Annotated in this window: 54 protein-coding genes, 1 tRNA gene and 1 pseudogene (2 of these 56 only partly in view); 36 read left to right on the top strand and 20 right to left on the bottom strand. The window is 45.4% G+C overall.

What is annotated here, in order from left to right; genetic code table 11:
* From ICL80_RS12650 to ICL80_RS12640, 3 genes are all read left to right on the top strand, one after another.
* A protein-coding gene (locus ICL80_RS12650) for an alpha/beta hydrolase family protein (RefSeq protein WP_194212811.1) crosses the window boundary here: on the top strand, positions 1 to 623 show its 3' portion. Its footprint begins 673 nt before the window's first position; the window shows 623 of its 1,296 coding nt (coding positions 674–1,296); its start codon lies beyond the left edge, outside the window; it ends in the stop codon at positions 621 to 623.
* Between the two features lie 167 nt (positions 624 to 790).
* Positions 791 to 3,091 carry a TonB-dependent receptor gene (locus tag ICL80_RS12645; RefSeq protein WP_194212809.1) on the top strand — a complete coding sequence of 767 codons (2,301 nt, stop codon included), beginning with the start codon at positions 791 to 793 and terminating at the stop codon, positions 3,089 to 3,091.
* An 89-nt stretch (positions 3,092 to 3,180) separates the two neighbouring features.
* Entirely contained in the window at positions 3,181 to 5,058 is a 1,878-nt protein-coding gene (locus ICL80_RS12640; RefSeq protein ID WP_194212807.1) for a serine hydrolase domain-containing protein, read from the top strand.
* Positions 5,059 to 5,103: 45 nt separating this feature from the next.
* Here the strand turns inward: ICL80_RS12640 and ICL80_RS12635 are convergent, their stop codons facing one another.
* From ICL80_RS12635 to ICL80_RS12615, 5 genes are all read right to left on the bottom strand, one after another.
* Positions 5,104 to 6,186: a YkvI family membrane protein gene (locus tag ICL80_RS12635; RefSeq protein ID WP_194212805.1), complete on the bottom strand. Its 1,083-nt coding sequence runs from the start codon at positions 6,184 to 6,186 to the stop codon at positions 5,104 to 5,106.
* Positions 6,187 to 6,229: 43 nt separating this feature from the next.
* Positions 6,230 to 6,850: an MSMEG_1061 family FMN-dependent PPOX-type flavoprotein gene (locus ICL80_RS12630; protein ID WP_194212803.1), complete on the bottom strand. Its 621-nt coding sequence runs from the start codon at positions 6,848 to 6,850 to the stop codon at positions 6,230 to 6,232.
* 17 nt (positions 6,851 to 6,867) lie between these two features.
* On the bottom strand, positions 6,868 to 8,442 hold the full coding sequence (locus ICL80_RS12625; protein WP_194212801.1) for an N-acyl-D-amino-acid deacylase family protein: 1,575 nt from the start codon (positions 8,440 to 8,442) through the stop codon (positions 6,868 to 6,870).
* 146 nt (positions 8,443 to 8,588) lie between these two features.
* Entirely contained in the window at positions 8,589 to 9,710 is a 1,122-nt protein-coding gene (locus ICL80_RS12620) for a helix-turn-helix domain-containing protein (RefSeq protein ID WP_194212799.1), read from the bottom strand.
* A gap of 76 nt (positions 9,711 to 9,786) precedes the next feature.
* Positions 9,787 to 11,223: an amidase family protein gene (locus ICL80_RS12615; RefSeq protein ID WP_194212797.1), complete on the bottom strand. Its 1,437-nt coding sequence runs from the start codon at positions 11,221 to 11,223 to the stop codon at positions 9,787 to 9,789.
* Positions 11,224 to 11,443: 220 nt separating this feature from the next.
* On the opposite strand from ICL80_RS12615, the gene ICL80_RS12610 reads away from it, so the two are divergent.
* The 3 genes from ICL80_RS12610 to tdh all read left to right on the top strand — a co-directional run bounded on the left by ICL80_RS12610 (position 11,444) and on the right by tdh (position 14,377).
* Positions 11,444 to 12,022: a helix-turn-helix domain-containing protein gene (locus tag ICL80_RS12610; protein WP_228073504.1), complete on the top strand. Its 579-nt coding sequence runs from the start codon at positions 11,444 to 11,446 to the stop codon at positions 12,020 to 12,022.
* A 103-nt stretch (positions 12,023 to 12,125) separates the two neighbouring features.
* Entirely contained in the window at positions 12,126 to 13,349 is a 1,224-nt protein-coding gene (locus tag ICL80_RS12605) for a glycine C-acetyltransferase (protein WP_194212793.1), read from the top strand.
* Positions 13,346 to 14,377, top strand: coding sequence for an L-threonine 3-dehydrogenase (gene tdh / locus ICL80_RS12600; RefSeq protein WP_194212791.1), 1,032 nt, complete (start codon positions 13,346 to 13,348; stop codon positions 14,375 to 14,377). Before ICL80_RS12605 ends, tdh begins: the two co-directional genes overlap by 4 nt.
* Positions 14,378 to 14,380: 3 nt before the next feature.
* Here the strand turns inward: tdh and ICL80_RS12595 are convergent, their stop codons facing one another.
* Positions 14,381 to 15,475: a helix-turn-helix domain-containing protein gene (locus ICL80_RS12595; protein ID WP_194212790.1), complete on the bottom strand. Its 1,095-nt coding sequence runs from the start codon at positions 15,473 to 15,475 to the stop codon at positions 14,381 to 14,383.
* A 242-nt stretch (positions 15,476 to 15,717) separates the two neighbouring features.
* Between ICL80_RS12595 and dgcN the strand changes: the two genes are divergently transcribed.
* The 5 genes from dgcN (at position 15,718) to ICL80_RS12570 (ending at position 21,602) form a co-directional block, all read left to right on the top strand.
* Entirely contained in the window at positions 15,718 to 16,761 is a 1,044-nt protein-coding gene (gene dgcN, locus ICL80_RS12590; protein WP_228073501.1) for an N-acetyltransferase DgcN, read from the top strand.
* 5 nt (positions 16,762 to 16,766) lie between these two features.
* Complete coding sequence (dgcA, locus tag ICL80_RS12585) at positions 16,767 to 17,768, top strand: N-acetyl-D-Glu racemase DgcA (RefSeq protein ID WP_194212786.1); 1,002 nt, start codon at positions 16,767 to 16,769, stop codon at positions 17,766 to 17,768.
* A 103-nt stretch (positions 17,769 to 17,871) separates the two neighbouring features.
* The gene (locus ICL80_RS12580) at positions 17,872 to 18,453 is read left to right on the top strand and encodes a TetR/AcrR family transcriptional regulator (protein ID WP_194212784.1); all 582 of its coding nucleotides are present in this window, start codon (positions 17,872 to 17,874) and stop codon (positions 18,451 to 18,453) included.
* A gap of 138 nt (positions 18,454 to 18,591) precedes the next feature.
* On the top strand, positions 18,592 to 20,343 hold the full coding sequence (locus ICL80_RS12575) for a CocE/NonD family hydrolase (protein WP_194212782.1): 1,752 nt from the start codon (positions 18,592 to 18,594) through the stop codon (positions 20,341 to 20,343).
* Positions 20,344 to 20,552: 209 nt separating this feature from the next.
* Positions 20,553 to 21,602, top strand: coding sequence for a YncE family protein (locus tag ICL80_RS12570; RefSeq protein ID WP_194212780.1), 1,050 nt, complete (start codon positions 20,553 to 20,555; stop codon positions 21,600 to 21,602).
* Positions 21,603 to 21,646: 44 nt separating this feature from the next.
* Here ICL80_RS12570 and ICL80_RS12565 read toward each other — a convergent pair whose 3' ends face one another.
* Genes ICL80_RS12565 through ICL80_RS12555 form a run of 3 tightly spaced genes read right to left on the bottom strand, consistent with a single transcriptional unit; the run spans position 21,647 to position 23,381 of the window.
* The gene (locus ICL80_RS12565) at positions 21,647 to 22,213 is read right to left on the bottom strand and encodes a flavodoxin family protein (RefSeq protein WP_194212778.1); all 567 of its coding nucleotides are present in this window, start codon (positions 22,211 to 22,213) and stop codon (positions 21,647 to 21,649) included.
* Between the two features lie 13 nt (positions 22,214 to 22,226).
* A complete protein-coding gene (locus tag ICL80_RS12560) occupies positions 22,227 to 22,922 on the bottom strand; it encodes a pirin family protein (protein ID WP_194212776.1) in 696 nt (231 codons plus the stop codon).
* Positions 22,923 to 22,958: 36 nt separating this feature from the next.
* Positions 22,959 to 23,381 carry a DoxX family protein gene (locus tag ICL80_RS12555; protein WP_194212774.1) on the bottom strand — a complete coding sequence of 141 codons (423 nt, stop codon included), beginning with the start codon at positions 23,379 to 23,381 and terminating at the stop codon, positions 22,959 to 22,961.
* 126 nt (positions 23,382 to 23,507) lie between these two features.
* Between ICL80_RS12555 and ICL80_RS12550 the strand changes: the two genes are divergently transcribed.
* The 11 genes from ICL80_RS12550 to ICL80_RS12500 all read left to right on the top strand — a co-directional run bounded on the left by ICL80_RS12550 (position 23,508) and on the right by ICL80_RS12500 (position 33,049).
* Positions 23,508 to 24,407 (top strand): LysR family transcriptional regulator, encoded by a 900-nt coding sequence (locus tag ICL80_RS12550; RefSeq protein ID WP_194212772.1) that lies wholly within the window; start codon positions 23,508 to 23,510, stop codon positions 24,405 to 24,407.
* A gap of 77 nt (positions 24,408 to 24,484) precedes the next feature.
* Positions 24,485 to 25,732 (top strand): Y-family DNA polymerase, encoded by a 1,248-nt coding sequence (locus ICL80_RS12545; RefSeq protein ID WP_194212771.1) that lies wholly within the window; start codon positions 24,485 to 24,487, stop codon positions 25,730 to 25,732.
* The gene (locus ICL80_RS12540) at positions 25,732 to 25,986 is read left to right on the top strand and encodes a hypothetical protein (protein ID WP_194212770.1); all 255 of its coding nucleotides are present in this window, start codon (positions 25,732 to 25,734) and stop codon (positions 25,984 to 25,986) included. The genes ICL80_RS12545 and ICL80_RS12540 overlap by 1 nt, the downstream gene beginning before the upstream one ends.
* Positions 25,987 to 26,137: 151 nt before the next feature.
* Positions 26,138 to 27,601: a Do family serine endopeptidase gene (locus tag ICL80_RS12535; RefSeq protein ID WP_228073500.1), complete on the top strand. Its 1,464-nt coding sequence runs from the start codon at positions 26,138 to 26,140 to the stop codon at positions 27,599 to 27,601.
* Between the two features lie 21 nt (positions 27,602 to 27,622).
* Positions 27,623 to 28,960, top strand: a complete 1,338-nt coding sequence (locus ICL80_RS12530; RefSeq protein WP_194212769.1) for a replication-associated recombination protein A — start codon at positions 27,623 to 27,625, stop codon at positions 28,958 to 28,960.
* Positions 28,953 to 29,819, top strand: a complete 867-nt coding sequence (locus tag ICL80_RS12525) for a hypothetical protein (RefSeq protein WP_194212768.1) — start codon at positions 28,953 to 28,955, stop codon at positions 29,817 to 29,819. The genes ICL80_RS12530 and ICL80_RS12525 overlap by 8 nt, the downstream gene beginning before the upstream one ends.
* Positions 29,820 to 29,837: 18 nt before the next feature.
* Positions 29,838 to 30,215 carry a fluoride efflux transporter CrcB gene (gene crcB / locus ICL80_RS12520; RefSeq protein ID WP_194212767.1) on the top strand — a complete coding sequence of 126 codons (378 nt, stop codon included), beginning with the start codon at positions 29,838 to 29,840 and terminating at the stop codon, positions 30,213 to 30,215.
* Entirely contained in the window at positions 30,212 to 31,216 is a 1,005-nt protein-coding gene (locus ICL80_RS12515; RefSeq protein WP_194212766.1) for an RluA family pseudouridine synthase, read from the top strand. The genes crcB and ICL80_RS12515 overlap by 4 nt, the downstream gene beginning before the upstream one ends.
* Before the next feature lie 2 nt (positions 31,217 to 31,218).
* Positions 31,219 to 31,893, top strand: a complete 675-nt coding sequence (locus ICL80_RS12510; protein WP_194212765.1) for an HAD-IA family hydrolase — start codon at positions 31,219 to 31,221, stop codon at positions 31,891 to 31,893.
* Position 31,894: 1 nt separating this feature from the next.
* A complete protein-coding gene (locus ICL80_RS12505) occupies positions 31,895 to 32,338 on the top strand; it encodes a hypothetical protein (protein WP_194212764.1) in 444 nt (147 codons plus the stop codon).
* 9 nt (positions 32,339 to 32,347) lie between these two features.
* Positions 32,348 to 33,049, top strand: a complete 702-nt coding sequence (locus tag ICL80_RS12500) for an ATP12 family chaperone protein (RefSeq protein WP_194212763.1) — start codon at positions 32,348 to 32,350, stop codon at positions 33,047 to 33,049.
* A 244-nt stretch (positions 33,050 to 33,293) separates the two neighbouring features.
* Here ICL80_RS12500 and ICL80_RS12495 read toward each other — a convergent pair whose 3' ends face one another.
* Entirely contained in the window at positions 33,294 to 34,880 is a 1,587-nt protein-coding gene (locus ICL80_RS12495; protein WP_194212761.1) for a glycosyltransferase family protein, read from the bottom strand.
* A 416-nt stretch (positions 34,881 to 35,296) separates the two neighbouring features.
* A pseudogene (gene lipB / locus ICL80_RS12490) lies at positions 35,297 to 35,932 on the bottom strand (lipoyl(octanoyl) transferase LipB); the annotation flags it as partial.
* A 172-nt stretch (positions 35,933 to 36,104) separates the two neighbouring features.
* Between lipB and ICL80_RS12485 the strand changes: the two are divergent.
* The 5 genes from ICL80_RS12485 (at position 36,105) to ICL80_RS12465 (ending at position 40,543) form a co-directional block, all read left to right on the top strand.
* On the top strand, positions 36,105 to 36,347 hold the full coding sequence (locus ICL80_RS12485) for a FliM/FliN family flagellar motor switch protein (protein WP_194212759.1): 243 nt from the start codon (positions 36,105 to 36,107) through the stop codon (positions 36,345 to 36,347).
* 84 nt (positions 36,348 to 36,431) lie between these two features.
* Positions 36,432 to 36,518, top strand: a tRNA-Leu gene (locus tag ICL80_RS12480).
* A gap of 163 nt (positions 36,519 to 36,681) precedes the next feature.
* Positions 36,682 to 38,121: a magnesium transporter gene (gene mgtE, locus ICL80_RS12475; RefSeq protein WP_228073498.1), complete on the top strand. Its 1,440-nt coding sequence runs from the start codon at positions 36,682 to 36,684 to the stop codon at positions 38,119 to 38,121.
* 9 nt (positions 38,122 to 38,130) lie between these two features.
* A complete protein-coding gene (locus ICL80_RS12470) occupies positions 38,131 to 38,931 on the top strand; it encodes a response regulator (RefSeq protein ID WP_194212758.1) in 801 nt (266 codons plus the stop codon).
* 22 nt (positions 38,932 to 38,953) lie between these two features.
* Entirely contained in the window at positions 38,954 to 40,543 is a 1,590-nt protein-coding gene (locus ICL80_RS12465; protein ID WP_194212757.1) for a M20/M25/M40 family metallo-hydrolase, read from the top strand.
* 2 nt (positions 40,544 to 40,545) lie between these two features.
* Here the strand turns inward: ICL80_RS12465 and panC are convergent, their stop codons facing one another.
* Together panC and ICL80_RS12455 are read right to left on the bottom strand one after the other, a co-directional pair.
* Positions 40,546 to 41,400 (bottom strand): pantoate--beta-alanine ligase, encoded by an 855-nt coding sequence (panC, locus tag ICL80_RS12460; RefSeq protein WP_194212756.1) that lies wholly within the window; start codon positions 41,398 to 41,400, stop codon positions 40,546 to 40,548.
* Positions 41,401 to 41,409: 9 nt separating this feature from the next.
* A complete protein-coding gene (locus ICL80_RS12455; protein ID WP_194212755.1) occupies positions 41,410 to 42,342 on the bottom strand; it encodes a glucosaminidase domain-containing protein in 933 nt (310 codons plus the stop codon).
* Positions 42,343 to 42,520: 178 nt separating this feature from the next.
* Here ICL80_RS12455 and ICL80_RS12450 point away from each other — a divergent pair, with 178 nt between their 5' ends.
* From ICL80_RS12450 to clpA, 6 genes are all read left to right on the top strand, one after another.
* Complete coding sequence (locus tag ICL80_RS12450; protein ID WP_228073496.1) at positions 42,521 to 43,405, top strand: division plane positioning ATPase MipZ; 885 nt, start codon at positions 42,521 to 42,523, stop codon at positions 43,403 to 43,405.
* Between the two features lie 2 nt (positions 43,406 to 43,407).
* On the top strand, positions 43,408 to 43,860 hold the full coding sequence (locus ICL80_RS18135) for a DnaJ domain-containing protein (RefSeq protein WP_228073494.1): 453 nt from the start codon (positions 43,408 to 43,410) through the stop codon (positions 43,858 to 43,860).
* A 19-nt stretch (positions 43,861 to 43,879) separates the two neighbouring features.
* Complete coding sequence (locus tag ICL80_RS12440; protein ID WP_194212754.1) at positions 43,880 to 44,629, top strand: substrate-binding periplasmic protein; 750 nt, start codon at positions 43,880 to 43,882, stop codon at positions 44,627 to 44,629.
* Positions 44,630 to 44,703: 74 nt separating this feature from the next.
* Positions 44,704 to 46,083: a phosphoglucomutase/phosphomannomutase PgmG gene (gene pgmG / locus ICL80_RS12435; RefSeq protein ID WP_194212753.1), complete on the top strand. Its 1,380-nt coding sequence runs from the start codon at positions 44,704 to 44,706 to the stop codon at positions 46,081 to 46,083.
* Positions 46,084 to 46,167: 84 nt separating this feature from the next.
* A complete protein-coding gene (gene clpS, locus ICL80_RS12430; RefSeq protein WP_194212751.1) occupies positions 46,168 to 46,503 on the top strand; it encodes an ATP-dependent Clp protease adapter ClpS in 336 nt (111 codons plus the stop codon).
* Positions 46,504 to 46,556: 53 nt separating this feature from the next.
* Positions 46,557 to 48,911 (top strand): ATP-dependent Clp protease ATP-binding subunit ClpA, encoded by a 2,355-nt coding sequence (gene clpA, locus ICL80_RS12425; protein ID WP_194212749.1) that lies wholly within the window; start codon positions 46,557 to 46,559, stop codon positions 48,909 to 48,911.
* A 74-nt stretch (positions 48,912 to 48,985) separates the two neighbouring features.
* Here clpA and ICL80_RS12420 read toward each other — a convergent pair whose 3' ends face one another.
* The 7 genes from ICL80_RS12420 to ICL80_RS12390 form a co-directional block, all read right to left on the bottom strand.
* Complete coding sequence (locus tag ICL80_RS12420; protein ID WP_228073487.1) at positions 48,986 to 50,086, bottom strand: GNAT family N-acetyltransferase; 1,101 nt, start codon at positions 50,084 to 50,086, stop codon at positions 48,986 to 48,988.
* Positions 50,087 to 50,151: 65 nt separating this feature from the next.
* Positions 50,152 to 50,892 (bottom strand): glycerophosphodiester phosphodiesterase family protein, encoded by a 741-nt coding sequence (locus tag ICL80_RS12415; RefSeq protein ID WP_194212747.1) that lies wholly within the window; start codon positions 50,890 to 50,892, stop codon positions 50,152 to 50,154.
* Between the two features lie 13 nt (positions 50,893 to 50,905).
* Positions 50,906 to 51,367, bottom strand: coding sequence for a RidA family protein (locus ICL80_RS12410; protein WP_194212746.1), 462 nt, complete (start codon positions 51,365 to 51,367; stop codon positions 50,906 to 50,908).
* Between the two features lie 107 nt (positions 51,368 to 51,474).
* Positions 51,475 to 52,179 carry a GGDEF domain-containing protein gene (locus ICL80_RS12405; RefSeq protein ID WP_194212744.1) on the bottom strand — a complete coding sequence of 235 codons (705 nt, stop codon included), beginning with the start codon at positions 52,177 to 52,179 and terminating at the stop codon, positions 51,475 to 51,477.
* Positions 52,180 to 52,264: 85 nt separating this feature from the next.
* On the bottom strand, positions 52,265 to 53,590 hold the full coding sequence (locus ICL80_RS12400; RefSeq protein ID WP_194212742.1) for a DNA polymerase IV: 1,326 nt from the start codon (positions 53,588 to 53,590) through the stop codon (positions 52,265 to 52,267).
* Positions 53,590 to 54,222 carry a hypothetical protein gene (locus ICL80_RS12395; protein WP_194212740.1) on the bottom strand — a complete coding sequence of 211 codons (633 nt, stop codon included), beginning with the start codon at positions 54,220 to 54,222 and terminating at the stop codon, positions 53,590 to 53,592. Before ICL80_RS12395 ends, ICL80_RS12400 begins: the two co-directional genes overlap by 1 nt.
* On the bottom strand, positions 54,222 to 54,506 hold the full coding sequence (locus ICL80_RS12390; protein ID WP_194212738.1) for a DUF3572 domain-containing protein: 285 nt from the start codon (positions 54,504 to 54,506) through the stop codon (positions 54,222 to 54,224). The genes ICL80_RS12395 and ICL80_RS12390 overlap by 1 nt, the downstream gene beginning before the upstream one ends.
* A gap of 222 nt (positions 54,507 to 54,728) precedes the next feature.
* Between ICL80_RS12390 and ICL80_RS12385 the strand changes: the two genes are divergently transcribed.
* From ICL80_RS12385 to ICL80_RS12375, 3 genes are all read left to right on the top strand, one after another.
* On the top strand, positions 54,729 to 55,094 hold the full coding sequence (locus ICL80_RS12385; protein WP_194212736.1) for a response regulator: 366 nt from the start codon (positions 54,729 to 54,731) through the stop codon (positions 55,092 to 55,094).
* 6 nt (positions 55,095 to 55,100) lie between these two features.
* Positions 55,101 to 56,483: a PleD family two-component system response regulator gene (locus tag ICL80_RS12380; protein WP_194212734.1), complete on the top strand. Its 1,383-nt coding sequence runs from the start codon at positions 55,101 to 55,103 to the stop codon at positions 56,481 to 56,483.
* 104 nt (positions 56,484 to 56,587) lie between these two features.
* Positions 56,588 to 57,671, top strand: the 5' portion of a protein-coding gene (locus ICL80_RS12375) for a CHASE domain-containing protein (protein ID WP_194212732.1). It continues 1,553 nt past the right edge of the window; 1,084 of the gene's 2,637 nt are visible here — the first part of the coding sequence; the start codon lies at positions 56,588 to 56,590; its stop codon lies off the right edge, out of view.

Genomic DNA, 57,671 nt, shown 5'->3' with positions numbered 1-57,671 from the left:
TTGAAGCATGGCGTGATGACATGCTGTTTGTAACCAGTTCGCTGCGGGAGAATAAAGTGCCCGCCCGGATTGTTGCCATTTCTGAGCATACAGATTTTTCAAAAATAGGCGCTGTTGGCATGTCATTTGGTGGCACAATGGCAGCTACATTTTGCCATATCGAGGACACCTGCGTTGCAGCGGTTAACCTTGATGGTGAAAACTTTGACTTCAGTCTTTATGATCAGGAAATAAATGCCGCCTTACTGATGGTGCTCACAGACCAGCCGTTTAATTCATTTCAGGTCAAGGATAAAAGCTTTAATCCAACAGATTATGCTTATGAAAAATATGCGACAATGGGGCAAAGAGCAGATATTTATAGAATGCATTTACGGGGCATGAGACATTTGGGGTTGATGGACTTGCACTTGCTTGCGCGCTCACCGTTTAGGGCAAGTGTATATGGCGGCATTGGTAGGGAAAAAGGCATTGCTGCCATTAATGAGGCGACACTTGAGTTCTTTGATAAGCACTTGCGTGCGCAGCAATCCGCATTCCCCACTGATGTATACGCGGCGTATCCAGAAATGGTAGAACATGACCCATCGGGAGTAGCGCGCTGGTGGGCAGATAATCAGTAGAGGTATTTTTTAACGCTGCTGGATTATGGGGCCAGACGTTTTTATCAAATTTGAATCCGGTTAGGCAAAGAGCGTTTCCTCCTTAAGCGATACGAAAGGTGTCACTGGGGTAAAAATAATTGAGTATGGCCAAGGCTGGCCGTCATTCATATTTGGAGGAAATGAGAATGAAAAGTTCATACAAACTATGTTCTTTTAAACGTGGCTTGTTGGCATCGAGCATGTTGGCTGCGGGGCTAACAGTGCCTGCCGGTGCGGCAGAGGCTGAAAAGGATACATCGTTCACACTGGAGGAAATTCTTGTAACGGCTCAAAAGCGTACTGAATCGTTACAGGATGTACCAATTAGTATTTCCGCACTAGGTGCAGAAGAACTAGAAGCTATGCGGGTTATGGGTGTTGATGACTATATAACATCTATCCCCAACGCTACGTATATTACAGCCGGTGCTTATTGGGGCCAAAATGTTACGCTTCGAGGCATTAGCGATTTTTCTGGTGGCCGATATGAGGTTATCTCTGTCATGGTTGATGACATGGGTTTTGGTGCCATTAATTCTAACAGTATTTTATCAGCTCAGTTTTGGGATATTGACCGGATCGAGGTGCTGCGTGGGCCGCAAGGTACGTTAAGTGGCCGGAACTCCATGGGTGGGGCGATTAATATTATTACAGCAAAGCCCAGTACCGAAAACTATGAGATGAAAGCAACGCTTGATTACGGGCGGTTTGACACATTTCTTGGCAAGTTGACTGTAAACGTACCTGTGAGTGACACTGTAGCTGTTCGGGCCACGGCCTACACAGAACAGGCCGATGGTGCCATTAAAAATATTGGCCCAGCAGGTGGATCATCCTCAAAAGATAACTATGGGGGACGAGCGGCTGTTAGGTGGACACCAAACGATCGCCTTACTCTTGATGCATCGATTGCCTATGAACAGCAGGACAGAGGTTCAGAGCCTTTTATCCTGCGATCGTTCTTTGACGAAGACTTTCAGGAAGCTCAGGTAACAGCACTTGAATCATGGGGCGGTGTTTATCTCGATGATGTCGACTTTTATGCAGATGTTGGCAATAATGGCGGCAAGGTAAAACGCGATGTTTATGAATATACAAAGATAACAGACTGGATTGCTTCTTTTGAAGCTGCTTACGAATTTGATAATCATACAATCCAGCTTCTATACGGCCATTTCAGCTATGAAATTGATTATCAGGAAGATTATGACCAGACAGAGTATAGCTGGTGGAAAACAACCCGTAACAGGGAAGTGAAAACCGATACGGCAGAATTTAGGATCTCTTCAGATTATGAAGGTGCTTTTAACTGGGTTGCTGGTGCAAGCTATCTTAAGGAAACTCAGGATAATGACCAGATAGACTGGATAGGTATATGGGCCACACAAGGTGGTACACCGCGCTATGCTGGTGAAGGTGGTTATACACCAGCTTATAGAGGCCTGAGCAATGATAATATGAAGAGTATTGGTTTTTTTGCTAATGCTTTTTGGGATATTTCTTCGTCATTGCACCTTTCAGCAGGGGCGCGGTACAGCATCGAAACAACACAGTTTGGCAGCAAGTTTAATTTTGATACTGCTAACCTGAACCCAGACTTTGTTAGCCCGATTACGGACGCAGACCTGCGACCTGAGGCTAAAATTAAAAAGTTTTCACCGCGTATTGCCTTAAACTATGATCTTACTGAAAATGCGACTGTATATGCGCAGTTCTCGACAGGCTACCGGGCTGGATATGGTAATGATGCCCAGTCTGTTAGTGTTGGGGCACCAGAAAAGGTTCTGCCAGAAAAGCTCATAAACTATGAGCTCGGTTACAAGGCACAGCTTTTGGATAACCGCGTAAATGTGGCTGCTGCGGTGTTCTTGATGGACTACACATCCTTACAGGTAGAAGAGTTGCTTGATCCAGCCCTTAACCCATTTCCGTTCAATATTTACTATGATATTAACGCTGGTAAAGCGCAGTCTAAAGGCTTTGAGCTTGAAGCTGAGGCATTGGTTACCCGTGAATTGGTGCTTGATGCAAGTATTGGTTACACGAAAGCAACCATTAAAGAAGTGACGCTTGATAGTGTAGATTACACGGATGTGGGCATGCCAAATGTTCGCCCATGGACGGTAAGCCTTTCTGCAACTTACACAAAACCGATCAAGGACGATATTGAAGGCATTATCAAGCTTGATTATCAGTATCAGGATAGTCTGCAATGGCGCGGTGTATTGCCAGATCCTCGTTTTTATGTTGATGCATATAACACAGTAGATTTAAGTATAGGCCTGCAAACTGATAGCTGGACAGTAACGGCGTATTTCGAAAATGTGTTGAATGAAAAATATCATTCAGCAGTTGGTTGGGAAACGGTTGGTTTCCGGGGACCGCTGCTTTACACGGAGCCGCGCATGTTTGGTATTCGTCTGACCTATAAGATGGGTGGTCAGTAACATTTGTTAATAAACCTGCCATGTGCCGGCTTTCCCAATGTTTAATCTGAGGGAAGGCCGGCTTTTTTGTTTAGATGAAGGATACTTGCATGCAACCTATTAAGCATCTTACCCTATTCTTTGCCGTCATATGTTGCAGTGTGGTTCAGGCCGTTGAACCAAAAGAAACGGACAATCAAGCAGAGCTTGAAGCATTTGTTGATGGCTGGGTGCATGAAAATATGAACCCTCAGGAAGTAGCGGGTGTGATGGTCTCTATTGTTCAAAATGGCAATATCCTGTTGGAAAAAGGATATGGTTATGCGGATATAGAAAAACACACATCGGTTGATCCGGTACATAGCCTTTTCAGGGTTGGTTCCATTTCAAAGTTATTTACATATACGGCGGCAATGCAGCTTGTTGAAACAGGTAGGCTTGATCTGCATGCTGATATAAATACCTACCTTACAGATATGAAGATAGCCGAAGAATATGGAAAGCCGATAACAGCGACACACTTAATGACACACCGCGCAGGCTTTGAAGATACTGTTTTGGGTATCGATTTTATAGGTGGCGATGTGCCTGTGCCATCTCCAACAGAATACCTTACCCGATACGTAGAAAAGCGCGTAGCGCCACCAGGACTTAGGACGTCGTATTCCAATTACGGCGTTTCCCTTCTTGGTCATGTGGTAGAAGAAATAGCTCATACACCATATTCTGATTATATTGAGCAGCACATTCTGCAGCCGCTTGGCATAGAGCACTCTTCCTTCAGGGAACCGGGTCGTGGCACTGCCATGCCAAACCGACTGGTACCGTTTGTAGCGAAAGGTTATGCCTACAGGGATGGGAAGCTGATTGAAATACCAAGTGAGCATATATACCCTGCTGCTGCACCTGCAGGTGCACTCTATACAAGCGCGCATGACATGGCCCTTTTTATGAATATGTATTTAAATGCAGGAAGTGCCTTAGGGGACGATGGCAATAGTGTTAGGCTTCTTGCACCTGAAACAGTCTTGGAAATGCAAACACGTAATTATGCGGATCGTATGGGTGGTGCAGATATAGCGCATGGATTTTTCAATAGTACCATAAAAGGCTATAATGCTTATTCCCACGGTGGCGCAATGGCCGGGTTTTTATCGCATCTTGTTTTAGTGCCTGAAAAGAAACTGGGCATTTTTATTTCTGTCAATTCAGCAGATCATGCTCCTGCCCAATTTCCTGCCGCGGTTATCGGGTATATGCTGCCAGAACAAAACACTGTTTACGGCAGTTATAAAGCTCATGGTGATGCAGCACTTAGTGATTTCACAGGGCTTTACCTGACAGACAGGCGGCCTTATTCAACCCTTGCTAAGCTTATGGCGCTAGGGGTTGGCGAAACGACCGTCACTGCCGAAAAAAGTGACACGCTTGGCCTTGGGGGCAGGCAGTGGCAGCAAATAGCGCCTTTGCAGTTCGCGGCGAATGATAACCCAGATGATGTTATTGTATTTCAGCGTGGAGAAAACGACAAAATTGTACGTTACCATGATACACGTGGCATGGCACATGACCGTATTGGTTATTTGCAATCCACCAACTTCTTTTATGCGGGTATGATTTTAGCAGGCATTGGATCATGTGCACTGCTTGTTTACAGCTGCTTTAACAGGCAGCGTTTCGATGCAAATAAAGTAGTGCACGTGGTGCCCGCCATTGTAGTTTTAGTGTTTCTAGGGCTGTTTTATGCTGGCACCCAGGAGGTTTTGTCCTTGGGGCCGTTCATTTTGTATCAATGGCCGCCTTTGGCGCTCACAATGGCGGTGATATGTAGTTATGCTCTGACTTTTCTTGCAGTGCCCATGGCAGCAGTTAGTGTTCGCACTCTTTTATCAACTGATTATGGCCTTCTAAACAAAACCATTTCTGTCATTTATTTTTCATTGATATGCTGGTTGCTTGCAGGCATGTGGGTCTGGAATTTTTTGTAAGGCAGGTAAGGTGAAAAAAAAGCCCCAATATTGGGGCTTTTTTATTTACTTTGGTTTTATGATTTTCCAAACGCCAATGGTCATGAGTGGCAGAACAAAGATCGCCAAGAAATAATAGGTGCTATACCTAAAGCCTTTTGCCACAAGGTCAATGATGCCTATAGATGTTGCAAGGTAGGTTGATATAATAAGCAAGCCAAAAGCAAGGGCAGGGCGTAGTATTTTGGGCATATCCTTGCCGTTCTCTTCAAACTTTTTGGCAACACGTTCGTTTGCACCGTGGAGCAGGCCAACACCCGTTTGTATCAGCATGCCAATAATGGCAATATGAATGATAACTTTGAGAACTGGCGTATCCATATCTGCAAAAACGGCTGAGATTGGCACTGGCACACTTAGCACCTGTGGATAAAGTGCACTAAGCATCAGAAAAAGTGCAAGCCCTGGTATCATGATAATAGGACCAGCAAGTGCACCAGCGGTAAAGGCTTCCTGCCGGGTTGTAAAATGGCGTGCCACAAAAATAAGGATTGGTAGAACGGCAATATTATAGCCGGTATATGTTAGGGATGACCAGAGCACATCAAAACCAATAGGTTCTGGTTTTATAAGGGTGGTAATATCGCTACCAAAATGCTGGATTGCAATAATAAACAGAACAGCATAGGCGATGTAAAAAACTATAGACCAAGCGGACATAACCCTTTCAAGCCACTTACTGTTTAAATATACAAGGCCCACGATCACTGACATAAAAAAGACGGCAGTGGCAATGCGCGGTGCATTCAAAACATCAGCCGCCATTTCAACAGAAGCTGCGGCGACCACAGAAAGTGTTATTGTCATGGTAGCGAAATACCCGATTTCAAACAAAAACCATGCTGGGCCCATATAGGTGCGGCAGAAGCTTCTATAATCAAAAGTTTGGGTTTGGCGCGAGAGTTCAAAAGCAACCATTGAACACAGGCTGAAAATAACGATGGTTAACAAAAGTGCAATCAGTCCACCAAAAGGCCCAACAGATAGAAAAAACTCTGTTATTTCCCTACCTGTTGCATACGATCCACCAATAAGCACAGATTGAATAACAAGTCCCGGAACCAGATACCGTTCAAAAAAATTCTTCATATATCCTACCCTGATATTGTTTTATGTTTTGGATTATTGGCTTTTAGTAAAGCCTATCCCGCAACATGGTTTCATTGTTTTCCTCGATAGCTTCTTCACTTGCCTCTATTTTGGTAAATTCTTTGACCATTTTTGCGAGGGAAGGCAGATCTTTAGACTTCATATGGCTGCTTTCACGCCATAATTTACTGCGCATAACAGCTTTGCCGCAGTGCAGGTATATCTGGTTAATCGAGATACGAATGGCAGTGATTGGTTCTTTGCCATCACGCGCCATCGCGGCAAGAAGTTTTGGATTAGTGGTTACTTCAGCAGCGCCATTCGCGCGAAAGAAGAAGTTTAGGCCCTGAAATAGAAATAATAGGCCTACATGGCCATTTCTAATAATGTTTCTGATGGTTTCAATTTTGTTATTGCCGCGCCAGTCTGGTATGGCAATTGTTTTGCTATCAATTACGTGAATAAAGCCGGCTTCGCCGCCGCGCGGCGATACATCAAACATGTTGTCGGCAGCAGACCCAATGCATACAAAGCTGGCGTTTTGAATGTAGTTAACATGAAACTCGTGCAGGGATGTTTTGATGCCGGCAATAATATCAGCATCTGGTGGTGCGTAAATTTTGTTTAGATCGTCCTCTGATCGAATAACGTAAGGGTCAGTCATAATGCTAAACTTTCAACTTAAGGTACACTCACGGGAGAGGGCTTTATAATCTGCCCTGGGCTGGCTCCTGTACTTTTGCCATTTTTATAAACAAGCGTGCCATTTACCCACACATTTTCAATACCTTTTGAAAGTGCTTTAGGCTCGAGTACTGTAGCCATATCTGCCACGGTCGTCGGGTTCAAAAGTACGAGATCAGCTGCATACCCGGGCTTTATCAGCCCGCGCTTTTCAAGGCCAAGGTGCTCGGCTGTCATACCAGACATTTTGTGAATGGCACTTTCCAGCGAGAGTGATTTTTTTTCACGCACATAATGGCCTAAAACACGCGTGAAAGTACCGTACCCACGGGGGTGGCCACCATCAAGGCCATCAGAGCATATATTGCTGTGTGCCCACTTTAGGAAGCTCTCAACATCATCTTCACTCATGCTGGTACCAATGATGGATTCTACGTGCTCTGCATCAGGGTTGCTTTTTTCATAGGCCAATACTTGTCCCATAAGGTTCATGTAGGTTGTAACCGGGTCGGTGCCTTTCGTGTGCGCTATGTCGGCTATTGTTAGCCCTTCAAGGGTTGGGTCAGGCATGAATCGCTGGACAATGACGCCTGATGGGGAAAGCGTTTCTTTGAAATGCATGGAAATGGGTTCTGGGTCTGTATAATTCTTATTTGGGAACAGGATACGCATGGTGGTTTGCCAATAGGTGTAAGGGTAAATATCGGCTGTAATATCAATGCCTTCTGCTCTCGCACTATCTAGCAGTCTAATATAGTCGTTTGCTGTGCCCCATAGCTTTTTAGTGCCAACCTTGATATGCGATACTTGAACAGGGCCGTGTGTTTCACGCCCGATTTCAATCACTTCATTGATCGCATCAGCCATATCTGTATTTTCATTGCGGATATGGCTGATATAGCGGCCTCCCATAGCTGCGTTAGCTTTGGCAAGTGATAGAAGCTCGGCCCGGTCAGAAAACACGCCGGTTTCGTAGCCTAGTCCGGATGATAGCCCAAAAGAGCCATTTTTTATATCGGTTTCAAGCATGGAAACCATGTCGTGCACTTCATCTGGTGTTGCAGGGCGGCGTATGTCGGTTGCAGGCATAACGGCTGACCTTAGGCTATTGTGGCCAGTATAAGATCCGACATTTACCGCAACAGGATTATTTTCTAATGAGTTATAAAATTTCGATAACGGGATTTGAGAAAAGCCATCTTGCCCTACAATGATTGTTGTAACACCTTGGTTAGTTACAGCGATCATACTAGGTGTTTCAAACATACCGCGATCATGGTGGCTATGAGAATCTATAAAGCCGGGAGCCAGCACAAGGCCGTTACCGTTGAGAACCTTTTCTTTTGTTCCAGCAGTGAGGTTGCCAACGGAAACAATCTTGGCTCCTGAAATACGGACAGACGCTTTATGGGCATCTGCACCTGTACCATCAACTAGTACAATATTACTGATCAGCCATGTATCGTTTTCGGGGGATGCACTACAGGCACTTATAAGAAAGAATGCACCCAATCCAAGTCGTGAGAAAAGGGTTTTAATAGGCAGGTCTCTAAAGGACAGCTTCTTATACATCGGGTACTCCGTAATTCCAGCACACAGAGGGTAGCTAACGTGCCTATAAATTACTGTGGCAAAAAGCTATGGGGGTGTCTTTGCCTTTTGGTAAAGACTTTTGCATAAGAGGCATGATGTTGTGACCGGAGGTGGTAAACTGCCCTTTAATAGCCAGCCTTTCGCTTTCTCGAATAAGACATGGACTGTAGGGCAATACGGCGCATGTTGGCAGGCGATGTACCGAAAGCTGCTTTAAAGGCCCGTGTGAAACTCGCGGGGTGTTCATATCCGGTTTCCAAGGCTATTTCGATCATGGGCATATTGCTATTGCGAACCAGCTCAAGGGCATATTCCATTCGCAGGTTATCCCGTATTCTGGCAACAGTGTTGCCAAACACCAGCTTGAAGCCTAGCTGTAATTTTTGGCGCGTCATGCCCACGGCATAGGCGATCTCAGGGATATTGGCCGGCTCATCAAGCCCGTGTTTTAAATACCGCATGGCGCGGTATATTTTTTTATAGTCGTCTTCTGTGAAAACAACATCGCTGATTTGGTCATCAACTTCATTAAACAGGGTAAAGAGTATATGGCATGCCAGTTCCTGAGATTTTGATCTAAGGAATGCTTTTCTAAAGCCGCCAGTGAAGGGGCACTCAATGAGCTGGCGTGCGGCTAGATAAGCTGTTGGTGTTAACATAACATTGGTGTGCGGCAGAGGCGCGCCTGTATCTACAAAGCTGCGAATGTCTTTGGGCATATCGTCGGCAGCAAGGCCAAGCGTATTGTATAGCTCGCTTCTGTTAAGAAACACGCTAACCCATTGTAGTTTACATCCCGGCTTGTAAACTGTTTTAAATTCTGTGCCTGCAGCCATACCGTAATATGTGCAGTAACCATCAGATAATTCGCCAATTGTACCATAGTTATCAAGCACTTCTACGCCAGCGTTAATAACCGCTGATAAAACAAGGTGGTCATCAGAGACATGCCGCCTAGGAATTGTGGTTGTTGCAACCATGTCAACAATAGAGAGATAGAGGCCATTACCTAATGCATAAAACTCCCAGCCGCCACTGGCTATGGTTTCGTCATAATCTTCCCGAAACCCAAGGCCTTCGCCAAAGGACCTGGTCCAGCCCTGATCAGTTTTGATGGCCTTTGATGTCTCTGTGCGAGTCTCTATCAGAGACTTTAGCATGTCATCCATGTTGCGAATTTTGCAAGATGACCAATTCTCAATAGGCGGCACTTCTTTTGCCATTGCACTCCCTGCGCGTGTGAGCATAGTTGCTGTTTCTCCCTGTTATATTACCATAAATAGATACCTGAATAAACCTATTGAAATTTGTATCGATGTGTCCTTATGAAAGCAGTGATGCAACACTGCTTTGGGGCCATTTATCACGCCATGGCATTGCCTGTTCTAATTGTAGTGAGAGCTCAAGCAATAGTTTTTCACTGCCTTGCCGCCCGGAAAATAACGATCCGATAGGGGCAAAATTATCGGCCATAAACAACGGAAGTGAAATGGACGGCGCGCCAGTTAGATTATGTAACGGCGTGTAGGAAACATACTCAAACATTTCTATAAGAAGTTCAGGAAATGGCCGCAGTGGCCCAAGCCTGTCAAGCTCGACGGGAGGTTCTTTCAATACAGGGCTTAGGATAACATCCCACTCATCGAAGAATGTGTCGTATTCTATATTGGCAAGCCCGGCGGCTGTGAAGAATTGCTCTAGCTTTAAAGGGCTAAGACTTTCGGCCCATTTTGCAAGATCAAGTGTCCATGGTTCTAGGTTTTCTTCGATGGCACCTTTTTTAAGGTTTGCGGTGCAACTAGCAACAATATCATGAGCCTGATATGCCCATATTGTTCTGAAGGCGTCATAAACTGCGGGACCGTTTACCGGAGCTGTTACATATTCAACTTTATGACCTAATGATGCGCAGAGGTCAGCTGTGCGCCTAATGACAGTCTCAACGGCAGGATGAGGTGCCTCGCCCAGAAGGTTATTCATGATAACTGCAATTTTGAGAGGGCGTTCTAACGGGTTAGGCATACCACCAATGCTTGTTGGATGGCACAGGTCAACACCCCATGATGTGTCACGTACAGTACGTGACAGAAGGGAATCAGCCACGAGATAATCATCAATAAGAGTTTGACCGCGTGGACGAAGATTAGCGCCTCTGCCAGGCTTCATCCCAACAACGCCGCAACAAGAGGCTGGAATACGAATAGAGCCCCCGCCGTCGGCTGCATGTGCAAGGGGTACTATACCAGCCGCAACGGCTGCGGCAGCGCCGCCACTGGAGCCACCGGTCGAATACCCAAGCGACCAAGGGTTGTGTACTGGGCCATAAAGAGTGGGTTCTGTAGTGGGTAGAAGGCCAAACTCTGTTGCGTTTGATTTGCCGATAGGAATAAGGCCAGCTTGATCAAGCTTGTTTGTATAAGGATACGACTTTGCAGTATAGGGGTGATTTACCCGAAATTTGGACCCAACATGGGCCGGCATATCAGGATAATCGAGTCCGTCTTTTAGGAGGTATGGCACGCCAGACATTGGGCTATGGTCATCACTTATATGAAAAGCTCTGGCTGTGGCATCGTCATATGCTTTATAGCTTATACTATTAAGTTCGGGGTCCAGCGCTTCTGCTCTGGTGATCGAGGCTTCAACCAGCTCCAGAGCCGTTATATCACCACACCGAAGAAGAGCAGCTTGATCATGGGCATCGAGCATTCCCAGTTTAAGGGCATCATTTTTGGTAATACTGGGGCGGCTAGCTTTCATAAATAATCCTGCAATCACTATAGTCATGTTAAATTTTACTAGGTCCAGCCATACAGGATTAAAATATTGGCTTCTTATGATTTAAGGCTTAGCCCTTAGCATTTTGATCAGACACCTTGCTTTTTGCAGAAATAATACGTCGCCCATAGTCACTGCTGGAAATTTCTTGCGTTTTTATCGTCGTTGTCCGATATATTGAAATATGCAAGAGAAAAAGCCAGTGCTAACGAAACGTAAACATACAGGCGCCCCTGAACTAGGGCCGCGCTTAAAAAGCCTGCGCCTTGAACGTAAGTTAACACTTGATCTGCTTGCATCTAAAACCAATATCTCAAAATCTATGTTGTCTCAAATCGAGCGAGGTGAAACAAACCCTACATTTGCTATTGTGTGGACGTTAACGCAGGCATTAAGGGTCGACCTGACGGATTTGATTGGCGGTAACCGGGTAGATAGTAATAACGATGCTATTGAACTATTACCTGCTCACTATACGCCGGCTATAACCAGCAAGGATGGGCTTTGTATACTTAGAATACTTAGTCCTATTGGTCTCGCCAGTCATACTGAGTGGTATGATATGGTAGCACAGACCGGTGGGATGCTTGCCAGTGAACCCCATAGTGCAGGTTCCATGGAACACTTTACCTGTGTATCAGGCCGGTTTCTAATAAAAAGCGGTGAGAGTGAGCAGCATTTGAAAGAAGGGGATACCGTGAGGTACGCTGCAGATGTTCCCCATGCTATTATTAACGACGGTAAAACAGAGAGCCGTGGCTTTTTGTTAGTCCTCACCTGATTTCATTGCGTTTGTTCTATTATGTTCGGATTTAATGTTTGCTCTTTACATTTTCCGATATAGTGGATATTTGTTTTTTATATTGAAATAACGAGGTGCCTCTATGACGTTTACGCAAGATTTTATGGATGATGTATCAGTAACTCTTACTGAAATAAGGGGAGAGGGCCTCTATAAGCGCGAACGGGTAATTACTTCCCCGCAAGCGGCACAAATAGACGTTGAGACTGTATCGGGTGTAAAGAGCGTTCTCAATATGTGCGCAAATAACTACCTTGGGCTTGCAAATCACCCTGATTTGGCTGTTGCAGGCAAGGCTGCACTCGATAAATATGGATATGGCATTTCTTCTGTGCGTTTCATTTGCGGCACACAGGATGTGCACCGCCAGCTTGAATCCGAAATAGCGGATTTTTTAGGAATGGAAGATTCTATTCTCTATGCTGCCTGCTTTGATGCAAATGGTGGCCTGTTCGAGCCGCTTTTGGGCGAAGACGATGCTATTATTTCTGATGCGCTTAATCATGCTTCCATTATTGATGGCATACGGCTGTGCAAGGCAAAGCGCTATCGGTATGCCAATAATAATATGGCAGAGCTTGAGGCGCGCTTACAAGAGGCAGATGCAGCAGGTGCGCGGCATAAGCTAATAGCAACAGACGGTGTCTTTTCAATGGACGGCATCATCGCTGATCTTAAATCAGTGTGTGATTTAGCCGAAAAATACAATGCTATTGTGATGGTGGATGACAGTCATGCAACGGGCTTTACCGGAGTAGCAGGGCGCGGCACACCAGAACACTGCGGTGTTGAAGGGCGGGTGGATATTCTAACTGGAACACTTGGTAAGGCACTTGGCGGTGGCTCAGGTGGTTATATAGCAGCACGCAAAGAGATTATAGAACTGCTGCGTCAGCGTTCGCGGCCATACCTGTTTTCAAATGCTCTGCCTCCTGTAACGGCGGCGGTTGCCCTGAAAGCTCTTGAACTTGTACGCGGTGCAACAAACCGGCGTGCTCAACTCAAGGATAATGCTGTGCGCTTTCGCACGGGCATGGCACAAGCAGGTTTCACTCTTGTGCCTGGCGAACACCCGATTATTCCTGTGATGTTAGGCGATGCAAAAATTGCACAGAATATGGCCGAAGAACTTTTTGAACTGGGTATTTATGTTATCGGTTTTTTCTATCCTGTAGTACCAAAAGGGCAGGCGCGTATCCGTACTCAAATGTCGGCAGCCCATACTGAAGTAGATATTGATAAAGCTGTTGCTGCCTTCACAAAAGTGGGGAAAAAACTCGGTATTATTGACGGAGCAACATCATGAAGGCATTGGTGAAAGCAAAAGCGGAACAGGGTATTTGGCTGGAAGATGTACCACAGCCTAAAGTTGGACCGAATGATGTTCTGATCAAGATAAGTAAAACAGCGATTTGTGGTACTGACATCCATATTTATAACTGGGATGGGTGGGCACAGAAAAATGTCCCTGTTCCTATGGTTGTTGGCCATGAATATAGCGGCGTCATTGCCGAGGTGGGTAGTAATGTTACTGAAGTGCAGGTTGGGCAGCGGGTTTCAGGTGAGGGGCATATTGTTGGCCATAAAAGCCGTAACGCGCGTGCTGGAAAATTCCATCTCGACCCGGAAACGAAGGGTGTGGGTGTAAATCTGCCGGGTGCTTTTGCTGAATATTTAGTGCTGCCTGCTTTTAACGTAGTCGCCTTACCTGATAGCGTGCCCGATGAAATAGGGGCTATTCTTGACCCGCTCGGCAATGCTGTTCACACTGCACTGTCATACGACTTGGTTGGGGAAGATGTTCTGATAACAGGCGCTGGTGCTATTGGCATTATGGCGGCAGCTGTTGCTCGCCATGTGGGCGCACGTAATGTGGTGATCACAGATGTTAACCCTTTCAGGCTGCAGCTTGCATCAAAAGTAGCGGATGTGCGTACTGTGAATGTGCAGGAAGAAGACTTGCGCAGTGTAATGACCGAACTGCATATCGTGGAAGGTTTTGATGTTGGGCTGGAAATGAGCGGCACCAAAGCGGGGTTTGATGAAATGACCGATAGGCTGATGATGGGAGGGCGTATGGCTCTTTTAGGTTTGCCGTCAGCACCCTTTGAAACAGATTGGTCAAAAATTATTCTTAAAGCATTGAAACTTAAAGGTGTTTATGGCCGGGAAATGTTTGAAACTTGGTATAAAATGCTTGCGATGCTGGAATCTGGGTTGGATATAACACCTGTTATAACTCATCAATTTGCGGCCCGTGATTATCAACAGGCTTTTGATGCGATGCGCTCTGGCCTCTCAGGTAAGGTGGTGCTTGATTGGGCCGCTGTATAGCAACTAAGGCGCTTTTCTAAGATCGGTTGCAGACACTTTTATATCACTACGGCGTACCTCAATAGGGGATACGCCGTAAGCGGCTTTAAAAGCACGTGTGAAACTGGCCTGATGTCCATAGCCGGTTTCAAGGGCAATTTGTATCATGGACATCTCACTTGTTCGTATAAGGTTTAGGGCATATTCAAGCCGCATTTTTTCACGAACGTGAGCAACCGTATCACCGTAAAGCTGCTTGAAGCCAAGCTGTAATTTATGCCGTGACAGGTCAACCGCATAAGCAAGCTCCTCAATGTTTGGCCTGTCACTAAGAGAGCTTTGAATATAACGCTTTGCACGTTCTATACGGGCAAAATCCTTGGCTGTTAAAATTAACCCGGTCTGCGGATTACTAGACAGCTTAAAACCAGAAAAAACATGGCATAAGAGTTCGAGAGTTTTAGCCTTTAAAAAGGCACTGCGGTAGCTGCCTGTTAGCCTGCACTCGACCATTTGCGTAGCAACAAGCGCTTCCTCTCGCGTCATGGGGATATTGCGGCGTGCGAGTGGTGTTTTTTCCGTAAAGAAAGCTTGGATAGCCTCAGGGATATCTTGAGGTGACAAATGTGTTGCATCAAAAAAACAATCAGGGTCAATAATAACGGAGACCCATTTTAGCGTTCTTTTAGGGTCATAAACTGTTTCAAAAAAACCATCACTTTCAATACCGTAAAGCATACATGTACCTGTAGCGAAACCATCTTTTGTTTGGTTGCTGGCGGGCATTATGTCTATGTCTGCCTTGAGAACAGCCGACAGGACCAGCATGCCGCCAAAACTGTGTTGTCGAAGCATGACTTGCTCGGTGGTCATATCAACGATGATGATCCATAAGCCTGTTTCCAGTTCATAGAACTCAATGCCACCTTTGGCAAGTTGTGGCGCATAAATGTGTCGAAAACCCTTACAGCCAGAAATATCTTCATAATGGCCCGCAGCCCCTTTTGCGAGGAAGGTTTTGTTGCCTTTAATCTCAGCCATAAGGTCAAGCAGTGTAGGAATACTTCTTGTTACAGAGGTTGTTTCAAAGGATTGCTCAAGCGTCATGTTTTTTGGCACCTATTATCTTGCATTAAACCATTCAGATGAGAACCTGATTCCCCCTTTAATGCTTTTGGTCAGTATAGACTGGTATTTTATCGATTTGCACGGGCGGCAAGATCAAAATGCAAAAAAATGCTCCTTTAAGCTAAGACAGCAAGATGCGGTTGCTGTCATGATTATTCTAATGCAAGGCCTCATCTTATGTATGGGGCCTTTTTAAAATTGTAAAAGCAATGTTAGATTACAGGATATACATCATGGATAATTCTACTTTAGGGCAAGCAGGTATAGTAATTGCGGGCCCTTACCTGCTGTTTCTCGGGGATACTAAAAGTATACTTGAAGCAAAAACAGCAGCTGGTTTGGCTGAATGGCGTCCTGAGCTTTGTTTAGGGCAGTTCAGGCTTTCTGGTAGCGGTGTTGACCTGAATCTGCCTGAGATGACACCGATTGAAGCTGTGAAAAAAGGTGTAAAGTCTATGATTGTTGGTATAGCACCAGCAGGCGGAGCGATTGCAGGCCAGTGGATAACGGCGATTGTTGAGGCGATTGAAGCTGGGCTCGATATAGTGGCTGGTATGCATAGCAGGTTATCTGCTGTGCCCGAGATTGCTGATGCTGCCAAGAAGCATGGGGTACGTCTTATCGATGTGAGGCATTCTAATAATAGCTTTAATACAGGTACAGGTAAAAAGCGTACGGGTCGCCGTGTCTTAACTGTTGGTACGGACTGCGCTATTGGCAAAAAGTATGCGGCTCTTGCGCTTGAGAAAGCAATGAAGGAAAGAGGTTTTAATGCTGATTTTCGGGCAACTGGTCAAACAGGGATTATGATAGCTGGACGCGGTGTTGCGATAGATGCTGTTGTCTCTGATTTTATCGCGGGCGCTGCCGAATGGTTGTCGCCTGATAATACACCAGACCACTGGGATGTGATTGAAGGGCAGGGGTCATTGTATCATCCGGCTTATTCTGGTGTAACTTTGGGCCTTATACATGGTAGTCAACCAGACGCGCTTGTTATATGCCACGAGCCTGTGCGCGACCATATTTTGAGCGTAGAGGGTTACTCAATTCCAGACTTAAGAACATTTATTGACCTTAGCCTTACCGTCGCAAAAATCACGAACCCAAATGTTATTCCTGTTGGTGTAAGCATTAATACGTCACGTATGACAGTGGAAGAGGTGGAAAAAGCTGTTATAGAGATAGAAGCGGAAACAGGGTTGCCGTGTTGTGATCCTATCAGGCACGGTGCTGGTAAAATTGCGGATAATATGCAAAAACTATTCGGGAAATAGAGTTCATGTTTGAAAAACTAGGCAAGGTTAGGGGGCAAGTACGGTTTGAGGGCTGGGAGTTGGCCCGGCCCTTTAAAATAGCGCGCGGCATAGCAACCCATGTAGATCTTGTTATTGTTGAATTAACAGCTGGTGAGCTTAAAGGGTACGGTGAATGTTGCCCTGTGCCCCGCTACGGTGAAAGCTTGGATAGTGTTCTAGTACAGGTGCGTGAAACAATTGCCTTGATTGAAGCTGGAACAAGTTGGGATGAACTGCATGACACATTACCTGCGGGTGCTGCCCGAAATGCGGTTGACTGTGCCATGTGGGATTTGCTTGCAAAGGTAACCGGCATACCTGTTTGGTCATTAGCCGAGGTGCCTCCGCTTACGCCTGTTGAAACGGTTTATACCATTAGTTTGGATACCCCTTCCTTAATGGCGGCGCAGGCTGCAGGGGCTGGGGCACATAAGAACCTGAAAGTAAAGTTGGGTTCTGCGTTCGGTGATATGGACCGGATTAAGGCTGTTCGAGAAGTTGTGCCAAATGTAAGGTTGATTATCGATGCAAATGAAGGCTGGGAGCGCGACCAGCTTATTGAATATTTACCGATTCTAGCTGAACTTGATATTCAAATGGTTGAGCAGCCGTTACCGTCTGATCGCAATCACGAGCTTGCAGGCATAGAGAGAATTATCCCTGTTGGGGCTGACGAATCCTGCCATACCAGTGCTGATATTCCAGGGCTAATTGGTCTTTATGATGTGGTAAATATCAAATTTGATAAAACCGGTGGGTTAACTGAAGCCCTTCGTTTGTTTGCTACTGCAAAATCTGAAGGTTTCGATGTTATGGTTGGCTGTATGCTGGGGACATCACTTGCGATGGCGCCTGCAATGCTTATAGCGCCTCGTTGCCGTTTTGTTGATCTGGATGCACCACTCTTAATTGGTAAAGACAGGGCTTCTGGGCTTGTATATAACAACGGTACTGTAACACCGCCGCAGTCGAGCTTGTGGGGATAGTCATATCTGACATTTAGTTGACACAGGCTTTCTGTGTCAACTAAGGAAGCCATAGGTGTTTGCTTGGAGTGCCTAAGCTAAACATATGTGGAGTGATATAGAAATGCCCAAGCGTAGTGATGAATACATGCAGGAGCGCCGCGATCATATTTTGAAAGCGGCTGAATTTTGCCTGATTGAGTATGGCTATAGTAAAATGTCGGTTGCTGACATTTGTAAGGCAGCAGATATCAGTATGGGCGCACTTTATAAGCATTTCAAATGCAAAAAAGACATCTTGCTTGCTCTGATTGAAAGCTCTCTTACCGAACAGAAAGATATTAAGATCACTAGCCTTTCTGAATTAAGAGGGCTGATTTCCGAACGTATCGCATGTCTTGATCAGCAGGATGGGGAAAAAGTTGCAAAAGCAAACTTTGAACTGCTTTATATCTCACTGAATGATGACGAGTTAAGGCGCTATTCTACCCGTAATTTTCTGGAGTGGGAGAAGGTAATAACCCGGGCTTTAGGGGGGATGCAGAAAAGCGGGAATATCACGAGTGACTGCGATGCCGATCTGATTTCAAAACAGTTAAGTGCTGCGATGAATGGTTTGTGGCTGATGAAAGCTATTATGCCTGATGTACAGGGCAAAAGTTATTTGCCTGCCATTATTGCTCTTCTTGATGGCATTGACGCTTAAGCCCATAGCCCCAGAACATCTTTCTCTATATTTTGCAACTACAGTATTTTTTACAAATGGATTGACATTAAAAAGAAAGCGAGTACTTTCTTTTTATAATTTCTTTCAAAAAAGTAATGTCACGATCAGGAGCATAGAATGCAGTACAAGAGTAAGTGGGTGCATGCAGTTGTAGGTGTAGGGCTGTGTTTGTCTGGCTTTTCAGGGTCAGTTCTAGCAGCAGAAGTAAAGGCTCCAGAAGCCCCCGCACCTTATGAAGGAACGCAAAAATTTGGAATCAGAACGCCCATGCGCGATGGTGTTGAACTGGTATCAGATATGTGGATGCCTGATGACGGCGCGAAATATCCGGTTATTCTGATACGTACACCTTACGAAAAAACCCAGCCTTTTGGCCAGTATCCTGAATATGCACATTATTTTGTTAAAAATGGCTACGCATTTGTTGTGCAGGATGTGCGTGGGCGCGGGGATTCTGTGGGTAATTTTGGTTTCTTCTTTCAGGAAGCCGAAGATGGTTATGATACGGTGGAATGGATCGCCAAACAGCCGTGGTCTGATGGCCGTGTCTGTATGATGGGCGTATCATATCTTGGTACAGTTCAGTGGCTTGCAGCGAAAGAAACACCGCCGCATCTTAAATGCATTGCCCCAACATCGCCCGGGGGTAAATTTATGGATGAACTACCGTATTCTGGCGGTGCTTTTATGATGAGCTGGGCCTTGTTTTGGCTCAATGATACATCTGGCCATGATGGTCAGGGCGCTAACTCACTGACCATCAACTGGGATAAGGTGTTCCAGCACCGGCCACTTCTGACCATGGATGAGGCGATGGGCAGAAAAATGCCAATGTATAGGGATTTCCTCACACATTCTACGCTTGATGACTATTGGAAACGCATTCTTTTATCTAGGGAAGACTTTAGCAAAATTAATATTCCGATACTGAATATCACAGGTGCTTTTGATGGTGACCAGACGGGTACGCTTTATAACTGGGATGGCATCAGCGAATATTCCAAAGCTAAAAAAGATCAGTATCTGATCTTTGGACCATGGACACATGTCGAAAGCTATTTGGGCGGCAGCGATAAGGTTGGCAACGTTGTGTTACCTGAAAACTCAGTGATTAATAACAAAAAGGTTCATCTCGACTTTTTTGATCGTTACCTGAAGGAAACAAAAGACACTCTCGATATGCCGCGGGTACAGGTTTATGTGACTGGCCGTAATGAATGGCAGTATTTTGATGAGTATCCCGTGAAGTCTGCAAAAAATCAAAAACTTTACTTTGGAACAGGTGGTGCTCTTGGCAAAGAAACGAGCAAACAATCAGTCCCTGACACCTATGTTTATGACCCACAGAGTCCAGTGCCTCTTGACCTAATGAAACCGCTTTTTGGTATGGATCGTGCCGATGTACAGAAGCGAGATGATGTGCTGGTCTATAGCACAGAGGTACTCGATACGCCTGTTCAGATAATAGGCAAGGTGTTGGTTGACCTTTACGCAGCAACAGATGCAAAGGACACAGATTTTACAGCAGCCATTTCTGAAGTTTACCCAGACGGCAAAGCGGTTCTTCTTGGTGCAAAGCCAATTGGTATCATTCGGGCCCGCTATAAAGATGGTTTGGAGCAGGAAAAACTGATCACGCCTAATAAAATAGAGCATTATACAATTGACCTTGGCTATTTTGCTCATGAGTTTCAGCCGGGTAACAAGATCAGGATCGAGATTTCAAGCAGTGCTTATCCTATGTTCAACCCTAACCAGAATACGGGTAATCCGGTTGCAACAGACACCGAGTGGAAAATTGCAAACCAAACCATTTTCCACAATGCTCAATATCCATCTGCATTGATATTGCCGGTTATAGAAGAATAAAGGTAACAATCTTTAATATGATTCACCTTCCAAAGTGAAGCATGCGCCTGATAAGCAAGCTGTCAGTTTGTTGTCAGGCGCATATAGCTATGGACTAGTTTGTATATTATTTGGTCTTCATGCACATATTTTTGGCCCGCTTATAGAAGGCATGGCACATTAAAATGTGTATAATGCCAAGATTCAAACAACAGATGGTGAAAGAGTATATGATTAAAAAGATAGTTTATGGAACTGCGGCAGCACTCATCGCAGGTTTTGCGGTGTCTGTATCGGCATCTGATACTTTGTATAAGCTGGAACAATCAGCAACCCTCCCAAGTACTGATACCTACTGGGACTATATTAAGATGGAACCCGCTGGTAACCGGCTGTTTATGGCGCGTGTAAAAGATGGGCTGACAGTTTTTGATGTTGATGCAAACAAAGCTATCAAAACGGTTGAAAAATCTATCGGCGCGAATGGTCCGCTGCTACTGCCTGAATATAACCGAGGCTATGTGGCAATGACAGATGGCTCATTGTTGAGCTTTGACCTGAAAACGCTTGAGCCGATTAACCGCCTGCCGCTGGCATCTGATGGGGGCCTTAATAGTGCGATTTATGACCCTGCGACCCATAAGATCTATGCGATAACTGGTACGCGCAAGGAAAAGGCCACATGGTTTATTCTTGATGCAGCAACAGGTGAGTTACTGGAAGAGAAGGTTTTTCCATTCCGTAAGATGGATGATCCTGCGACAGATGGTCGAGGTATTCTTTTTGCGCCAGTACGCTATGATGATATTATCCTCAAGCTTGATTCAACGGCTGATTTCCGGGAAGTTGCACGCTGGGAAATGCCGTGCCATGTTTCAAAGGTACAGTATCAGAAAGCAACAAACAGGCTGTTTGCTGCATGTTTGGGCGATGAACCTATTTTCATGGCGCTGGATGCAGACACAGGCCGTGAAATTGCCCGTGTTCCCATAGGAAAAGGCCTTGATGCACTGGTGGTGGATGAAGCGCATAACCGGATTATCACATCAAACGGTACAGTTGGCAGCTTAACTGTTATTGAGCAAGAAGGTGCTGATGAGTATAGCCTTTTGGGGACTGTTGCAACGCGCCCTGGGGCACGCATGATGCACATTGATAACCGTACTGGTAATCTTTATGTGGTGTTCGCTGAATATACAGAGCCAGCAGGCATGGGTGATCATGATGACCCTGTCTATCATCCTGACAGTTTTACAGTGCTGACCTATAGCCCGCAGTAAATAACAAAGCGCCTGTCAGATTTTTCCGGCAGGCGCTTTTGGTTTTAGGAATGTAGTTTTTGCGCGAGAGTTGCAACGCGAATACCCAGCAGTTCGGCTGTTTTTAAGTCGCCAGATGGCGGTGTAATATCTGGTGCTGCGTTTTCTGACTGTGCCATTGCACCTAAAAATGAGCCGATCCGGTTAATGGCGTCTGCTTGACCCGGTTCGCCGTCAGGAGACTGGTTCATTTCAGCTTGTCCTACCCATATCATGCCATGCTGCATGGCAAAGATAGTCATTTGCATCAATGTGTTCAGTTTATCGCCACTCATGCTGTGTGAATTGGTGAAACCTGCGGCGATTTTGTCTTTCCAGTGCCGGTTAAACCAAGCACCTGACGAAGCATCCTGAAATGCTTTAAAGGGTGCAGAGGCAGATCCCATATAGGTTGGGGCACCAAAGATAATGGCATCCACATCTTTCAGGATATCCATGTTTGCGGTAGCGTCCTCTACTGTAACAAGGCTTGCGGTAATGCCGCTTACGCTTGCGGCACCTTTGTGTACGGCTTTTGCCTGAACTTCTGTATGGCCGTAGCCACTATGATAAACAATTGCAACTGTTGTCATGATGGTATCTCCTTTATGCTGCCGCTGGGGCATCAATAATTAAAATTTCTGTATCAGTTAGGGCGGTAATGGCGAGCGAGTTGGTATCTGTTACCTCGGCGCCGTCACCTTTTTTAAGGGTTGTGGTGTTTATCTGGGCTGAGCCTTCAGAGACGAGAATATAAGCCTGATGTTTCACGGAGTGAGTAAGGCTTGTGCCTGCCGTCAGACGACCACCATAAATCTGGGCATCCTGATGGATATAAAGCGGAGCATCATTGTTGCCTGAAACCAGAAGGGAAAGCTTGTCTGTCACAGGTTCTTTAGGGAACTGTTTCATATCCCAGCGCGGTATGACGCCTTTTTCAGAAGGCTCAATCCAGATTTGGTAGAGGTTGGTATCCTCGCTTTCCAGATTAAATTCTGAGTGAAAAATCCCTGTACCGGCACTCATAACTTGCAGATCACCAGCTTCGGTTCTGCCTACATTACCGGCACTGTCTTTATGGGTAATAGCCCCTTTTCGCACATAGGTGATAATTTCCATATCTCGGTGGGGGTGGGTATCAAAACCCGCGCCTGCTTTTACAATGTCGTCATTGATAACACGCAGGGTGCCAAATCCCTTACGAGAGGGGTTATAATAGCGGGCAAAGCTAAAGTGGTGTCGCGCATCAAGCCAGCCATGATCTGCGCGGCCAAGCTGTTCGTATGGATAAACTGTAATCATCACTGTCTCCTTTTGTTGTTAGTGGGCTTTACAGGCTTATGCCTGCAAAGCTTTGGGAATAAAGTTGTTGATGACAGGAAGGGTGCGTAGGGCATAGCTGCCGCTTCCTTGCAGGGCAACAATAGCAGCGAGAACGATGAGAAGGGCAGGAAACTCCCAGCCACCACCATTGTTACTGAAAACCCAGCCGTTACCAGCATGGACAGAAAGAGCCCCAAAGAGAAGGGGTAAGCTGAGTAGAGCCGCAAGCCTTGTATATAAACCTAGGAGGAGGGCTATGCCGCCGGCAACTTCACCGAAAACAGTCAGATATGCTGTAATAGGAGGTAGGCCGATGCTCGCAAAATAACCAACCGTTCCGGGTATGGTGAAAACAAATACTTTAAGCAAGCCGTGTGATAACAAGATCGTTCCAAGAGTTGCACGTAAGGCGAGGGCGCCGTGGTTTTGTGAGTTCATTTTTCATCTCCATATTTATGTGTTGTATTTCTGGTTTGTCTGTTTTGTTGAAACCACTTTATCCGTTCCTAAAAAAATGATAATACCAATATTAGTTATTTAATTAGTTCCAAATGGTTATTAATTATGGATCATATATCACGGGTTGGACTGTTTCTTGAGGTGGTAAAACACCAGAGCTTTGCAGGTGCTGCACGCAGCCTTGGTATGACAGGGCCTGCGCTTAGTAAGCAGGTGCAGGCGCTTGAGGACAGGCTTGGTGTGCGGCTTTTAAACCGTACAACGAGGCAAGTGACGTTAACCGAACAAGGTGCGCTCTATAGTGACCGGGCGCGCAAAGCGCTTGAGGATCTTGACGAAGCAGAGCGGCAATTACAGGAATTAAAGGCCTGCCCGACAGGAGTGTTGCGAGTGAATGCCCCCATGTCATTTGGCAAACAGCATTTATCTAAGCCGATCGCTGAATTTGCGGGTTGGTATCCTGATGTTGCTATGGAAATAGACTTTGATGACCGTCATATTGATATGATTGCGGAAGGGTATGATGTTGTGGTGCGTATTGGTGCCTTGAAGGATTCTTCCCTTATCGCCAGAAAAATAGCATCCTGCCCAATATTGCTCTGTGCAAGCCCCGGTTTTATCGAAAAATATGGCATGCCTAAAACGCCTGCCGATATTAGCCAGTATAGAGGTGTTATTTATACTCGGCACGGTACTCTGAATGATTGGCAATTTAAGGATAAAGCCGGAACTGTTGGCAGTGTTACCTTAAAAAAGAGCTTTGGGGCTAATAACGCAGCAATGATGCTAGAGGCTTGCCTGCAAGGTGTTGGGTTGGCAATGCTCCCTATCTTCACTGCGATTGAGCACCTTCAGTCTGGGGAGTTAGTTCAGCTTTTACCGGATTATACCAGTTGGCCAGAGCGTGGCATTTATGTGGTTTTCCCACAAAACAGGCATCAGTCAACAAAGGTACGCTTGTTTGTCGACTGGTTGACAGAGGTAGGAAAAAGCCTGCCTTGGTAGGGTTTTAGTATTTGCCTCTTTACATTTTGTTCTTTATTTGTTCTCATTATGGAGTGGCGGTTAAGAGTCGGTCCAGAATGAGAAAACCTGAAACAATCGAATATATGTATTTAGACTTTGATGGCTTTTTTGCCGCCGTTGAAGAACAAAGAAACCCGGCCCTTCACGGTAAGCCTGTGGGGGTGTTGCCGTTTGCGGGTACCACAGCAACCAGCCTGATTGCGGCAAATGTGCTGGCAAAAAAGCAGGGTGTTAAAATGGGTATGAAGGTGCGTGAGGCCCGTGCTGTGTGCCCCGGTATTCATCTGGTGCCACAGTCCCCTGACCTGTACGAGCAAATGCACAGAAAACTGCTACTATTAATAGAGCAGGAAATACCCATTACATCGGTGTGTAGCATTGATGAGTTAACATGCCGGCTTGATGACCATGATATTGCCGCGCCAGAGGCGCTTGCTGCCCGTATCAAGGCACGGATAAGGAAAGGCGTTGGCCCCTATATTACCTGTTCTATTGGCATGGCGGCCAATGCGCAGCTTGCAAAAATAGCAGGCGAAATTAACAAGCCTGACGGCTTGACTATTTTACACCCTCAAGATTTACCCGGCCCTTTGTTAGGGTTAGGAATAGGCGATATACCGGGTGTAGGTAGTGGTATGCGCAAGCGGCTTATTGATGCAAAGCTCTGGACCGTTGAAGCCCTTTGGAACACGCAGCCAAAGCAGCTGCGAGCCATATGGGGGAATGTGTCTGGTGAACGTTTTTGGTATGCGCTGCATGGCTATGCTTTGCAGTCAGAAGCCGCAGAGCGCAGCATGTTTGGTCACGGCAGGGTTTTGCCGCCAGATTGGCGTAACCTTGAACGGGCTATTGAGGCGGGCAGGCTATTAACGGTGAAGGCAGCCCGTAGGCTAAGACGCAGTGGCTATACAGCGCGGAAATTTGGTCTTTATCTTAAAATGCCTGAACGTCGCTGGTTTGCAGAGCATTATATGGGGGACATCAGCGATGATCATTCTGCCCTTAAGGCTTTGCACGCTCTGGCTGATGAAGCAAAGCAGGCTTTGCCGTCTCGAGCCTCTATCCTTAGTTTATCTGTGTCACTTTATGGCCTGTCGCATAGAAGTGCTGTGCAGCATGATATGTTTCTGAATCAAAAAGCCGAAACAGGGCGTTGGGCTGCTCTTGCCGATACAGTGGATGCGTTGAATGGGCGCTATGCAAAAACAGTGGTCAGCATGGGTGCATGGGCGGATGTCCCGGGCGGGTATGCGGGGGGTAAAATAGCTTTTGGTAGGGTGCCTGATATGGAGGATTTTTGGTGATGTATAGCTATAATAAAGATCTTCAATTAATTGATTATAAAGATGGATATAGGTTTAGAATAAAGTGTAAATCATGCGGGTATGGTTCATATATTGTACCCGAAGAACTACTCACTATGCAAGGCCTGCATCGCACCATGTATCTGGATGAAGTCGCTGAGCAGCTTCTGTGTAGGCAGTGTAAAAAAGCAGGCGCTGAAATAACCCCTATTATTTTGGCACGCCAACATCATTTTGTTGGTGGCATGGTATAGCTTGCCTTATGAGTGCCGTTTTTTCCTGAAAGGTGAAGAAAGACTGTTAAATCGATATTTCAGTTCCTACATTAAAGGCCTGAACGCTTGCACGAAAGGCTGGCGTCCGTCATAACAGAGCAGATCATAGAGACTTAGGAGTGTGGACCTGATGAAACTGTTACAAAAGCTTACTCTTGTACTTGCGACCATAGGGATGGGAATCTGGCATGGATATGCCGGTGCGCAGGCAGAAACAGAGAGTGTTCGTGTGCTTCCAGCATCAGAAGGTCAGGTTATGTTGTCGTATGCCCCGGTGGTGAAAGGGGTGGCGCCAGCAGTCGTCAATATTTATACAAAAAAAATTGTTAGAAGCAGGCGCTCTGCCATGTTTGATGACCCGCTTTTTCAACGGTTTTTTGGCGATAATTTCAGCTTTGGAAGCCCGAAAGAGCGTGTTCAAGGTTCGCTGGGGTCTGGTGTTGTTGTACGGGAAAACGGCGTGATCGTAACCAATAACCATGTGGTTGAAGGTGCAGATGAAATTAGGGTTGTCCTTGCAGACAGGCGCGAATTTGATGCAGAAGTGGTCCTGACAGACCCGCGCACAGATATTGCTATTTTGAAGATAGATGTTGGTGATGCACCGCTCCCCACCATTAAAATAGCAGATTCAGAAGATGTTCAGGTGGGTGATATTGTTCTTGCTATTGGTAACCCGTTTGGCGTGGGTCAAACGGTAACCAGTGGCATTGTTTCTGCAACCGCACGCACCCAGCAGGGTATCTCCGATTTTGGCTTTTTTATTCAAACCGATGCAGCAGTAAACCCCGGTAACTCTGGTGGTGCCCTTGTGGGTATGCACGGCGATTTGCTGGGTATTAACACGGCCATTTACAGCCGAACAGGGGCCTCTAATGGTATTGGCTTTGCTATTCCGGCGAACATGGTGAAATCTGTGTTGCGGGCTGCGCTGAACGAAGGCCAACTAACACGGCCTTGGCTTGGAATTAAAGGTCAGTCTGTGACTAATGAACTGGCACAGGGCCTTGGCCTTGATCGCGCTGGCGGTGTATTGATCGATGCCGTTTATCCTGGTAGCCCCGCAGAGAGTGCAGGCTTGATGTCAGGGGATGTTATTATGGCTGTTGCAGGTAAAGAGGTTGTGGATGAAGGTGGTCTTAACTTCCGTATTGCAACGCTTGAAAATGGTGAAAGTGTCTCTGTTGTTGTGCTTTCTGGCGGGATGCTGAAAGAAGATCAGGTTGTCCTTGCTTTGCCACCGGAAGACCCTGCTCGCGATTTGACAAAACTGGATGGTAGGCACCCGTTCCAAGGTGTTTCTATTGCTAATCTTTCACCTCGATTTAATGATGAACTCCAGATAGACCCTTTCCTCAAGGGGGTTGTGGTACTGGAACTGGAAGATAGAACGCCAGCTGCCCGTTGGCAGTTCTTATTGCCGGGGGATATTTTACTGTCGCTGAATGGTATGAGCATTAGAAGTGTTGCAGATGTAGCTGGTGCTCTTGAAGAAGATGCGGCGGAGTATGTCTATCAGTTCCAGCGCAGGGGCAGGGTGCGGCAGTGCCAGATTGTGCCGAACGGGTCTTTCCGCTGCGCAGACGTGCGATAAGTCAAGCAGAGGGGCAAACTGTTGAGCGATCTTTTTGGATCACCTGAGGCTCTGGAAAAAGGCAATACGGCGCGCCCCCTTGCTGACAGGCTACGACCAGCTACGATTGGCGAAGTTGTAGGTCAAGACCACCTGTTAGGCCCAGAGGGTGCCCTTGGGCGTATGGTGGCTTCTGGGCGAATAAGCTCCCTTGTTTTATGGGGACCACCGGGCACGGGTAAAACCACCATCGCCCGCTTGCTTGCGAACCATGCCGATTTGGCCTTTGAGCAGATATCAGCGATTTTCTCAGGTGTTGCTGACCTGAAAAAAGTGTTTGAGGCCGCAAAAGCCCGGCGAATGAATGGCCGAAGCACACTTTTATTTGTAGATGAAATTCACAGGTTTAACCGGTCGCAGCAGGATAGCTTTCTGCCTCATGTTGAAGACGGCACGATAACGCTGATTGGGGCAACAACCGAAAACCCGTCTTTTGAAATCAATAGCGCCCTGCTTTCCAGAATGCAGGTGTTGGTGCTGAACCGTCACGGTGATGAAGCACTCGATGAATTAATAACCCGCGCTGAAGCCGAAATGCAGGCCCCGTTGCCGCTAACGGATGATGCCCGCATGACACTAAAGGCCATGGCAGACGGCGATGGTCGATTTTTACTGAACTGTATTGAAACACTTTACAGCCTTGCTGCAAATGAAAGGCTGGACACCCCGTCTCTTGGGCGTTTACTGCAAAGGCGTGCCCCTTCTTACGATAAAGACAGGGACGGCCACTATAATCTTATTTCCGCGCTCCATAAATCGCTGAGGGGGTCAGACGCTGACGCGGCTTTATACTGGCTTGCACGTATGCTGACAGCAGGGGAGGACCCGATGTATATCATTCGGCGGCTAGTAAGGTTTGCAAGTGAAGATGTGGGTATGGCTGACCCGCAAGCTATAACACAGGCGCTGGCGGCAAAAGATACGTACGAGTTTCTCGGTAGCCCTGAAGGGGAACTTCAGATTGCACAGGCGGTAATATACTTAGCAACGGCGCCAAAATCTAACGCTGCCTATGTTGCTGAAAAAGCAGCGAAATCAGCTGCGAAAAGAACAGGGAGCCTGATGCCACCTGCCCATATTCTAAACGCCCCAACAAAGCTTATGAAAGATGTGGGGTATGGTAAGGGCTATGCTTACGACCACGATACAGAGACTGGCGTTTCAGGGCAAAATTATTTCCCGGACGATATGGAGCGGCAAGGGTTTTATAAGCCTGTAGAACGTGGTTTTGAGCGTGATATTATGAAACGTATGCAGTATTTTGAGCGGATTCGGGCTGAATATGCTGTGAATGCGGCTTCTAAGCTTGGAAATGAGTGAATTTACCCATTTTGTTGGTATTGACTGGTCTGGCGCACGAGGCGTACGCCATGCTGGTATTGCTGTTGCCATCTGTGACGGCCACGGCAAGCATCCACGCTTGGTTACTCCGCCAAGTGGCAAGCGAAGCTGGTCACGGCAGGAATGTGCTAACTGGATTGCCAGAAGCTGTGACCTTGAAGGGTCAACGAGGATATTAGTAGGCTTTGATTCTGCCTTTTCTTTGCCGTTTGTAGATGATGGTTCTTTCTTGCCAAATATTGGCATGGAAACGGCGATAGAACTATGGCTGTATGTTGATCAACTGTGCGTAGAGGCGAATGATTTGTTTGGTGGCGCTTTTGCAGAATGCTTCGCAGATTATTACTTACGCCCGGGCAATCGAGGCAGATATTATACGCGCCGCATGAGGGTGACAGAAAATGTCGCCGTAGCAAGTGGTGCTGGACCATGTGAAAGCGTGTTCCATCTTATTGGTCCTAGTCAGGTTGGGCTTTCAGGCCTTTCGACCATACGGCTATTACATTCTCTGCGTGACCTTACAGGCATTGCTGTTTGGCCTTTTCAGGATGTAGAAAAGGCATCGACCGTTTTAGTCGAGATTTATGCCGCCGCGTTTGCGGCAATGGGTGGGCATCGGGGCAAGATACGCGACAGGGATAGCCTTAAGGCCATACTGGCAAGCCTTGGTTCCACTGGTGTTCTTGCGGCGGATACTGTGCGGGATGACCACACCGCAGATGCTATTGTGACATCAGCAGGGCTTCGGGCGATAGCCCATGAAAGCAAATACTGGAATCCAGATGGGCTTTCCTCTATGGTGCGCGGCACAGAAGGCTGGATTTTTGGTATTAACTGACGATTAGAGGGCAGGCTCATGCAGATGTTACTGGCGATTGCAGCAGGTGGTGCAACGGGTGCGCTGGCACGCCATTTTGTAGCGAGCCACATTACAAAAGTGCTCGGCTTTGGTTTTCCGTATGGTACGTTTGCTGTTAATATGATTGGTAGCCTTCTAATGGGCGTGTTGATTACACTATTCGCTTTAAAGTTTGATGCAACACCAGCCCTTAGAGGATTTTTGACCGTAGGTTTACTTGGCAGCTTTACAACATTTTCCACCTTTTCGTTGGAAGGTGCTCTTCTTGTGCAGCGTGGTGATTGGTCTGGTGCTGCTTTATATATGTTTGGGTCGCTCGTTGTTGGGCTGGCCTGTCTTTTTGCTGGTATGTGGCTTGGTAGGGTTTTGTTATGAGTGGTGTTCAGAATATAGAAGTGAAGGCTGATGATGCTGGCGTTAGAATAGACCGCTGGTTCAAACGGCATTTTCCCGATGTTGGTTTTGGCCAACTACAAAAAATTATGCGTAAGGGGGAAGTGCGGCTTGACGGCAAGCGTGTGAAGGGCAGTGAGCGTGTGGAAGCTGGGCAAATTATCAGGGTCCCCCCGATTGGTGACACTGCATATGGCACATCGCACACAGGTGGCACACATGGCGCAGAAATGGCACAAAAACGGCACACTTTTTCTGATAAGGAAAGGGCCGAAGTTGAAAGCTGGGTCTTGTATAAAGATGATGATGTAATAGCATTAAATAAACCGGCAGGCTTGCCAACACAAGGTGGGACGGGGCAAACCCGACACCTGGACGGTATGCTTGATATGCTGCGCTATGGTGCCAGCAGCAGGCCGCGCCTTGTACACCGGCTAGACAAGGATACATCAGGTGTTTTACTGCTTGGCCGAAGCGCAAACGCCGCTGGCGCGCTAGCTGCCTCTTTTAAAAGCCGTGAGACTGATAAGCGCTATTTTGCGCTGGTTATGGGCTTGCCAAATCCGCAGGATGGCCGGATCAAACTTATGATGGAAAAGGCGCCAATTAAAGGCAATGAACGCATGATTGTTACGCCAGACGGCAAGCATTCCATAACAGATTATAAGGTGGTCGAGCATGCTGGCCATGAGGCATCGTGGCTGGCCTTGAAGCCGCACACGGGCCGTACACATCAGCTTCGCCTGCACTGTGCTGAAATGGGGCACCCTATTGTTGGGGATGGTAAGTACGGCGGTGCAGATGCATTTTTAGCGGGTAGCATTTCAAAAAAAATGCACCTTCATAGCCGGTTTGTAACTTTCCCGCACCCAGATGGGGGCATGCTTACAGTAACAGCCCCACTTTCACCGCATATGGCTGAAACCTTTGATACATTGGGTTTTGAACTAAATTCATATGTGGATGAGTTGCTGGAGGACTAAGGGTGGCTTCGTATAACAAACTGGTTATTTTTGATTGCGATGGTACGCTTGTTGATAGTCAGCACCTGATTGTGCGGTCTATGCAGCAAACATTTATGGAAGCTGGATTGCCTACGATTGCAGATGACACTGTCAGGTCGATTGTTGGCCTTAGCCTGCAAGACGCGATTGCTGTTTTAACACCGCAGGAAAGCACAACAATGCATGCTGCACTTACGGAAGATTATAAGCGCATATATTACCGTTTGAGAGTTGAGTTGGCATCTGGGCCAGATCCTTTGTATGATGGGACGCGGGAAGCATTGACCGCCCTTGGTGAGGCAGGTTTTTTACTCGGTATTGCGACAGGTAATTCTATTCGTGGGTTAGAGCGCATTCTAAAAGAACATGATTTAACGGATATGTTTATTAGCCTTCAGACCGCTGATGGCCACCCATCCAAGCCACACCCATCCATGATACAAAAAGCGATTGCGGAAGCAGGCTCTGCACCAGAATATACTGTTATGGTTGGAGACACGAGTTATGACATGATGATGTCGGCTAGAGCTGGCGTTGCAGGGCTTGGCGTTGTGTGGGGTTACCATAGCACGGATGAGTTACTAAAGGCTGGCGCCCGGCATATTGTTAACCACTATGATGAAATACCGGATATTATAACAGGATGGATCGCATAGGATGAAAAAGCCCCATGAGCCGACGCTTCAAGATGAAGCCAAAACACCGCGAGTGGGGTTTCTTATTGCGGCAGGTGGTGTTAGTGCCCTTGCTTTGACGGCGTACTTGTTTGAAGAAACGATTATTACCACGACACGTGGTGGTTCTATGGCATTTGCCGTTATCCTGATTTTTTTGGTTTTATTGGCGCTGGTTTTAGTGCTGTGTTACCGAAACCCTAGAATAGGTAACAGATTACTGGGCTATGACGTTGTGATTGTTAATCCGGATAAGAAAATAAAATCAGACGTTCAGTATTCAGGTGGTTTTAAATCTGAAAGCGGTTTAGAGACAAAACGCATGAATAGCAAACGCAAACAGGCGCGTTATTCGCGGCGAAAACTTGCTGAGACAACACGCCAAATGCAGCAAGAGAAACCGTCTGAAGATAAAAAAGATAGTTAGTGATAATAGATGAAGCGATTTTATAAAAGCACCTCAGTTGTAGTGGCGGAAAAGGGCTATGAGGTAAAGTTGGATGATAAAACTTTAAAAACGCCAGCGAAAAATGCCCTTTTGATGCCGACTAAAGCGCTTGCACATAAGGTGGCTGAAGAGTGGCAGCAGCAGCAAGACCGTATTGACCCAGAAACAATGCCTCATATGCGGTTAGTGAGTACGGCAATTGATAGAATTGCCCCACAGTTTGATAGTGTTGCAAGTGAGATTGCTGCATTCGGTGCAACAGACTTGCTCTGTTATAGAGCAGAAGAGCCTTATGAACTTGCTGTGCGCCAGCAAGAGCAATGGGAGCCATATCTGGATTGGCTGGAAGACCATGTAGGTGTTCGCTTGGTTGCTACAAAAGGCATTATGCCAATTCAGCAAGATAAGAAGACCCTGAATGCGTTGTCAGAATATGTTCAGTCGTACACTATATATGAGTTGGCGGCTTTGCACGGCTTTGTTAATGGGTTTGGTTCATTGGTGTTAGGGCTAGCTTTTATGAATGGTTTCCGTGACTTTGATACAATATGGAAGACAAGCCTTGTTGATCAACTGTATCAGGAAGAGCAATGGGGCGAAGACTGGGAAGCTACGGAAAAGCGCACCAGAACCTATAATGACCTACAAGCAAGTGGTACATTCCTTACACTCTTAAAAGCAGCGCCCTAATGGCACGGCCTTTACCGAAAGATGTTGAGCTTCAGATAGCGCATACGGCGAAGCGAAGCGAGATCCGCTCCGTTGCTGTTTTTGCTTTTATCCTGGGAGGAATTGCGGGCTTTGGTGTCGCGGCCAGCATATTTTCAGAGATGTCTAATAGTAAGGTTCCCTTTTTAATTGTTGCCTTTGCTGTGGCATCTTTTTGGGCTTTCTCAGTATATAGGCGAAAAAAGAAATGACGAGTGTGACAAAGCTAGTTTAGAGATTGCTCTTGTTCTTTTTGCGCTGCGTATTTTTCAAATTCTTCAAGTATTCTTTCCAAATACGCATCTCTTACACTCAGGCGCTTGGCTTCTGCCGCTGTATACGCCTTATATTCCACCATTTTTTCTGGATTAGTAGCTAGTTCTATAGCGACATGGCCGACAGTATTATAATTGGGCAGCTTCGGAAAGTTTGTTGCCATAAAGCCAACATCACCGGAAGGTAGCGTGAGCACAGGGATGCCTGCTTGTAGGGCTTGGGCCGCGCTACTACCACCGCCTTTGCGCTCTGGGTTCAGGTAGGCATTTGCCAAAGCATAAACGGCCATAATGTCAGGCTGCATATCAAGATAGCGACAGTTTTCTCCAAGGGCAGGGTGGCTTGCAAAAGCGGTGTTAAAACCTTCAAAACGGCCAGCAAAAATAAAATAGCAATTTGTTGATTTTTGTATGGTTGCCATCATTTCAATAAAGCTGCTGTCGACTTCAGTGGTAAGGCGCATGCCAATGACAGCAAAAACAAAACTGTCCTCTGGTAGATTATAGTCAGAACGGTTTAGGGTCATGAACTGTTTTTGTACATGGTATCCGGGAGTAGATACAAACAGGAAGTTTTCTGCGAGTTTTTCCTGCTTAATCTGTTTTGCCTGTTCGGGTGTTGGGTCTTCCCACATATGAAAATGTTGGTGCTGTGTAAGGGGTAATCCACGCCCGGAATTATAAAAAAAGCAAAAACATCTTTGATGAAAAACTTCAGGTAAAAGGTTGGGTGAGCCAATAGATAGGATCATGTCTGGCCCAAAATCATGAATGGCGCGGATACCTTCCCGGAGCGAGGCTTCACTAAAAACACCATTCCCGCAGATGGTGAAAGGAATTTGAATGCCTTCATAGGTAATAGTTTTTAGGTTGAAAAAACGTTCATCATAATTGCCGTGGGCAGACGGCATAATGGCACCGTTATATGATTTTGAAAGCTCACTGCTGCATACAATCATTACTTCTTTGCCATGTTTTTCAATCAGGTTATGCGCAAACTCAAGTGTACGTACACTTGGCGCATGCGGTGGCATTTGCATTTGCCGCGTTACAACGACAACCCGGTTTGTTCGTTTAAAGGTTGTTGGGTGGTCTGGTACTTCCCGATCATACATACCTTTAAATAAAGAGATGAGGTGCCTGAAAAGAGGCAACGTAGCGGCACGTGTACAGTGTTGGTATAGGCGTTTATCCTTGGTTTCATCCATTGTGAAACGCTGCCAGACAAGATTGGTATAGGTTGAGTTTGCTTCCTCAATATCTGGTTTATAGCTTTGCAAATGCTGGGCTATTCTTGCTGAGTGCTTGGGCCTTTTTGTGAGACAAAGCAGCATACTTTCAATAAAAATAGCTTTATACTTATCTTTGGTTGCCATGCCTCTTTCAAGGGTGGAGATTGCGCCGTTTCGGGCATCCGGGGTTAAGTCTGATGTTAAAATTACATTGGCTATATTCATTAAGGATGCTTTGTCGCTCTCGGTTACATGGCGTGATGGGTCTGCTAAAAAATGCATTGCCTGTAAAACCGGGTCTGTCATAGATAATCCTAAAAGATGTTTTATTTCATTACACTAAAACGTATTGCAGGGCATCTGGCTAGGCTTTTTTATTACTAATTCCGGTGTTAAAATTATGTATGAAAAAATCAGCATCCTTTTGGAAACACTTGTTTGGCTTGCTTCCACAAAATGACACTCCAGAATGGCGTTTGTTCAGTTTATTGTGCAGTATTTGTTGCTTTCTTATAGAGGCAAAAATCAAATTAAACATCAATCGTACTCACATACTTGTTCTTGTTAATGGAGAGGGCCAAGGTTCAGTATGTAAAGTTTCATGAGGTAAGCTTTTGAAACTGTTACGAGACCTGAAAAACAGGGTGGGTTTTTTCAATAGATACTTCGGGCGTGCTTACTGTTTTTTTTGGTACTTTTAGGGTCATGGCTCTAGTTTCAAGGCCAAAGATCTTGTCAAACGTTTCTTTAATGAGAATATCAACATCATCTAGCGTAAAGGCAAGGCCGAGATCACGCAGGCTTGTAACCCCATGCTCTGATATGCCGCAAGGTACTATACCATTAAAATGGCTTAGGTCAGGTTCAACATTCAGGGCGATACCATGAAAGGTAACCCACTGTTTTATCCGTACACCAATGGCACCAATTTTATCCTCGCGGCCAGCGCCGCGCTCAACCCAAACACCAACCCGGCCTTCACGGCGTTCTGCTATTACACCCATTTTGGCAAGTGTCTGGATCATCACTTCTTCTAGACTGTAAACAAATTGGCGGACATCGCGCCCCCGTTTTGTAAGGTCTAGCATGAAGTATACAACACGCTGCCCTGGGCCGTGATAAGTATATTGGCCGCCGCGGCCTGCATCGTAAACCGGGAACCGGTCCGGGTCGACAAGGTCCACCGGGTTTGCACTTGTGCCTGCGGTATAAAGTGGTGGGTGTTCCAGCAACCAGACCATTTCTGGAGCAGTGCCCGCTTTAATAGCGAGCACACGCTCTTCCATAATTTTTAGAGCCTCGGGGTATTCAATAAAGCCTTCGCTGATTCGCCATTCTAAGTTTTTTGCATATTCCATGTTGTATACCACTCTCTTTATCCATAGCTTAGATACCTTATAGACTGCATGCCGCCAAGAAAATCTGCTCCTTGTACCAAGTTTCTTGAAGTAGGGTGCTCTTTTAGGTTAATGAAATAATAACTGCTTATGTGCGATATAGGCTGTATGCAATTTGCAGCAAGGGGTGAATATGGACTATCAGGCTGTTAATCGGGTCTCTGTTGAAATAACAGTTGTTCTGGGCCGTACCCATATGCCTATTCGCCAGCTTTTGAAGATGGGTCGTGGCGCCGTAATCGATCTTGACGCTCGTCACGAAGATGAGTGCTGGGTCTATGCGAACGGCGAGCTTGTTGCACGCGGAGAAATAATGATCGTTGGTGAACGGATTGGTGTTTCTATCACCCGTATGATGAGCCAGCTTCAAGTCTAAACTCAGGCCAGCACGAAAGTTTATAGGTTTTGCATTTTTCCCTTGCAGGGCTATGTCTTACCTGATAGTTAAGCGCCCGATCTCGCGGCCGTGGCGGAATTGGTAGACGCGCAGCGTTGAGGTCGCTGTGGGGTAACACCCGTGGAAGTTCGAGTCTTCTCGGCCGCACCATTATGAAAACCCATCGGGTAATTCCGGTGGGTTTTCGCTTTTTCACAAAATAATGCATCTTTTTTTCTTTGCCCCTCTTTTAACTGAGGCCGCTTTCTTTTATCAATAAAGCTACAGCACTGAATTTATGATTCAGGATCATCATAAAATAAGGGGAACTGCTATGGGCCAAGACCAGAATATGCCTGATGATACAGATATTGTTCCCGATGACGAGCAGCTAGGGCAGGAGGAGGCTTATGAAGTGCCTCAAACAGACGTACATCTCAGCCGTGAGTTTGTGCAAGCCCTGCAGCGTGCCCTAAAAGATGAAGATGAAACCTTAATTCTTGAAATGCTTGAAGAATTACATGCGGCAGATGTCGCTGATATTCTTGAGACATTATCATCGCAGCAGCGGCGTAAGCTGATCGAACTTGGCAGTAAGGGCTTTGACCCTGAAGTGTTAAGTGAGGTTGAAGGTGAAGCTCAGGATGATCTTTATGAGCATATGCCGAATGACTTGATTGCTGATGCTGTAACCGAGCTTGATACAGATGATGCTGTTTATGTAATTGAAGAACTGGGTGATGAGGACAGAGAAGAAGTTCTTCGTGCACTTGCTTCTGATGACCGTGTGGCGATTGAGGAAAGCTTAAGCTATCCAGAAGATTCTGCTGGCCGTTTGATGCAGCGTGACTTGGTTTCTGTGCCGGAATTCTGGACTGTTGGCCAAACCATTGATTATTTGCGGTCAGAGAATAGTAATATTCCAGAAGATTTCTATGATATTTTTGTGGTTGATCCTGGCCACAGAGTTGTCGGTACAGTGCCGCTGTCGCGCGTTATGAGTTCAAAGCGGGCTCAAACCATTATTAGCATTATGAATGATGACCCTCATATTGTTGATGCGAGTGCTGAACAGGAAGAAGTTGCATACCAGTTTACCAAGTATCACCTTATCTCAACGGCAGTGGTTGATAGTGCCAAGCGCCTTGTTGGTGTGATTACCGTTGATGATGTTGTTGATGTAATTGAAGAAAGTGCGGAAGCAGACATCTTGGCCCTTGCGGGTGTTCGTGAAGAGTCTGGCTTGAATGAAAGCTTTATAGAAATTGTAAAAGGCCGGTTTACTTGGCTGTTTATTAACCTTGGCACGGCAATTTTAGCTTCAGTAGTTATTGGTCTTTTTGAAGCAACTATCGAGCAGATGGTTGCTTTGGCTGTATTGATGCCTATTGTGGCGTCTATGGGGGGTAATGCTGGTACTCAGACAATGACAGTTGCAGTTCGTGCTATTGCTACTAAGGAATTGAACGCGTCAAATGCTGTCAGGATTTTAAACCGTGAATTGATGGCTGCACTTTTGAACGGGGGCATCTTGGCTCTTCTTTCCGGACTGGTAGCTATGATTTGGTTTAAAAGCGTGTTACTTGGCAGCGTGTTTGCTGCAGCACTTATTGTAAATATGTTCTTTGCAGGGTTAAGTGGGCTTTTAATTCCTATGACGCTCCATAAATTAGATATTGATCCTGCCATTGCCTCTAGTGTCTTTGTTACGACTATTACGGATGTGATTGGTTTTTTTGCTTTTCTTGGTCTTGCTGCGATCTTTCTTTTTTAAAGGTTTCTAATGGGAAATGGTACGGTCCTTCTTGTTGATGATGAACCTGTCGTGCTGCAAATGCATTCGTCAGCCGTACGGCACTTTGGTTTTGAGGTTCTGATCGCTGAGAGCGCAGAGGAAGGCATAGCATTAACGCGTAAATATAGTCCCGCGTTGGTTATTAGTGATGTGCAAATGCCGGGTGAAGGTGGTTTTGATTTTATTGCTTCCTTGGTTGAGCAAGACCTAAAAAATATGCCAGCGATTTATTTAACAGGGTATGATGACATTGATATCGTGCGCGGCGGGCTCAAGGCAGGCGGTGATGATTTTATTATAAAAGGTACCAGTATAGAAGTGCTAAGGCAGCGCATTGCTTTTTGGATGGTTAGTGGGTTTAAGTCACTGCCTGTTGATATTCGCCGCAGAGCTATTGCTGCGGCAAATGCTGTTTCAGGGGATAGCTTCCCCGGTGTAATGCATCATTTTAGGATGGAATCTGATATTGTTAGTAGAATATCGCGTCGAGTTCAGGCGGAGCTTTCTACGTTACCTGACACTTTTGGGTGCCGGCTGATAGAGCGTGTGTGTTTTATGGCACGTGTTACCAAGGTTGCGCTTGAAGAAAGCGCTGACTTTGCCGAATATGTGAAGTTTCCAGAGATACTCTTTCGCGCTGTACAGTCGCTAGATATAACTTGGGCATCTGGTATGGCGTCCTTATATGCAAATTTTGATGACTGGGCATCGGATGATCGGTTTGGGGAGGCAGGTTTAGTACCGCTTGAAAAAACTATGGATTATACGTGGTACGAGACTGTTGCATAGCTAGCTTGGGATAGGGAATGCCGTGAAATTAAGCCTACGTATTATTTTACTTTTGTCTTTTGCCTTTTCATGCTTGTCGGTGCAGGCAGGTGATGAGGTTGATCTTGCTGTAATGACTCAAATTCGAGAAGAGGGTTTTAAAAACTCTCAAGTGATGGAAACAGTTTCCTATTTATCTGATGTCATTGGGCCGCGACTAACTGGCAGTCCTGCTCTGAAACAGGCCAATATTTGGACAAAAGAAACCCTTGAAAAGTGGGGGTTGGTTAATGGCCGACTTGAAGGTTTTGATTTTGGCCCGGGCTGGACCGCCGATCATGTTTCTGTTTTTATGACAGCACCCAGAAACGTGCAGCTTTCAGCACTGCCAATCAGTTGGCATCCGGGTACGAACGGCGTTTTGCACGGCGCTATATATTATGCTCCAATGGATGAGAATGGCGACTTCCGCAAATATAAGGGCAAGCTTGCAGGAAAAATAGTTTTTGTTGATAAGCTTGAAGGCTATCAGGCACCTTCAAATGAAGTGATGATACGGCGCACAGAAAAAGATCTGATAAAATCTAAAAACTACCGCATTCCTAACGGTGAACAAGAGGAAGACTTTGACTGGTGGGTTGAGTATATTACGTTCCATCATGAATTAGAGAGCTTTTTGGCGGAAGAAGGCGCCCTCGCAATGGTGCGGCAGTCTACTCGCGATGCTATGCTTATTGAAGCGTCTGGATATAAACACATTGATGGCCAACTGCCCAAAATTCCGGGGGTTGTGCTAGCGGCTGAACATTACCGGCGCGCGGTAAGGCTTCTGAGGCGTGATATGGATGTAGAGCTCTCTATTGATGTCGATGCTGAGTTTTATACGCAAGATTTAAAGTCATACTCAACACTAGCCGATATTGAAGGGGCTTTGCCTAATCCAAATATTGTTATGGTGGGTGCTCATCTTGATAGTTGGGTTGGAGGTGACGGTGCTGCTGACAATGCGGCTGGCGTTGCTGTGGTTATGGAGGCAGTACGCATTTTAAAAGCCATCAACGTAACACCGCATCATACAATCAGGGTGGCTTTGTGGGGCGGGGAAGAACAAGGCTATTTTGGATCGCAGCAGTATGCGACAAACCACCTTACAGAGCGCCCTAAAAACACCAATGAAGACCTGCGCTTTATGGGGCCATATGAGCTTTATTATAACCAGTTCCCGATGATAACGAAGCCTGATTATGACCAGTTTTCGGTTTATTTTAATCTTGATAATGGTTCTGGGAAAATACGAGGGATTTACAGCGAGGGAAACCTTGCTGCGGGCGCTATTTTCAAGGACTGGTTAGTACCTTTTCATGATATTGGAGCTGCAACGGTCACCATGAATATAACAGGCGGTACGGACCACGAGGTTTTTGACCACATTGGATTGCCAGCCTTTCAATTTATTCAGGATCCGCTTGATTACGAATCCCGCGTACATCATACGCAGGTAGATACGTTGGACCATATTGCGGAAGGTGACTTGAAGCAGGCGGCTGTTGTTTTAGCTGGCTTTATTTATAATGCTGCCATGCAGGAAGAAAAAATGCCCAGAAAGCCTTTGCCTGTAGCAACACCTGAGTAAGGTTAAAGGATAGGCATGTTATCTAACAGTCGAACACCGCCGCAGCGTGCGACAGCGAGTACACGTGCGCCAGCTTTCACGCTTTCAAGCGGTAGTAAAGTTGTGCCGTCTACAATGCTAACATAGTCTACAGCGCTAAAGCCGCTACTTAGCAACCTGTCTGTGGCTACTATTTCTGCCTTACGAAGAGGGACCTTCTGTATCATAACGGCTTGAATGAGGTCCTTCAAAATTAAGTTCAATTGGCCAGCAATAAGACGCTCGTTTGCAGTAAGGTAGGCATTGCGGGATGAGGCTGCCAGCCCATCGCTTTCCCGTATAAGCTGACCGGCCATAACTTCAACGGGGATATGTAGGTCCTGAACCAAGCGGCGTATAATCGCAAGTTGCTGATAGTCTTTTTCACCAAAGATGGCATAATCAGGCTGACATTGAAGCAATAATTTGCTCACAATTGTTGCGACGCCGTCAAAATGACCGGGACGTTTTGCCCCTTCAAGAATTTCGCTGATCCCGCTAACGGAAACTGAAGTTGCGTTCCCTTCTGGATACATCTCTTCAACTGTTGGGGCATATATTACACTCGCTTTAGTCTGCGAGAGCTTTTCTTGGTCAGCCTGTTCTTGCCTTGGGTATTTATCAAGATCTTCCTCAGGGCCAAATTGGGTTGGGTTTACAAAAATGGATACAACAACTTTATCGGCTTTTGCAGCGATAGCAGAAACTAATGATAAGTGGCCATGATGAAGTGCACCCATCGTTGGGACCATACCAACCCTAAAGCCTTGTTGCCGCCACTTTTTGACAAGATTTTGTAGATCGTGAACTGTGCGTATAATAGGAAGTGATTTGGTCATAGATGATACTTAGCTGTTACTAAGAGAGGCATTATCGAGAACATCAAGGTCGTTATACCTTATTATTGATACGACATCATCTACATATTCCACGCCTCTTTCTGAATAGGTAACAAGGGCTGGGGCGAGAAGTGCACCTGTTAGTACCTCACCATTATAGCGCATTTCAGCTCTAAGTGTCCGCAGGCCATGATATGTTTGATGGCGGTTAAGGTTTCGCATATAACTTCTGACACTGTCGAGCAGATAATCAAAGCTTTTTACCTTGTGGGTTTTTCCTTCCAAACGTCTTTCTGGAATAATGCCTTTTGCGCTGTGCCCCCATACCCATTCGCCAAACAGAGCATTGCCTTTTTGGGCAAATTTACTTGTGCCCCATGCGCTTTCTATTGCCGCCTGAGCAATGGCAAGGGAAGGGGGTATGACATCAATCTTTAGGAGCAAGCTATCAATGTGTGACGCCTCAACTTTTAAAGGTAATTTTTCCCTGTATTCGCGGGCAGTTTTGCGCAGCCATTGAGCTTCGGGTTTTGTAAGCTTTTCATGTTGCTCGATTTTATGACGGATTGTAAGTAGCCGGCCTCTATCTGCAACTATAAGCTCATTTGCCCTTAAAACCAGTGGCAGAAGGGAGGAAACAAACAGACGCTTTTTTTCTACTATAACATCAATCTCAGGCAGGTCTTCAGGTAGTTTTGCCATGAAAATACGAGGTACTGCCCCAACGGCCTTCATACTGTTGTTTAATAGTTTTGCGAGACGGGATGTTAGCTCTGCCTCACCTTTGGGCGGGTATTGGTGGGCTAAATAATTGGGTCGGTCAGGGATGAATGCATCTGTTCGGGAGATAGAGAGCATATGGCGTGCAATACCTACTGGAACAACTGCAAGCAAAGCAGCCAGTAAAAGATAGATCATGGACATTCTAACATGATCACGCACGTTGGGCATTCCCTCTTTATCATTTCCCTTATATATCAGGTTCGTTAAGTTTGTTTAAAAGCCTGATAGATAGTTCTATATATTGCGCAGTATATAGTGATAGTAACTAGATATGACAATAGCATGATTTTAACAGCTGTTATGCATCATTTATATCTCTGTGAGGGAGAAGTTTAGAGTGCCTGATACGAACAATACCACCATGCCAGAGAAAGGCACATCCAGTGAAGGATCGCGTCGGCCTTACCTTATTGTGTTGGGCAATGAGAAAGGTGGTTCCGGTAAGTCAACAACAGCTATGCATATTGTTGTTGCGTTGCTTCGGGAAGGGCACCGCGTTGGCACGATTGACCTTGATGCTAGGCAAAAAAGCCTTACGAGATATATTGAAAACAGGCGGGCTTATAGTGCAGAGGCACAAGATTTAACGCTCCCGATGCCAATTGAAAAAGTTGTGCCTAAGTCTGCACTTCGGTCTGCTGACGCTGCGGAAGCTGATGAAAAAGCCAGATTTGAAGCAGCATATTTTGAACTTTCAGACAAGGTTGATGTTGTTGTTATTGATTGCCCGGGAAGTGACACATATTTGTCGAGGCTTGCACATACCGCAGCAGATACACTGGTTACACCGGTTAACGACAGTTTTGTAGACCTTGATTTGCTAGCAAGGGTTAATCCTGAAACCCATGCTGTTTTAGGGCCTAGCTTATACTCTGAAATGGTTTGGAAAGCTCGGCAACGCCGGGCAGTTGCGGATGGTGGTAAAATTGACTGGGTTATCCTAAGGAACCGTGTCGGGGCGCTTCATGCTAAGAACAAGGAGCGGGTAGAAACAGTGCTTGGCGAACTGGCCAAACGTATCGGGGTGCGGTATATTCCGGGCCTTGGAGAGCGTGTGATTTATAGGGAGCTGTTCCTGAACGGTTTAACGCTGATGGACCTTAAAGAGGCCGGGGGTATAGATGGCCAAGGCCTTTCAATGTCTCATGTTGCAGCAAGACATGAGGTGCGAAAATTGGTGGATGCCTTGAATTTACCATTTCGACATAGGAAGGCATCTTAATCGTGGCTTGGCTTGTTGCTGGAATTATACTCGCCGGATTGTTGTTTTTACTACTTGGCTGGTGGTCAAATGCTGAAGTTAAATCAGCAAAACGAGGCTTGTTATTCGCTGTGATTATTGTTTGCCTTTTACTGGCAATGTTACTTGTCATGAGGGGGCACACTGTTACAGCACTGATACCGGGTATTTACGCTTTGGGAAGAGTAATTGGTATTTCCAAAGTATTGAATAACATGCGCGGTAATCGAAGCAATAAAGATGGTAACGGTGCCAAAGGAACTGATATGTCGCGTAGGGAGGCTCTGGATATTCTAGGCCTTGATGAGGGTGTGACAAATGCAGAAGTTAACAGTGCTTATCGGCGTCTAATGAGCAAATATCATCCTGATAAAGGTGGTAGTGACTGGATGGCGGCAAAACTTTCAGAAGCACGAAAAGTATTGTTGAAAGAATAGAGGGTTTAATAGAGGTGAAATGGGCAAATTATTACCTAAATTTTTGTCAGGCTTGTCTCTTACGTTATTAAGCCTCATAGTTTCTGCGGATGACAGTGCAGATAAAAAGTTAAATATTGCCGTTTTGCTTGAAATCCCTCCATATATAATTGAAGAAAACTCAACAGGCTTAGAGCCCGATATCATAAGGGCAGTTTTTGCTGAAGAGAATATAGCAGTTAATTTTATTCATGTACCGCTTGCTCGTATGTCTGCTATTCTTCATGATAGAATTGTAGATGGTGTTGCTAGCTTTATTACAGAAAAGGGCTTGTGTGATGTGAGTGACCCTTTTGTATACTGGCATGACGGTGTTATTGTTCGGAATGCAGTAGCGGCTGATGTAGCGAGTCTTGATGATCTTGCTGGTATGCGTGTAGGGTCTTTTCCTAATGCTGTGTTTGTTTATCCTGATGTAATAAACCAAGTGCATAATATTACACCTTCCTATGTTACAGTGCACAGGGCCCAACTTGTTGTAAAAATGTTTGAGCATGGCCGCATTGATGCCTACATCGGAAACTATATATCTTTAAACTATATACATGATGTGGAAGATGGGCACAGTGCTGAAGAACGGCCTTTCACGGTCGTAGAAAAGTTTGATCTTTATCCAAGGACTATGTGCTTTTTGCGGCCTGTAATAACAGATATTTTTAATAGAGGGCTAGAAAAGCTGAAGAAAAAACCAATATATGATCAGATTTTGCAGAAATATATAATTGAATAAACTTTGAATTTTGCGGTTTTTCGCATTTTTGATTTTATATAGATGGTCTAAAATTACTATATTTTGAGGTATTTATGAACTCGCATACTTTTCACCCATCTGTCCTTCGTGAATACGACGTTCGAGGCATTGTTGATGAAACACTTTCAGTTAAAGACGCTTATGCTTTAGGGCAGGCTTATGGCACAACAATAGCACGCAATGGTGGTAGTAAAGTGTGTGTGGGATACGATGGAAGGCTTTCCTCTCCTGATCTATCAAGCGCATTGATGGATGGTATTATAAGCACAGGCATTGATGTAAAATGCATAGGTCTTGGTGGTACACCCATGTTGTATTATTCAGTTTTTGCTCTTGATACAGATGGCGGGGTCATGGTTACAGGCTCGCACAACCCTCCGAACTATAACGGCTTTAAGATGATGGTGGGCAAAAAGCCTTGCTTCGGTGAAGCCATCCAGAAACTTGGAGCACTTACCAAAGCCAGTGATTATGAAACAGGCCGAGGTGCTGTTGAAAATGTGGATGTTTTTGACGAATATATTGATCGGTTAATCAGAGACGTAAACATGAAGGGCTTTAAGGTTGCATGGGACCCTGCAAATGGATCTTCTGGCCCTGCTGTCGCGGCTATGGTTAAGCGCCTTCCAGGCGAACATATTGTTATTAATGCTGAAGTAGACGGCACTTTCCCGAACCATCACGCGGATCCAACCGTTGAAGCTAATTTGCAGCAATTAAAAGATGTTGTGCTTTCAGAAGGCTGTGATGTAGGCCTTTCTTTTGATGGTGATGGCGACCGTATTGGTGCCGTAGATAGCCGGGGAAATGTTGTTTGGGGTGACCAGATGCTTGCTATCATGAGTGGTGACTTATTAAAAGAGGTACCCGGTGCACCTATCATTGCAGATGTGAAAGCCAGTCAGGTGCTATTTGATCGTATTGCGGAGCTGGGCGGTAAGCCTGTTATGTGGAAAACTGGTCACTCACTGATTAAAGATAAAATGGTTGAGCTTTCAGCGCCGCTCGCAGGCGAGATGTCCGGGCATATATTTTATAAACACAAGTTTTACGGGCATGATGATGCACTGTATGCGGGCATAAGGTTTTTGAATGCGATTTCAAGCCAAGGCGGCAATCTTGACGCATTAATGGATGACTTACCAAAAGCTATTAATACGCCAGAACTTAGATTTGACTGTGAGGAAACTCGGAAATTTGAAGTTGTGAAAGAAGTGAGGTCTCAACTTGAAGCAGCAGGCGCTAATATGTCGACTGTTGACGGGGTTAGGGTTCTTACGGATGATGGTTGGTGGTTGCTGCGGGCATCAAACACACAAGCAGTGCTTGTTGCGCGGTGCGAAGCTTCAACAGATGAGGGCCTTGCTAGATTAAAAAAAGAGTTGGTGCAGGCTTTGGCTGCTGTTGGTGTTGATGCACCAGATAGTTTTTAACATATTTTTTTCTTTTTCACGGCATCTTTACTCTTTTAGTCCACGGTATATACGCTACATTATAGGGGTGGAGTGAAAAATTTAATGTCTGATAAACACAAAATTGGTGATGATCAGGGTAATGGAACAGGCACAGGCCTGCTGACAAAACCTGAAACGAAGACCAAAAAACCATCGATGTATAAAGTTATTCTTTTGAATGATGATTATACACCTATGGAATTTGTGGTGCATGTTTTGCAACGATTTTTTAGAATGACACTCGAGGAAGCGACAGAGGTAATGTTACAGGTACATCAACGCGGTGTTGGTATATGTGGCATATTCACTTTCGAAGTGGCAGAGACTAAAGTTAATCAGGTACTGTCTTTTGCCAAGCAACATGAGCACCCACTGCAGTGTACTCTTGAGAAAGAGTAATAATAGGCTGGGCTTCCAGTGTTTTGGATGTAACCCGGAGAAAGGAACCAAGCGTGCCAAGCTTTTCACCACACCTAGAGAAAACTCTCCATCGTGCCTTAAAGGAAGCCAACGAGCGCAGCCATGAGTATGCGACGTTAGAGCACCTTTTGCTATCCTTACTTGAGGATCCTGATGCTATTGCGGTTTTAAAGGCATGTGATGTTGATCTAGTGGTGCTGCGGACACAGCTTGAAGACTATCTTGATGATAGTATGGAAAACCTGAAAATTGAAACTGAAGGCTTGGATGCAACGCCCACGGCAGGGTTTCAGCGTGTTGTTCAGCGCGCTTTATTGCATGTCCAATCATCTGGCCGTGAAGAAATGACAGGGGCAAACCTTTTAGTTGCTCTGTTTTCTGAGCGAGAAAGCCATGCTGTATTCTTTTTACAAAGCCAGGATATGACACGGCTTGATGCTGTGAGCTATATATCGCACGGCATTGCAAAAGTGCCTGAGCACCAAGAGGACCGCGTTGTAAAAGGTGCAGATGATGAGGCGGAAGAACCAATTAAGCCAGAAGGCGCAAAACGGGAAACCGCGGCGCTTGATGCTTACTGCGTTAATTTGAATGATAAAGCACGTGCAGGCAAAATTGACCCGTTAATAGGGCGTGCTTCAGAGCTTGAGCGGACAGTTCAAATTCTATGCCGCAGATCAAAGAATAACCCTCTACTTGTGGGTGACCCTGGGGTGGGCAAAACGGCAATTGCAGAGGGTTTGGCCCGTAGAATTGTAGAGCATGATGTGCCAGCTGTTCTTGATAATGCGATTATTTTTGCGCTTGATATGGGGGCGTTACTTGCAGGTACACGCTACAGAGGTGACTTTGAAGAGCGCTTAAAGGCGGTTGTGAAAGAGCTGGAACGCACAGACGGTGCTGTTTTGTTTATTGATGAAATTCACACCGTTATTGGGGCAGGGGCCACCTCAGGCGGGGCTATGGATGCATCAAACCTTCTAAAGCCTGCTCTTGCGAATGGTAGTATACGCTGTATGGGGTCTACCACTTATAAAGAATTTAGGGGGCATTTTGAAAAAGACCGAGCTCTTCTGCGCCGGTTTCAGAAAATCGACGTTAACGAGCCAAGCGTAGATGATGCGATTAAAATCCTGAAAGGTTTGAAGCCGTACTTTGAGGAATATCATAATGTTCGCTATACTGCTGATGCCATTAAGTCTGCGGTAGAGTTATCCGATAGGTATATCTCAGATAGGAAACTGCCAGACAAAGCTATTGACGTTATCGATGAAACAGGCGCAGCGCAAATGTTGTTGCCGCCGTCTCGCCGCAAGAAAACTATCAGTGTAAAGGATATTGAGGCTGTTGTTGCTACCATTGCACGCATCCCTCCAAAATCTGTAACGCGCGACGAAAGTCGGGTTATGAAAACCTTGGAAGATGACCTGAAAAGAGTGGTATTTGGTCAGAATACAGCTATTGCAGCCTTGTCATCAGCTATTAAGTTATCACGTGCTGGGCTACGAGAACCAAATAAACCTATCGGCTCGTATTTGTTTAGTGGCCCAACGGGGGTCGGTAAAACAGAAGCGGCACGTCAACTATCTCATTTGCTTGGTGTTGAGCTTCACCGCTTTGATATGTCAGAGTATATGGAGCGGCATTCAATATCACGGCTTATTGGTGCGCCTCCTGGCTATGTTGGTTTTGACCAAGGTGGTTTGCTGACAGATGCGGTTGATCAGCACCCACACTGTGTATTGCTTCTCGATGAGATTGAAAAAGCACACCCCGACCTGTTTAATATTTTGTTGCAGGTGATGGATAACGGTGCCTTGACAGATCATAACGGCAAGAAAATTGATTTTCGCAATGTCATTTTGATTATGACAACAAATGCTGGTGCCCGTGATTTAAGTAAAACCGCAATCGGGTTTGGCCGCGAAACGGATGAAGACGCAAGCGATGATGCCATCAAGCAGCTCTTTAGCCCAGAATTTAGAAACAGATTAGATGCTATTGTTCCATTTGGGTTTTTACCTCCTGAAGTTGTGGCGCGGGTTGTTGAGAAATTTGTACTTCAGCTAGAATTGCAGTTGGCCGATAGACAGGTTGAAATTAGTTTGTCTGAGGAAGCAAAAGCGTGGCTTGCAGACAAAGGATATGACAAACATTATGGTGCTCGCCCCTTAGCGCGTGTTATTCAGGAAAAAATAAAACAGCCTCTTGCTGAAGAGTTATTGTTTGGAAAACTTGCAAAAGGTGGTGAGGTCTTTGTGAAGTTGAAGGATGACCAGCTTTCTTTTGAGATCATTCCTCATGTTGCAGCATCTTCACAAAATCAACCTGTAAAGGATGCAAGTAAAAAAAGAAAACCTCGAAAAACTAAAGTCACTGTGAAATAGAGGGATTTTAGTTTTAAAGTTTTTATGGCACCTGCAAAGTTAGGTGCCATTCTTTTGTTTGGTAAGTTCAAAGGCTATTGCTTTTTAAACGGGGTGTGTGCAGAGAGGTAGTTGATTTCCGCCTCAACACTTCTTGTTTCATGTTCAAGGTAATTTTCAACAGCAGTTCTAAAGCTTTGGTTGCTGATCCAATGGGCGCTTATCGTGTGCACAGGCTCATAACCCCTAGCGAGTTTGTGCTCACCTTGTGCACCTGCTTCAATTGTTTTTAGGTTATTTTCAATTGCAAACTCTATTGCCTGATAATAGCAGGTTTCAAAGTGCAGACATGGATGATTTTCTATGCAGCCCCAATAACGACCATAAAGCGTGTCAGCGCCTATTATGTTCAATGCCCCTGCAATATAGGATTCTTCCCGCATGCACATGATAAGGAGTATGTTGTCTGGCATTGTTGCAGTGATCTCATAGAAAAAGGCTTTATTCAAATAAGGTTGTCCCCATTTTCTATTGCCGGTGTCCAAATAGAATTTATAAAAAGCTTCTATATGTTCTTCAGAAATCTCAGTGCCTTTAAGGCGCTTTATGGTAATGCCATTTGAGTAAGCTGTTTGGCGCTCTTTTCTCACCTGTTTTCTTTTTCTGGAAGAAAGCGACTCTAAAAAATCATCAAATGATTTGTAATCTCTGTTGTGCCAATGAAATTGTTGGTCTTGTCTAAGCAGATAGCCTTGCTGTGCAGCTATTTGGGCTTCTATTTCTGGTAAAAATGTTAGATGGGCTGAGGAAATATTCATATTGTCCGTCAGCTGTTTGAGTGCTTGCAAAAGGCCTTTTTGTACATCTGGTTCATTCTGCCCTTTTGCAACCAAAAGCTTGGATGACACCACAGGAGAAAATGGAATTGAAGATTGTAATTTTGGGTAATATGCGCCACCGGCTCGTTCAAAGGCATCTGCCCACCCATGATCAAACACATATTCACCGTAAGAATGGCGTTTGGCATAGAGCGGCATAAAGCCAACCATTTCACCTTGTTCATTCCTCAGGCAAATATGAAAGGGCTGCCAGCCAGTTTCAGTCGATGCACACCCAGTGCTTTCAAGTGCAGAAAGAAATGCATGGGATAAAAAAGGATTGTCATTGTTGCAACTGTCCCATTCAGTTGCAGACACATTAGATATCGCGCCAATAACATCAAGCTTGAAAGAGTTATAGTCTGGGATTTTTAGGGTTCCTTTTAGGTTTTTAGAACCGCAGGTTTTTCAAAAATAAGGGCGTCCGCATATTTTTTGCCAACGTCTTCTAGAAGCTGATTTCTGATTGTCCACGTCAGAACGGGTTTCCCCTTTTTACGCCAGCGCTGACAAAAGCTATTGGGCAGTAAATTAATATCGCAGGCGACAAAATCGGGCGATGATTTTCGTATTATAAAGGGAAGGGCTAGCCTTGTTTTCCAGTTAAGTAATATCTCGCGTCCCATGATTAGTCCGCGGGCATACTTGGGCATGTATGACTTGAACCACGAAACAACCCTTGGGTCAAAGCTCATGATAGCAGCGGGGCCGCCATAACCTTCAAGACAATGCCTTACACCCGCACAGAGTTTTTGTACGTCACTTTGCTTTGTTGACTTTACTTCAATAAAAACAGGTACTTGTCCGTTAATTTCTTCAAGGATGTCTGGCAAGGTTGGCATGGTTTCGCCTGTGTTGGCAATTTCAAGTAGCCGTAACTGCTGAAAGCCAATATTGGAAAGAGGGCCGCTGCCTTCCACTAGCCTACCTAGCTCTGTATCATGATAAACCATGATAATATTATCGGCAGACCCTTGAACATCTATTTCGACACCATAACCAGCCGCTACTGCAGCAGCCACAGCAGCTCTCGTGTTTTCCTCAATCGCGGTTCCTGCTTCAAAGAGACCACGATGTGCAATTTTATATTCAGTTAGCCAAGGAAAACTACGAGCGCTAGGCATAAAGGTTTGCTTCCTATTTTATTTCAACTAGAGCATCAATTTCTACTGGCACATTAAGAGGTAAGGCATTGGTTCCAACAGCTGAGCGGCTATGCTTACCCTTTTCACCAAAAACAGCAACCATAAGATCACTGGCTGCATTGATAACTTGTGGTTGTTGGCTAAAACCATCGATACAGTTAACAAAGCCGCCTAATTTTACAATGCGAACTACACGGTTCAGATCACCCTGACAGGCAACTTTCAATTGTGCAATAATATTAACAGCACAGATGCGTGCAGCACTTGATGCATCTTCGATTGAGACAGTATCACCGACTTTACCCGTATAAGCAAGCGCACCATCTTTCATGGGTATTTGGCCAGAGATACTAACGATATTTCCCGTGCGAACGAAAGCCACATAGTTTGCGACAGGCGCTGTTGGCTCAGGGAGAGTGATACCCAAGTCTAATAGTGTTGCTTCTACAGTCATATATATACTCCAACAGGATAAATTAACTGTATGAACACCTATCGTAATTGATACTAAAAGAAAAGGGGCATACGCCCCATTTCACTAAGAATATGGAAGCTTTAAGTTTATGCAGATTCTGCAAGGGTAGTTTTACGTGCTTGCTTGTCGGAATACATATCAAGGTCAGCGCTTTCAATCAAGCTGTGGACGCTTGCAGTGCCATCAAAGTGCTGTTGACCGATAGAGCATTGGACCGGAATAGTCACATTATCATAGCGTATGTGACTATTATTAATTTTACGTTGTAAAGCGCGGAGGCGAGACCTCCCTTGCTCTGGAGTACATCTTTTTAAAACAATGGCAAACTCATCACCAGAGATACGAGCAATCACATCGTCTGGTCGTGTAAACTTTTTCAAGCATTTTGCAACATGACGCAAAACGCTATCGCCTGCGAGGTGTCCATATGTGTCATTCGTGTTTTTAAACCCATCCAGGTCTAAAAAACCCAGCACACCGGTTTCGCGGTGCCGTGCGGCTGACGCAAGAATACTGGATAGGGCATTTTGTAAGCCTCGGCGATTAGCAATGCCTGTTAGTTCATCGGTAACAGAAAGCTGTTCCAGATACCCAATACGCGACTCTTGCTCGCTCATACGCTGCTCGGCTGCTGCCGCGTAGCTTAGAACTTCGGTAATGAGTTGCCAGCCTGTGCTGTCAAATTTCATTTCAGCATTGGCAGCAGTCCTCATTAACCTGTCTGCCAGCTTACTGACATATGGGTTAATGTTGGTATCATTCTTCAGTTTGCCTGAGATTTGTTCAGTCATGACACACTCCTATTACAGATATATATTTAAAAGCAAGGAGTGTGCCAAATTAATATCATGTAAGTTATTGATATATTTATCTTTTTTATTTCTTCTTTGGAGTTTGTTTAGAGGCACTTTTTTCCGGGCTGAAGCTTCTGCCTGTAGTAATGGCAGTAACGCCAAACTTGGCCTTAAGGGTATCGATCGTGCGCTCTGCATTGGCTTTTTTTGTGCGGCCTGTTTCCAACAAGTCAGGTTGGTCCGCAAGCCAGAGGTCTCGAAACTGGCTCACCCCAATGCCAATGAGCCTGTAAGGGGTGCCATCGACAAGAGGTACTAATAAGCTTTTGCCTGTTTCAAACAGTGTCATCGTCAGTTGTGTTGGTTCTTGTAGTGTTCTAGACCGTGAAATAACGCGGTGCATGCTGGTTTTTAATTTGAGGTGAATAGTGATGCCTGCAAGGTTTTTATGTTTAAGGTCTGCGGCTACCTGCTCGCAGCACCGCCATAATTTCATTTCCAGTTCATCGTAGGAGGCAAGGTCTTTTTCAAGGGTACGTTCTGACGATATGCTTTTCGTATCTCTTTCAGCTGTTACTTTTCTTGTGTCAATGCCGCGAGATAATTTGTACAGCCGCTGGCCTGTTTCGCCGTATCGCCGTATTAATGTAGCTTCATCTATTTCCTGTAATTGGCTAATTCTACTTAGACCATCACGAGCAAGTGTTTTGGCTGTTTTCTGACCGATACCGTAAATAGCTGTTACCGGAAGGGTTGCAAGTAAGGAAACTGCATCAAAATTACCGATCACAGTGAATCCACGGGGTTTATTCATATCAGATGCTAGCTTTGCCAGAAATTTATTGGCTGCAAGTCCAACTGAAATTGTTATGCCAATTTCTTTTTCAATTTCATGAGCCAGTTTTGCCAACATGGCAGCTGGAACTGCTTTATGCAGTTTTTCTGTGCCGGACAGGTCGAGAAAGGCTTCATCGATGGAGATTGGTTCAATTTGTGGTGTTAGAGCCAACATTTTTGCCCTGACAGCAAGGCCTGCTTCTCTATAGCGCTTCATATCTGGCCTTATTATTACAGCATCAGGGCATAGCTTTTTTGCCTTATACATGGGCATTGCTGATTTAACACCGTACATACGGGCTATGTAACATGCGGTTGATACTACACCTCTGGTTTCACCTCCAATTATGACAGGCTTTGATGCAAGTTCTGGGTTATCTCGCTTTTCAACGGCAGCATAAAACGCATCGCAGTCCATGTGCGCAATGGTTAGGGTTAGCAGTTCAGGGTGAGTAACTATTCTGTTTTTACCACATTGAGGGCAATGGGGCTGGTTGTAAAAAATATGAAAACAGCTTCTGCATAGAGAGGTAGTTTCAGGATCAGGGCTTTCTGCGCTTTCCTTTTCCATTATAGTGCCATTAAATAATCACAAAGCTGCGGCCAATCGTCAATTCTCTGATGGGCAGCGTCCGCTTTGGGTGTAAGCTTTTGAAGCCTTGGGTCGGCTATGAAATGTATACGGTGAGTATCGGGTGTGTGTTCTTTAACGGACTTATGCTGTGGTGGTAGGTCGTCGATAAAAACTGTTATATGGTTTGTTTGTCTGGCAAGTAGTTTAACGGCAGTGCCTTTGTCGCCTTTGTTGGCAATGAGTGGGTAATCCATGCCGAGATTATAGAGGCTTTTTTGGCGTCGTGCGCTGCACCGTTCGGGGACATTGGATAGTATTGCTATTTGATACTTATGGGAAAGATGCTGTAATGCATCAGCCGCTCCAGCAACGGGCTCTATGTCATCAACGCAGGCATTAAAAAAATTGCCTATCAATAATCGTACATCGTCGGAGGAAGCAACTAGGCCACTATCAGTTCTAAAAACATTACCTGACAGCCTAAAACTTGATAGCCGAAGTTCATAGCCCTGTGTATGGAAATAAGCTTCAAGGCGCTTCAAAAATTGAAATAAAACCTCGTCAGCATCAACCAGTAAAACAGGTTTTCCTGATGTGAAAAGAATAGGTATTTGTAATGCAGATGACATTACCATTCCTGCCCCTGTCCGCCACCAAGAGTGCGCCATGCTATGACAATCGATTCTGGTTTTTTCTCTATGAAAGCTGCAAACGCTAGCAAGTCAGGTTCATGATCTATTAAGAAGCCTAATGTACTCGACAAAAAATGGGGATCTTCTAGGGAAGCTCTCATACCTTCAGGTGATAGACCAGTTAAAGCGAAGAAGCGATCTCTAAGATAGCCCTCAGAAAAAATATATGAAATAGCTTCAAGAGCGATTGTATGAGCTGTTGTTGTATCTTGTTGCTGCACTATATGTATCCAGTGTCATATTTATATATTAGTCTTTAGATAACTAATATGTTCTAAGGTTGAGAGATAGTATATAAGCACTCATTATGTGGGTTAACGATATCAACGGCAAAAAAATAGAAAAAAGCAATGGCTGCTCAGACACACTTGTGTTTTTGATAAAGAAAAGCCTATTATGATGGGGGCAAGTTTGATGTGCGGGTTCAGAAGGGTTCATTATTTATGAGCAAAAAAATCCTGATTGTTGAAGACAATGAATTAAATATGAAGTTGTTTTGCGATCTGTTGGAAGCTCATGATTATGAGACCATTCAGACACGCGACGGTATGGCTGCCCTTGATCTTGCCCGTGAACACGAGCCTGATCTTATTCTAATGGACATTCAACTTCCAGAAGTCTCAGGTCTTGAAGTGACCAAGTGGCTCAAAGAAGATGAAGATCTGCGCAAAATCCCTGTTATTGCAGTTACTGCTTTTGCAATGAAAGGTGATGAAGAAAAGATACGAGAGGGGGGCTGCGAAGCCTATATTGCAAAGCCTATTTCGGTCGGGCATTTTTTGGAAACTGTTAAAAAGTTTATGGGGTAGCATCTTATGACCGCTCGAGTTTTGGTGGTAGATGATGTCCCGCCTAATGTGAAATTGCTGGAGGCAAAGTTAACTAGCGAATATTTCGATGTGCTCACCGCCTACAGTGGCCCAGAAGCTCTTGATATTATTAGCCGGGAACATCCTGACATAATTTTGTTAGATGTGATGATGCCGGGCATGGACGGCTTCGAAGTATGTCGCAGGATTAAAAAAGACCCTGCAACAATGCATATTCCAATTGTTATGGTTACAGCACTTGACCAGCCTTCGGACAGGGTTGCGGGCTTGGAAGCCGGCGCTGATGATTTTCTTACAAAGCCAGTACAGGATTTGGCGCTTTTTGCGCGGGTGAAATCTCTTGTGCGGCTTAAGGTTATGATGGATGAGCTGAGAAACCGCGAAGCGACCGGCGCAAGCCTGGGATGGCAAGATGATATCGAGGAAGTTCAGGATACACCAGAAGACCTTGCTAAAGGGACCATACTGATTGTTGATGAGCAAGAACGTGTTATGGAACGAATTGCCAAAGCCCTGAGCGATGTGGGTGATCTTACATTTATGCCGGGGGGCGAAGATGTTGCTGAGCGTGCCAGAGGTAAAAATTTTGACCTCATTATCGTATCACTAACGATGAGAAATACTGATGGTTTAAGGGTTTGCTCAAAGCTTAGAACTTTTGAGGAAACGCGTAATGTACCTATCTTGGTGATGGTTGATGACGGCAATACCAAGCTGCTTGTTAGGGCTCTAGAAATGGGCGTTAATGACTATGTTGTACGCCCGGTTGACCGTATGGAATTCCTAGCACGTGTTAAAACGCAGCTAAAACGAAAACGCTATGCTGATCGCTTGTGGGATAATTTTCACTTATCAATGCAGCTGGCAACAACCGATGCTGTAACAGGGCTTTATAATCGCCATTACCTGACAAGCCATTTAGATACTCGTATGAAGGTGGCGCACCAAAATGCCAAACAATTGTCCATTTTGATGATGGATATTGACCATTTCAAAAAGGTCAATGACACTTATGGGCATGCTGTGGGCGATGAGGTGCTTAAAGAGTTTGCTTATCGTATCGGTAAAAATATTCGCGGCGTTGACCTTGCTGCCCGCTATGGTGGGGAAGAATTTGTTGTTATGATGCCTGAAACTCCAACTGACTGGGCTTATATGATTGGTGATCGTTTGCGCCAAGAAGTGTGCGATAACCCCTTTGAAGTGGGCTTGGCCTCTGGGCCTATTAGTATTACGGTTTCAATTGGCGTTGCTACTAGCCAGGAAAGCCAAACACCTGCAGAGCTTCTCGAAGAAGCTGATAAAGCTTTGTATGCCGCAAAAGAAAATGGCCGTAATCAGGTTATTATTGCGGGTACGTCAAAGTAGTATTCTCAAGCCATACATAAATGCTCTTTTTTCATACGAATTGTTAACCATTTTTTCGTTAGTATTCAATGATATGTGTAATGCGGGATACATAGGTTATTTGTATGGTTTATAGTGGCTATTTAAAAAAGAAATGGGATCATTTTAAGCTTAATAAGCGACGTGAATGGTATGTCCTCTCAGCTGCTATTTTTCTCACACTTTCAGCATGGATTGTTTCAACAAGGCTAGTTGAAGAGAACCAACAGCGCCGTTTTGCGGCACGGGCAGATGAAATTTCTGATGCAATTAGCATTAGAATGAATTTGTACGAACAGGTTTTATGGGGTGGGGTAGGGCTGTTTAATGCCTCGAATGTTGCTAGCCGTGAAGAGTGGCGCACCTATGTTGACACTTTAAAGCTGTCTCAGCATTGGCCAGGTATTCAGGGATTAGGATATAGTGTTTTTATCTCGCCAGCTAATAAAACAGCACACATTTCTGAAATTCGTGCAGAAGGTTTTCTAGATTATACAATAAAGCCTGAGGGTGAACGTGCGGCTTATAGCGCTATTGTGTTTTTGGAGCCGTTTGATTGGCGTAATCAACGGGCCTTTGGTTATGACATGTGGTCGAATGAAGTCCGTCGGGAAGCGATGATAAAGTCGCGAGATACTGGAAGGGCAGCCATTTCTGGGTTGATAACTCTTGTGCAGGAGACCAGTGAGGATGTTCAGAAAGGTTTTTTGATGTACACGCCGGTGTACGAAAAAGAAACATACTTGGAAACAGTTGAGGACCGGCAAGCATCTTTTCTGGGCTGGGTTTATGCTCCCTTTAGAATGGGCGACCTGATGGCAGGCATTTTAGGTGCAGGTCAAAATGCCGTTGAATATGACATTTATGATGGAACCGAAGTGAACCCCGATAAGCTGCTTTATAAGAGTTTTGTCGACGATTTCTCTGTGCAAGGGCCATTTATTTTAAAGAGCATGGAACTGGCGGGTAAGATATGGACAATTCGTTTTATGTCTGGGAACGACAGTGTTGAAACGATTGAAACACGCATCCCTACTATTATTGCTATTGCAGGTTTGTTAGTTGATATTTTGATTTATTATCTTATGGCAACAATGGCATCTACAAATCGGCGTGCAGAGGCCATAGCTGTTGAGAAAACACTCAAACTTAATGAAGCAAAGCTCAAGG

Origin of the sequence: Kordiimonas pumila, assembly GCF_015240255.1 — a bacterium.
Lineage (GTDB): Bacteria > Pseudomonadota > Alphaproteobacteria > Sphingomonadales > Kordiimonadaceae > Kordiimonas > Kordiimonas pumila.
This window is presented reverse-complemented; position numbering and strand designations above follow the sequence as displayed.

Excerpts from the sequence above, each read along its gene's own strand:
- ICL80_RS12535 (WP_228073500.1), top strand. The coding sequence starts at position 26,138 with ATGAAACTGTTACAAAAGCTTACTCTTGTACTTGCGACCATAGGGATG.
- ICL80_RS12605 (WP_194212793.1), top strand. The coding sequence starts at position 12,126 with ATGACGTTTACGCAAGATTTTATGGATGATGTATCAGTAACTCTTACT.
- ICL80_RS12410 (WP_194212746.1), bottom strand. The coding sequence starts at position 51,367 with ATGACTGTAGAAGCAACACTATTAGACTTGGGTATCACTCTCCCTGAG.
- ICL80_RS12485 (WP_194212759.1), top strand. The coding sequence starts at position 36,105 with ATGGACTATCAGGCTGTTAATCGGGTCTCTGTTGAAATAACAGTTGTT.
- ICL80_RS12400 (WP_194212742.1), bottom strand. The coding sequence starts at position 53,590 with ATGGAAAAGGAAAGCGCAGAAAGCCCTGATCCTGAAACTACCTCTCTA.
- clpS (WP_194212751.1), top strand. The coding sequence starts at position 46,168 with ATGTCTGATAAACACAAAATTGGTGATGATCAGGGTAATGGAACAGGC.
- ICL80_RS12580 (WP_194212784.1), top strand. The coding sequence starts at position 17,872 with ATGCCCAAGCGTAGTGATGAATACATGCAGGAGCGCCGCGATCATATT.
- ICL80_RS12625 (WP_194212801.1), bottom strand. The coding sequence starts at position 8,442 with ATGTATAAGAAGCTGTCCTTTAGAGACCTGCCTATTAAAACCCTTTTC.
- panC (WP_194212756.1), bottom strand. The coding sequence starts at position 41,400 with ATGACCAAATCACTTCCTATTATACGCACAGTTCACGATCTACAAAAT.
- ICL80_RS12500 (WP_194212763.1), top strand. The coding sequence starts at position 32,348 with ATGAAGCGATTTTATAAAAGCACCTCAGTTGTAGTGGCGGAAAAGGGC.
- ICL80_RS12470 (WP_194212758.1), top strand. The coding sequence starts at position 38,131 with ATGGGAAATGGTACGGTCCTTCTTGTTGATGATGAACCTGTCGTGCTG.
- ICL80_RS12635 (WP_194212805.1), bottom strand. The coding sequence starts at position 6,186 with ATGAAGAATTTTTTTGAACGGTATCTGGTTCCGGGACTTGTTATTCAA.
- ICL80_RS12575 (WP_194212782.1), top strand. The coding sequence starts at position 18,592 with ATGCAGTACAAGAGTAAGTGGGTGCATGCAGTTGTAGGTGTAGGGCTG.
- ICL80_RS12495 (WP_194212761.1), bottom strand. The coding sequence starts at position 34,880 with ATGACAGACCCGGTTTTACAGGCAATGCATTTTTTAGCAGACCCATCA.
- ICL80_RS12565 (WP_194212778.1), bottom strand. The coding sequence starts at position 22,213 with ATGACAACAGTTGCAATTGTTTATCATAGTGGCTACGGCCATACAGAA.
- ICL80_RS12540 (WP_194212770.1), top strand. The coding sequence starts at position 25,732 with ATGTATAGCTATAATAAAGATCTTCAATTAATTGATTATAAAGATGGA.
- crcB (WP_194212767.1), top strand. The coding sequence starts at position 29,838 with ATGCAGATGTTACTGGCGATTGCAGCAGGTGGTGCAACGGGTGCGCTG.
- pgmG (WP_194212753.1), top strand. The coding sequence starts at position 44,704 with ATGAACTCGCATACTTTTCACCCATCTGTCCTTCGTGAATACGACGTT.
- ICL80_RS12380 (WP_194212734.1), top strand. The coding sequence starts at position 55,101 with ATGACCGCTCGAGTTTTGGTGGTAGATGATGTCCCGCCTAATGTGAAA.
- ICL80_RS12415 (WP_194212747.1), bottom strand. The coding sequence starts at position 50,892 with ATGCCTAGCGCTCGTAGTTTTCCTTGGCTAACTGAATATAAAATTGCA.
- ICL80_RS12515 (WP_194212766.1), top strand. The coding sequence starts at position 30,212 with ATGAGTGGTGTTCAGAATATAGAAGTGAAGGCTGATGATGCTGGCGTT.
- ICL80_RS12645 (WP_194212809.1), top strand. The coding sequence starts at position 791 with ATGAAAAGTTCATACAAACTATGTTCTTTTAAACGTGGCTTGTTGGCA.
- ICL80_RS12385 (WP_194212736.1), top strand. The coding sequence starts at position 54,729 with ATGAGCAAAAAAATCCTGATTGTTGAAGACAATGAATTAAATATGAAG.
- ICL80_RS12405 (WP_194212744.1), bottom strand. The coding sequence starts at position 52,179 with ATGACTGAACAAATCTCAGGCAAACTGAAGAATGATACCAACATTAAC.
- ICL80_RS12440 (WP_194212754.1), top strand. The coding sequence starts at position 43,880 with ATGGGCAAATTATTACCTAAATTTTTGTCAGGCTTGTCTCTTACGTTA.
- ICL80_RS12615 (WP_194212797.1), bottom strand. The coding sequence starts at position 11,223 with ATGAAAGCTAGCCGCCCCAGTATTACCAAAAATGATGCCCTTAAACTG.
- ICL80_RS12570 (WP_194212780.1), top strand. The coding sequence starts at position 20,553 with ATGATTAAAAAGATAGTTTATGGAACTGCGGCAGCACTCATCGCAGGT.
- ICL80_RS12505 (WP_194212764.1), top strand. The coding sequence starts at position 31,895 with ATGAAAAAGCCCCATGAGCCGACGCTTCAAGATGAAGCCAAAACACCG.
- ICL80_RS12550 (WP_194212772.1), top strand. The coding sequence starts at position 23,508 with ATGGATCATATATCACGGGTTGGACTGTTTCTTGAGGTGGTAAAACAC.
- ICL80_RS12640 (WP_194212807.1), top strand. The coding sequence starts at position 3,181 with ATGCAACCTATTAAGCATCTTACCCTATTCTTTGCCGTCATATGTTGC.
- ICL80_RS12630 (WP_194212803.1), bottom strand. The coding sequence starts at position 6,850 with ATGACTGACCCTTACGTTATTCGATCAGAGGACGATCTAAACAAAATT.
- ICL80_RS12555 (WP_194212774.1), bottom strand. The coding sequence starts at position 23,381 with ATGAACTCACAAAACCACGGCGCCCTCGCCTTACGTGCAACTCTTGGA.
- dgcN (WP_228073501.1), top strand. The coding sequence starts at position 15,718 with ATGGATAATTCTACTTTAGGGCAAGCAGGTATAGTAATTGCGGGCCCT.
- dgcA (WP_194212786.1), top strand. The coding sequence starts at position 16,767 with ATGTTTGAAAAACTAGGCAAGGTTAGGGGGCAAGTACGGTTTGAGGGC.
- ICL80_RS12560 (WP_194212776.1), bottom strand. The coding sequence starts at position 22,922 with ATGATTACAGTTTATCCATACGAACAGCTTGGCCGCGCAGATCATGGC.
- mgtE (WP_228073498.1), top strand. The coding sequence starts at position 36,682 with ATGGGCCAAGACCAGAATATGCCTGATGATACAGATATTGTTCCCGAT.
- ICL80_RS12545 (WP_194212771.1), top strand. The coding sequence starts at position 24,485 with ATGAGAAAACCTGAAACAATCGAATATATGTATTTAGACTTTGATGGC.
- ICL80_RS12620 (WP_194212799.1), bottom strand. The coding sequence starts at position 9,710 with ATGCTCACACGCGCAGGGAGTGCAATGGCAAAAGAAGTGCCGCCTATT.
- ICL80_RS12525 (WP_194212768.1), top strand. The coding sequence starts at position 28,953 with ATGAGTGAATTTACCCATTTTGTTGGTATTGACTGGTCTGGCGCACGA.
- ICL80_RS12395 (WP_194212740.1), bottom strand. The coding sequence starts at position 54,222 with ATGTCATCTGCATTACAAATACCTATTCTTTTCACATCAGGAAAACCT.
- tdh (WP_194212791.1), top strand. The coding sequence starts at position 13,346 with ATGAAGGCATTGGTGAAAGCAAAAGCGGAACAGGGTATTTGGCTGGAA.